Origin of the sequence: Alcaligenes endophyticus, assembly GCF_026344035.1 — a bacterium.
Lineage (GTDB): Bacteria > Pseudomonadota > Gammaproteobacteria > Burkholderiales > Burkholderiaceae_B > Alcaligenes > Alcaligenes endophyticus.
The window spans coordinates 1-56,410 of sequence record NZ_JAPKND010000011.1; the positions used below are offsets into that span (position 1 = coordinate 1).

Consider the following 56,410-nt stretch of genomic DNA (forward strand, 5'->3'; position numbering starts at 1 on the left):
CGTCGGGGAGCATCGCCCTCACGACGTTCAAAACGGGGTTTATCCCGCTGTCCAAAGCCAGTCTCGGTTTTTGGTTTGTAGCTAATTCGTTCTGTGGTGCTACCTTGCCCTTTATTCTGTTGTTTTTCATTCTGAATTACAACACGAGCACGGGCTCCGGATCGTTGAGTGCGATCTGCCGGGCGTGGTCGTTGGGTAGCGGCCTTCTTGCTGAGGCTAAGCGTTTTACGTTCTTTTTGGTCTGACATGAACTGATATTAAAAAGGTTTGACCACTACTAGAATGAGGACCAGCAACAGCACCAGCACCGGAAATTCATTGAACCAGCGGAAAAAGAGGTGGGTACGAGTATTCGTATTTTGGGTGAAGTGGCGCAGGTAGCGGCCACAAACACCATGATAAGCAAATAAAGCTAGGACGAGCAGTAATTTTGCATGCATCCATAGTTGTCCGCGCCCTATGCCGTAATAAAGCCACAAGCCTAGTCCTGTGGCTAGGGTGAGGATGGCAAGAGGCGCCATGAATCGGTAGAGGCGAGCTGCCATACCTAGCAAGGTGCTGTAGCTGCCAGAGTCTTGGGTTTGGGCTAGGTTGACATAAATACGTGGCAAGTAAAAAAGGCCAGCAAACCAAGAGGTTACCATTAAAATATGTATGGTTTTTAGCCACAGCATCAGGCTTCTCCGCGTAGCTGTCCGTCGCCTTGCAGCACCCACTTGTAGGTGGTTAGCCCCTCTAGGCCAACCGGGCCGCGAGCATGCAAGCGATTGGTGGAAATGCCAATTTCAGCACCTAGTCCATACTCAAAGCCATCGGCAAAGCAGGTGGGTAAGTTAACCATGACAGAACTGGAGTCGACCTCAATTTGAAATTGACGCGCAGCGCTTAGGTTTTCGGTGACAATCGCTTCGGTATGTTGCGAGCTATAGAGACCTATATGTTCTATGGCTTGATGGATATCGTCGACGATACGTATGGCTAGAATCGGTGCTAGATACTCGGTTTCCCAATCTTCTTGGCTAGCAGGCTGTATATACTCAACCAAGGCTTGGCTACGCTCACAACCACGCAATTCGACGCCTTTTGCTTGCAAGGCTTGCGCCACAGCAGGTAAGAATGCTGGAGCAATTTGATGATGCACCAGTAAAGTTTCCATGGTTCCACAGATGCCGTAGCGATAGGTTTTGGCGTTGAGGGTGATGGCATGGGCTTTGTCTAGTTCGGCATGCTGATCCACATATACGTGGCAGTTTCCATCTAGGTGTTTTATCAGGGGTACAGTGGCCTCTTGACTGAGACGTTCAATGAGGCTTTTCCCCCCACGAGGCACGATAACATCGACGTAGTCTGTCATGGTGACTAGCAAACCAACTGCCGCACGATCGGTGCTTGGTACGACTTGCACAGCGTGTTCGGGTAGGCCTGCTTTAGCTAAGCATTGGCTGATGATGGCGGCTAAGGCGAGGTTGGAGTGTATCGCTTCACTGCCTCCTCGCAATATGGTGGCATTACCTGATTTCAAGCAAAGCGCCGCGGCATCAATAGTGACATTGGGGCGGGATTCGTAAATAATCCCAATCACCCCTAATGGAACACGCATTTGAGCGACCTGCATTCCGTTGGGACGACTACGTGTTTGACTGACTTGCCCGACGGGGTCATCCATATCAGCAATTTGACGCAAACCGGCAGCCATTGTGGCAATAGCTTTATCAGATAAGGCCAGACGCTCTAACATGGCAGGCTCTAGGTTTTTTGCGCGGGCGGCTTGCAGGTCTAGCTCGTTGGCCGTTTGTAATATGGTTTTTTGTTCTGTTAGGGCATCGGCCATGAGACGCAAGGCAAGTGCTTTTGCTTTCCCTGAGGCGCTGCGCAATTGCCTAGCAGCTGCTGTGGCTTGTTGACCTAATTGCTGCATCAATTGCGTTAGGTCTTGAGTTTCGGTTGAGGCAGTAGCAGTAGTAGTCGTAGATATAGGCTTCATGTCGGGCACTCTGTTAAGACAGAATTGATTATCGCAACAAAACCTTCTTTAGGGGAGTAGTTGCTAATAGAGTAGTTAAGCGGCCTTGGCACGGCCTTGGGTGAGGACAGCAATGCGCAAGCTTAACCTACGCAACTCCTCCCATGGATCAGCGAGTTTTCCATCAGGCTTTAAGCCTTTGATCAGTTTATCCAAGTCGTGCAAGTGTTGTATGGCGGGGTACCAAGCGGAGACAGGTATGTTCTGCAAGGCGCGCCGTAACAATTGTTCGCGAGGGCCAAAAACGCGAAATTGGCGTAGCAAGCCGCTGATGTCTTGGCGTTTTGCTTGTGCTTGGGCCAGCCTAGCTAACAGACGAACTTCCTCACCTATGGCCCAGAGCACTAAAATCGGGGTTTCCCCTTCAGCTTGTAAGCCATCTAATATGTTTAGGGTTCTGGCGGCTTGACCGCTCATCATGGCATCGCGTAAGTCAAAAATACTATAGCGCGCTACATTTAGTACAGCATGTTCGAGTTGCTCTTGGCTGATAGGGCCTGGCGGGTAGATAAGTGCTAGTTTTTGTATTTCCTGGAAGGCTGCTAATAAGTTGCCTTCTACTTTATCGCTCATCCATTCTAAACTAGGTGATTCTAAGCTTTGTGCTTGGCGTGTGAGGCGCTGAGCAATCCAATGGGCGAGGGCAGGGCGCCCTACCGTGGCCACTTCTGTCCAGCAAGCAGCCTGCTCTAGGGCTTGACACCATTTGGTGTTTTTTGTCGCACGGTCTATGCGCGGTAGTTGAAGAATGACGGTGGTATCGATAAGTTGATTCTGCGCCGCCATATTGGCCAGTTGTATTAGCGTATCGGCGCCTATCTTACCCGGTTTTCCTCCGGGTAAAGACAGGTCAACAAGACGTTTGTCGCCAAATAATGATACGTTTTGCGTGCTGCCTAGTACGGCTGACCAGTCAGATCGCGCGTCCAGAGTGAAGCGCTGTCGTTCAAGATATGAGAGTCTTGTTGCCGCTGCACGCAGAGCATCGCAGGCCTCTACAAGCAGCAAAGGCTCATCGCCACTAATGACATAGAGGGGCGCTAAGCTTGCGAGCTGAGGATTTTGTAGCTCTTGTATCAGGTGTTCATGATCTAGCTTGCGTTTCATAAGCAAACTCAAGGCAAATCGCGCGCAGGTAAATACTCTTGTAATTCATTGTCAGAGTCTTGATGGTCTAGCGCGTAATGATAGGCGGAGATAACATCTGGTGAGCTCAGTTGACGTACGATGCGGTTGACTAATGACATTTCCATATCTTGGAAGATGAGTGTTATTTCACTTTCTTTAGCCTGTATCGCATAGGGATCATAAGGAACTTCGCGAATAGTAGTGAGCATGGTAGGAGGGAGAATTTCGTTCCCATCCCGATCGCTAAGGCTGAACTGATAATTTAAGGTAAGCTCGTACTCTTCGACTAAACCCTTAGCATCAATAGAGATTTCACGTTGCTGTCTGTCGTACAGAAGCTGGTTGAGTTGCACTTGAGCTTGGCGTGGTTCTGAGACGAAACGTAAATTAGGTGAGCTAGCCCGCAGCGAACGACGTAATTGGGCTCCAAAGGCGGTGTTATCGCTAATGTTGGTATAAATGGTGTGAAAAGGCAGTGGTGACACACCTTTTAAGTGAAAGCCACATGCACTAAGCAGGCTGATCACAGCCAGCAGCGCAGCCACAAGAGCCCACCGTAAATGGTTACGATGAAGGCTGATTGAACAAGATAAACTGCGCTGGGCTGGGTGCATACTAACCTACAACGTTAACAAGTTTGCCGGGAACGACAATGATGCGCTTGGGGGCGCGCCCTTCTAAGAACTTCTGTACAGACTTATGTTCAGCGGCCAGTTGCTCTATGCTTTCTTTACTCGCTCCGTGTGCCACACATAAGGAGCCGCGCAATTTGCCGTTAACCTGTAGCATAAGCTCGACCTCGTCTGCGATGAGCGCTTGCTCATCCACTAAGGGCCAGCTAGCGTCAAGCATATCGCCATGTTGGTCAGCCCAGCCTAGTTCGCGCCATAAGTGCCAACTAATGTGGGGGACGACCGGATAGAGTACCCGCAGTAAAATGGATGTGGTTTCTGCCAGAGCCGCGTGAGAGGCAGGGGTATCAGCCCATTTGGCGGACTCCAACGTATTCAACATTTTCATGCACGAAGATACCACGGTATTGTAGTGAATCCGTTGATAGTCGTAATCGGCCTGTTTGAGTAAGCCGTGAACTTCCAGACGTACGCGTTTAGCCTCGGCATCAAGCTCTGACCAGTTCTGAGCTTGTTGCATGCCTACTTTTAAGTCGTCTGCCTTTTGATGGCAGAAAGCCCAGAGACGGCGTAAGAAGCGGTTGGCACCCTCTACCCCTGAGTCAGACCACTCTAGAGTTTGCTCGGGCGGACTAGCAAACATGATAAATAAACGAGCTGTGTCGGCCCCCATGGTGTCGATCAAGGTTTGCGGATCGAGCCCATTATTTTTGGACTTTGACATAGTGCCTATGCCACCGTATTGAATCTGTGATCCATCGGATTTTAGGCGCGCGCCGATAATGGCCCCTTTTTCATCGTACTCATTATCTACGTCTTCAGGCCAGAAATACTCTATGCCTCCTTGTGGAGTGCGACGAGAGTAAATATGGTTCAATACCATGCCTTGACAAAGAAGCTTGGTGAATGGCTCGTCTACTTTTATCAAGCCCATATCACGCATGACCTTGGTCCAGAAGCGTGCATACAGTAAATGCAGTACGGCGTGTTCGATACCGCCTATGTATTGATCCATAGGCATCCAGTAGTCGGTGCGGGCATCGACCATGGCTGTGTCGTTATTAGGAGCGGCATAGCGCAAGAAATACCATGAGGAGTCCACAAAGGTGTCCATGGTATCGGTTTCGCGTTGGGCCGCTTTACCGCAGCTTGGGCAATCTACGTTGAGAAACTCAGCGTGTTTATTTAAAGGGTTACCGCTGCCATCAGGGATGAGCTCTTCAGGCAAGATAACAGGCAGATCTTTTTCTGGCACGGGCACCGGTCCACAGTCTGGGCAGTGGATGATGGGAATAGGTGTGCCCCAGTAACGTTGACGCGAAATACCCCAATCGCGCAGACGGTAGGTAGTTTGCTTTTCGCCTAGATTGGCAGCTTGCAAGTCAGCAGCAATGGCGTCAACCGCTTCGGTATGTGTCAGACCATCGTACTTGCCCGAATTAATTGTTTTGCCCTGTTGTTTATCGCCATACCAATCTTGCCAAACCGTAGTGTCGTAGTTTTTATCTTCTACGGCGATGACTTGTTGTATTGGTAGGTCATATTTAAGCGCGAAAGCGAAGTCGCGCTCATCATGGGCCGGCACTCCCATGACGGCACCGTCACCGTAGCTCATGAGCACATAGTTGCCTACCCATACCTCTACATCAGCACCGGTTAGCGGGTGACGTACAGTCAGCCCAGTAGGCATGCCTTCTTTTTCGCGTGCGGCCAGGTCGGCTTCGGTAGTGCCTCCCTTTTTACATTCTTCAATGAAGTCGCTTAACGCAGGGTTTTGTTGGGCGGCATGTTGAGCTAGGGGGTGCTCGGGAGCCACCGCACAAAAAGTGACGCCCATAATTGTATCGATGCGGGTGGTAAAGACAAACAATTGTCCGTCTTGTATGAGTTCACCTTGGGCATTGTGGATGTCGTGGGGGAAGGCAAAGCGTACACCTTGGCTTTTTCCTATCCAATTTTCCTGCATGAGACGCACACGCTCAGGCCACCCAGGTAAGCCGTTTTTCACCGTATCGAGTAGCTCTTCGGCGTAATCAGTAATGCGCAGGTAGTAGCCAGGGATTTCGCGTTTTTCTACTAAAGCACCTGAGCGCCAGCCGCGCCCATCAATCACTTGCTCGTTCGCCAGTACGGTTTGGTCAACCGGGTCCCAGTTTACAGTTTGCGTTTTGCGGTAGGCAATGCCTTTGTCCAGCATCTTTAAAAATAGCCATTGATTCCATTTGTAGTACTTAGGATCGCAGGCACACATTTCGCGTGACCAGTCTATTGCTAAACCCATGGCTTGCATCTGCCGCTTCATGTAGGCGATGTTATCGTAGGTCCATTTGGCAGGCGGCACTTGTGATTTGATTGCCGCGTTTTCAGCGGGCATGCCAAAGGCATCCCAGCCCATAGGCATAAGAACGTTGTAGCCGCGCATACGTAATTGTCGCGCCATCATGTCATTGATGGTGTAGTTGCGGACGTGTCCCATATGTAGCTTGCCGCTTGGATAGGGCAGCATGGAACATGCATAATATTTAGGCTTGAGGCTGCCGTCGGCAGCGGTCAGGTTTTCTTGTGCGCGGTACACATCACGTGCTGCCCAATCTTGTTGAGCAAGCTGTTCGACTTCGCTGTGGCTATAACGTTCCTGCATGGGATGGCTTGAGTGATAGAAGTTATTAAATAGAAGATCATCTGATTATACGGGGCAATGACATTATGGTCAGGGCCTTGTATCAGATAGAGGATGCTGGTGTGCTAGAAAGCAAAAAAAAACCCTGCATAAAGAGCAGGGCTTTTTAGATCGGCCTGTTGGCCGTCAGGCTATTCGTGCCTGCACAGCAATACAAATCAACGTAATTTGGTTTCTTTGTATTCAACGTGCTTGCGAACAACGGGATCAAACTTTTTGATCACCATTTTTTCTGGAGTGTTGCGCTTGTTTTTGGTCGTTGTGTAGAAGTGACCTGTACCAGCACTGGATTCCAGTTTGATTTTTTCGCGGATACCTTTTGCCATGATGAGCTCCTGCTTAAATGTTTAAAAGGAACGCGATTTAGACGCGTTCGCCGCGAGCACGCATTTCTGCTAAAACGGTGTCAATTCCGTTTTTATCGATTGTGCGGATAGCGTTGGCGGATACACGCAGGCGAACCCAGCGGCTTTCGCTTTCAACCCAGAAGCGACGCGATTGCAGATTAGGCAGGAAGCGGCGCTTGGTTTTATTGTTGGCGTGCGAAACATTATTGCCCGTTATTGGGCCTTTTCCGGTAACTTGGCATACGCGTGCCATGGTCATACCCCTTAGAAATCTGAAATCGGCCTCCCAGCTAGGGGAATTTGTACTTGGCAATCGGAAGTAGTAAGGCCGAATGCGGTGTGGCCAATAGTAAAAAGTTGGTAAATTATTTTCTGCTGCAGATTCACTGATTTGAACCGCAAAGAAAGCTATTCTAATACGGCAGAACCCATTAGGGCAAGTTTTCTACTTGAATTTTAAGCGCTTTGCGGCCAAAGAACCACGATAGGCTGACACATACGGCCAGTACAGTGGTTAAAGGGAGGGCACTATTGCTGTGCCAACTGCTTACTGCTAGCCCGGCTAAGGCACCAGCTAGCATCTGTAAAGTGCCCATTAAGGCAGATGCAGTGCCAAGGCGTTTGCCTTGCGCCGAGAGGGCGAGGGCAGCGGCATTAGGGTTAATGAAGCCTTGGCAGGCCATGAAGCCCAGCAAGACTATCATGAGAGTAGTCAAAGTGAGGGCGCCGCTAAGCGTGAGCATGACGCCAGCGAGCACGAAAATAATTTGTACATTTTGCGCCACGCGGAGCAGCTTTTCGGGGGCGTAGTACTTTAATAAATAGGCGCTAACTTGTGACGTGAAAATCAAGGCGGCGGCGTTGGCACCGAAGTAAAAACCAAAGTGTTGGGGGTTTATTTCAAATAAGTGGATAAAGACGCGTGGCGATCCGGCTATATAAGCGAACATGCCTGCCGAGGCGATGCCTCCAGCTAGAGAAAAACACATAAAACTACGGTGTTGCAGCAAGCTTAGGTAGTTATTGGCGATATGGCTGGGTTTCAGAGGGAGCGCCTTTTCTTTTGGCATAGACTCTTGTAGAGAAAGCACTGTGGCCAGTAATAGCGCCCCGCCAGTAAACACCATGACACTAAAAATACCGCGCCAGTCGCTAAACAGCAAGACCTGTGCTCCGATCAGCGGCGCTAAGATAGGCATCACTCCCATGATCAGCATGAGCAAGGACATGGCTCGTGCCGATTCACGAGTGTTTAGTCGATCACGTATTACGGCGCGGGGGATCGCCATGCCAGCCGCGCCACCAAATGCTTGAACAATACGCCAGAAACTGAGGTGCTCAATGCTATTGGATTGGGCACACATGAACGAAGCAAGAGTGAAAATAACCAGCCCTAGGATAAGCGGTGGTTTGCGCCCAAAACGGTCTGCCACGGGGCCATAAAATAGCTGAGCAAGCGCTAAGCCCAATAAATAGCTCGCAAGAGTACGCTCTACCAGCCCCGGTTCGGTTTGTAAGCCCATGGCTATGGCCGAAAAGGCGGGTAGATACATATCTATGGCGAGAGGGCCGATAGCCGTGAGTAATCCTAAAAGTATGAGCCAGCGTGGAAAAGGGGTGTTTTGCAGCATGTTGCGTTTTTGCAGTATTGTTGTTGTGGAGGTAGGGCTGAGACGGGGTGGCATAGAACTACGCCACTTTCAGTGATAAATTGATATTCAGCTTATACCAACGATTTTAGCATGTGGATGTTCAGGGCCTGGCCGCTCTGATATCAGGTCAAGAGCGCAGTGTTTGAGCATCTTTGTTTTGCGTACAAAGGAGGCCAAGTTGAGTTCTATATCTTCAGCACTACAAGCCAAGTTGGAGCAGCTTTCCGTTCCAACTCAAGTAACTTTGCCAAGTGGCGAAACGGTGGGTAGCAGTGATGCCCGCGTGCATTTAATAATTAAAGATAATGCAACCCTTGCACAGTTGGCGGCAGGGCAGTCGGGATTACTGGGGCAAGCGTACGTCGAAGGGGGGCTAGATTTCGAGGGTTCAATGCGCGATCTCATGCAGCTAGCGAGTGATGTCTTGCCTGGATCACCCGTTGAGGCTGCGCGGGCGGGATGGTTAACCTCGCTCATTGCGCACTTAACGTCTGTGTGGCGTCATACGCAGCAAAAAGATGCTGAGCAAATTCGTTTTCACTATGATTTGTCGGATGATTTCTATGCTTTATGGCTAGATCCTAAACGGGTGTATTCATGTGCGTACTACCGTGAACCAGAAATGAACCTGGCTCAAGCCCAAGAAGCCAAGTTAGACCTCCTATGTCGTAAGCTACGTTTGCAAAGCGGCGACCGTTTTCTAGATGTAGGTGCTGGCTGGGGCGGGTTACTAATCTGGGCAGCCGAGCATTACGATGTGCACGTTACCGGCATTACGTTGTCTGAAAATCAACATGCGTATGTGAACCGTTTAATTATCGATAAAGGTTTGCAAGGGCGCGCACGTATGGAACTGATGGATTACCGTGATTTGGATGAGCATCAGGCCTATGACAAGCTAGCATCAGTAGGAATGTTTGAGCACGTGGGCAGAGCGCAACTAAGCGCTTATTTTGCGAAGCTTGGTCGCTTAGTGAGGCCGGGCGGTTTGATTCTAAATCACGGCATTACTTCTGGTGGTGTGGATAATCCTCAGTTGGGCGCAGGAATGGGAGACTTTATTGAAAAATATATTTTTCCAGGGGGGGAGCTTACGCATATCAGTCATGTGTTGCGGCATCTGGCGGAAGGGGGGCTAGAAGAGCTAGATGTTGAAAATCTGCGTCCTCATTATGCCCGTACGCTTTGGGCTTGGAGTGATGCATTGGAGGAAAAGCTGGCTGAAGCAGCCGCAACATTAAACTCTGAGCAAGGTATGAAGTCGTTGCGTGCGTATCGAGTGTATTTAGCCGGGTGCGCCATGGGCTTTGAGCACGGGTGGATAGCGCTGCATCAGGTATTGGCTCAGCCTCAAGTGGCTGGGCGTAAAGACGAGTTGGATTATCCGTCTGATCTGTCTTATCCGTGGCGGCGAGATTACATATACCGAGGTTCAGCTTAAGGGAGCATCCGGATCAGGTAGGTTTATACGCCGCTTTGATTTAGGATAGGTTCGCAAAACATGTGTATACCAAAGCAGCAATAGCACCGCGGATAGGCCTAACCCTGAGCTGGACATCAACCACATGCTGCCTGCACCAGAAGGCATATTGGGGGATAGACGTAAAAGGAAGTTATCGAGCTGGCCTTTGCCCGGCCCAAAGCCCAGCCACCAGCCGCCCCCCAAACCCACCCCGCTTAAGGCAATAATTTGCATAAGCATCGGGATAAAAGCAATTTTATATGCGCGCAATATGTAGGTGACGACGCACTGCAGGGCATCACAGAAATGAAATAAAGGCAGCAGCTGTAGCAGGGCAAGAGCCATCACCACTACCTCTATGTCATTGCTGTACAGTTGCGCTAAAGTGCCTCGAGTGGCCAGCAATAAACCAGCGGTGAGGCAGGCGAATAAAAATACAATTACCACTCCATAATTACCCGTGATACGAGCACGGTGTAATTGACCCGCTCCGATAGCCTGAGCAGTGATGGAGGCAGTGGCGACTCCTATTGCCATTGGAATCATAAAGGAAACTGCCGCCAGATTAGCCATAATTTGGTGGCCACCGGATACAAACTTACCTTCACGGGCTACCAGTAGTGCCATGAAGGTAAAAGCAAAGATTTCGATAAGATAAGAGCCGCCCATGGGGATGCCTAAGCGTAAGAGCTCTTTTTGGTCACGCCACAGCGGGCGGCCTAGTTGCAGTTTGAAGCGTTGAAAAAAGGAGTCGCGCTTTAATAAAATAATGCCTGCGATCAGCATGAGCCAGGAAACAATGGTGGTGGCTAAGCCTGAGCCTACCGCTCCCATGGCGGGTAAGCCCCACTTGCCGAAAATCAGTAGCCAATTGAGCAAAGCCTTAAACAATACGCTGGCTAAGTTGATGAGCATGACCATTTTTGGCCTTGACACGGCGGTGCCTAAAGCGTAGATAGTGCGGAAAATTAGCGCGGCAGGCAGGGCTAAGATAAGGCTACGAAGGTACATCACGATTTTGTCATGTACTTCAGGCTCTAATTGTCCCGATGCGCTTAACCAGAGGTCCGGGAAGAGCAAAGCAATACTGCCGAGCGCGGTTAAAAACAAGGATAGCCAGACTCCTTGCCCCCACATGCGCCCAACCTCAAGGTTGTGATGTGCGCCGTAACTTTGGGCAAGAATGGGAATTAAGGCGTGTAAAACCCCCATAAGACCAATAAATACGGTGATGTAAATTGATACTCCCAAGCCCATCGCTTGCAAGTCTGCCGCACTGGCGTGGCCAGTCATTGCGGTATCCAGCACACCAAAAATAATGCTGGCCCAAGAGCCTAATAATACTGGCCAGGCTTGGTGTAGGATTTTGCTAGCCTGACGCCATGCTATCGGCGACAACAGCGCGGAAGAAAACATAAAACTAGTGAGGCTTAGGTAGGCGTATCAATAAAAAGGCTTCGTGACGGTCCGCTTCACGTTTGCCCTGCCATAGGATGTCAGCGTTGGCAGCGAGAGGGGCTACTTGTTGGCGTTGTAGGTCGCGCAGGGAGACTTGCTGTAAAACTAAAGAGCAACGTCGGTCAAAACTTAAGTTGATTTGCTCAAAGACGAGAAAGGAGGCTCGTTGACCAGACCCTACCCCTTCAGCACGTAAGCATTCACCGGCTTGCTGATGGGTGCGTAGCGCTTGGGCTAAGTCAGCCGACACGCTGCGATAGCTGCGTACATAATCTAAAGAAGGCATCCATAAAGTGACTAACAAGAGCCAGGTGGTAATAAGACCACCAGCAGATAATACTGTACCCCGTAGTAAGCCTGCCGGTCGAACCGACAAGCGCCAGCGTACGAGTAGAATCCAGGCGGCGGTTCCTACGAGTGCGATGAGAATGGCAGGAATAGAGATAAAGGTATCGTAACCTTGAGTTTGACGGGCAATGTTATGAGCAATTTTGCTAGGCCAACCAGTTTGTTGCGCTATCCAGCCTAACCAGACGGTAGCGGCAGTGAGCGAAAAACACATGATTGCAAACCAGTCTAGGGCATTGACAATGCCCCGGCGCAAAGTGGGTAAAGCAAATGCACCTAATAAAGCACAAGGCAAGACCAGTAAGGAGTACTCGGGCTCAAAAGAGCCTTGTATAAAAAGAAGACTGCTAAAGCTGGAGCCTAAAAATATTAATGGTAAGAGCAGGTGGGGGGCGCGTACCCAGGCTCTCCATTGCCATATGGCTAGTAAGGTTAGTGGCCAAGTGGGCCATAGAAACCAGGCTAAGTCGCGTAAAGAGTTCAGCAAAGCGGCAAAGCCGACCCAAGCAACGGATTGAAGATTCCATAACAGCCATTGCTGTGTCCAGTAAGGGCCTATTCGTTGGGCAGGAATCCACCATGCCATGACGATAGCAGTGGCGATAGCCAAGCTTAGCGCTAGCCATTTAGCGTGTTTTTGTAATGGTTGTACGAAGGCTATAGATAGCACGCTAGCCAATAATATGGGGCTAGCGCCCACTATGCCACGCGTTAAAAAGCACACCCCTAACGTGAGGCCCAGTAAAGCGGCCCCCGAGCCAGGGCGTTGAAACATACGTACTAGGCTATAGATAACGATTGCTTGGAAGCCAATCAGCGCCGGGACCTCGGAGGTCTCATGCATGCGCCAAATGATGCCTACGGTTGCCAGTGTAAGTAACAGCGTGGCATCAGCGATCATGCGCCCATAATCGGTAATAGAGGGCTCGCCTCCAAAGGGTAGGCGTACGGGCTGGGCTTCGGGACGTCTTCCGAGCCAATAGGAAGCCCGCCATAACCCTACACATAACAAGCCAAACCACAGTAGATTGGGCATGCGCGAGGCAATAATGGCAGCGTTTAGCTCACTGGTGAACAGAGTAAATACGGGAGCGAGCAGGCTGATGCTGAGGGCTCCAATCCACGTGGTGAAAGGTCCAGCCTCGGCATAGGCAAGATGACCTACCTGCGGGAGCAGCCATGCCTTTAATGAGCCATCATTGATGGCAGTAAGCATGGTTGCCAAACTGACGACATCATCCGTTTTCCATGGATCGCGGAAAAATAGGCCTGCCAGGATATAAATTAGCCCGGTTAGCACAAGGATTTGTCTTGGTAGCTTGACGGCTGCAGGCGCAGTGAGTCTTGCTGGAGTAGAAAATAGGGTGTTTGGAGGCACGTCTGGTTTATTAAGACTAAAAACAGCTATATCTTAAAGCAAATCAGCCTTATTGCTTGTTAAACCAGCAGTATGCCTGATTGTGGTCAACAGCAAGTGGCAGAGGGAAAATAAAGAACTGAAATAGATGCATTGATACCGTTACAGGTATAAAAAAAGGCAGCTTAATAGCCGCCTTTTTTTGCTCAATACCGACGTATTATTCGCCGCGGCGAACGGTACCTGCAGTGCGAGCAAAGCGGGCGCGGAACTTCTCAACGCGGCCGGTTTCTACGATGCGTGTTTGTGCACCAGTGTAGAAAGGGTGGGACTCGGAAGTGACATCACACTTGAAAAGCGGGTAGGTAACGCCGTCTTTCTCGATGGTTTCACGAGTCTGTAAAGTGGAGCGACTGATAAAGCTGTTGCCAGTTTGTTGATCCAAAAATACCACTTCACGGTATTCTGGGTGTATGCCTGCTTTCATGATGTGTTCCTGTAACTTGAAATAAGGATCGCCAGCAGAAAAATAAAAAGGCAGCTCTGCCACGTATCCGGTTAATCGCAAAAGTTTAGCATTGACTTCCGTGTTTACCAAGAAAAATAGCGTGCTGACGTCTTTAGGGGCATTTATTGCGGCATTTTTGCGCCATTGTTAAGTGGGTGGGGAAAGTGCATTGGTTTATATTTGCTTATGCTCAGCCATAGAATAGGCCTGTTGCCGGGTAATGATAAGGTGATCGACAAGTTGTACGTCGATGAGAGCAAGCGCCTGTTTAAGATGCTGGGTAAGGCGTAGGTCTGATTGGCTAGGAATGCACAGGCCAGAAGGGTGATTGTGGGCAAGGATAATCGCCGCAGCGTGATGTCGTATCGCCGCTTTGGCGATTTCGCGCGGGTAGACTGAGGCTTGGTTTAAGGTGCCTTTGGCGACCTCTTCGGTACTCAGTAGTTGGAACTGGGTGTCGAGATAAAGCGCCAGACAGTGTTCGATGGCTAAGGGGCCCAGATAGGCGATACAGTAGTTTTTGACAAGTTCGGGCCGGTTCAATAGCACCTTATCTTTCATGGCCTCAAGATTGACTCGTCGATGCAGTTCAGCGATGGCTAGAATTTCGCAACATTTTGCTGCGCCCACTCCGGGAATGCTACGCAGTGTGTGGGCGTCAGCGGTCAGTAGGCCTTGAATGCCTTGGCAATGATCAAGCAGACGTTGTCCTAGTTGAACAGCATCGCAACCTGGTAGACCAGTACGCAAAATAATGCCGAGTAATTCAGCAGTGGTAAGGACGGAGGCCGAGTGACTGAGTAAACGCTCACGCGGACGCGCATCATGGGGGGAACGGGCAGACATAGAGTAATCTGGCGTAAAATAGAGTTTAACGTTTACTTATGGTGATAGATTTTGAACGCGCCTACTAGCCCCGAGAAGGTAATTGTCCGTCCGGACTCCTACCTGACATTACATTACCGCATCGAGATCCTGACTGGCCCAGCAGCAGGCTCTGTTTTTACTGATACGTTTACGGAACGTCCTGCCACCTTGCAATTAGGCGTGGGGCAGTGGTCGCCCGGGATGGAGCAGCCATTATTAGGACGCGCCGAGCAGGAACAGTTTGAGTTTGTTTTACCCTGCGAGCAAGCCTATGGCGCCCGTAATCCAGACCTCTTGCAACGGGTTACGCGCAAGGCTTTGGCGACACATGCTCCTGAAGGTGAGCAGTTTGAGGCGGGTGAAATGATTGAATTCCATACGCCTGACGGTGGGCGTTACTCTGGGGTCTTGAAAGAACTCGATGAGCAGTCTGCGTTATTGGATTTTAATCATCCTCTGGCAGGCGCTGATTTGAAAGTTGAAGTTTATATTTTAGGGATTTTGTAATGTCTCACCTTGAAACGGCAGACCTTACTGAGGTCGTCTTGGCGCAGCCACGTGGTTTCTGTGCTGGGGTAGATAGGGCCATCGATATCGTGGAGCGTGCTTTAGAATTGCACGGCGCGCCTATTTACGTGCGCCATGAAATTGTGCATAACCGTTATGTGGTCGAGGATTTGCGTAATAAAGGGGCCATTTTTATTGCCCAGCTCGATGAGGCTCCAACCGGCGCGATCGTCGTGTTTTCGGCGCATGGCGTTTCGCGTGAGGTTCGAGCCGACGCAGAACAGCGTGGCCTGCGAGTCTTTGACGCGACGTGCCCTTTGGTAACAAAGGTGCATATAGAAGTGACACGTATGCGGGCGGATGGGCGTGAGATCATCATGATTGGCCATCAAGGCCACCCCGAGGTGGAAGGCACTTTAGGGCAGGCCGACGGGGGCATGTACTTGGTGGAAACACCTGAAGACGTGGCAAACTTGACCGTGACAAATCCCGATAAGCTGGCTTTTGTGACGCAAACGACATTATCGGTTGATGATGCACAACTGGTGGCTGAGGCTTTGCGCGCGCGTTTTCCTGCCATCGTTGAGCCGAAAAAAAGTGATATTTGCTATGCCACACAGAATCGTCAGGATGCAGTGAAGTTTATGGCTCCTCAGTGCGACTTGGTGTTAGTAGTGGGTAGTCCCAATAGTTCGAACTCCAACCGTTTACGAGAAGTGGCAGAACGTAAAGGTGCAGCGGCGTATCTGCTTGATAGCCCAGAACAAATAGATCCGTCTTGGCTAGAGGGGAAAAAACGTATTGGTGTGACGGCGGGCGCATCGGCTCCTGAGGTGTTGGTTGAGCAAGTTATACAGCGTCTGAAAGAGCTAGGTGTGCAGCGTGTGCGGCCACTCGAAGGGGTAGAAGAGACAATTTCGTTTCCGTTACCACGTGAACTCTCACGTAAAATCGAGAGTAATAATAAAGGATAAAATAATAGGGTGATGCTCATCGATTACTTGTCTATGAGCATCCCATAAGGGGACAGTGCATGAGGGTAGGCTTCTGTGGTTTGGGTCTGATGGGGCAACCTATGGTGGCACGCTTATTAGCTGCCGGCCATGAGGTCTATGTATGGAACCGTACGGCGGATAAAGCGCAGGCTTTATTGACCTTAGGTGCAAAGTGGGTCAGTACCCCGGCAGAACTTGCGCAACATTGTGAGCACGTGTTGTTGTGCGTTTATGATACGCAAGCAGTGCACGATGTCGTGTTTGGGGAAAGCGGCTTAGCTACTGTAAAGGGGGCTTTGCGTATCGTGGTAGACCACTCTTCCATCATTCCTGAGGCAACCCGCGATATGGCTGAGCGTCTGTGGGAGCAACGACAGGTGTATTGGCTAGACGCACCCGTATCAGGGGGTACTATAGGGGCTGAAAATGGTACCTTAGCGATTATGGTCGGGGGCGACGAGTTAGCCTTAGAAATTATAAAGCCAACGTTACATGCCTACGCGAGTCAAATTACGCATATGGGCGCAAATGGCGCTGGGCAAGTTACTAAGCTATGTAACCAAACTATCGTCGCTACGACGCTAAATGCCATTGCTGAGGCCATTAGTTTGGCCCAAGACAATGGGGTTGCGGCAGAGCGCTTGAACCAAGCCCTGAAAGGCGGGTGGGCAGACTCGGTATTACTCCAGTTGTTTGTGCCTCGTATGACCCAAGGCACGCAAGATACTAAAGCTAGCTTAGACACCATGCTTAAAGATTTAAATACCGTCGCTAGCCTAGCGCAGCAAAGCCACACTGCTATGCCAGTTAGTCATGCCGCGCAACAACAATATTGTCGGGCGCACCGAATGGGAATAGGCGGAAGCGATGTGGCCGAACTGATGAAGGTATTAGACGCTAGAAAATAGCGCCTATGTATCTTTATGGACTAGGTTCCTACTATTTAGAAACTGTAGCCTAGCCCCAGTCCACCAAATACACTACTTTTTTTCTCAACAATTGGGCTGTTTTTAGCATCACTAGTAAGATTATTGACTCCTACTAGGCCGTGTACATGCCAACTGTCGCTGAGCTGATGAGTGGCCAGACCATAAACAGAGTACGAGCGCATGCCAGCACTGGCTTGATAAGTGTGTAGGTTGCCGTTACTGGCGGCTGCTTCGTTGGGTTCAACCCCGAAGTATGTTTGCATGGCTTTTTTATTGGACCATTTTAATTCGGTTCCTACACGCAACTGGCTGGCACCCTCTTGCCACAGTTTATAGCTGATATCTGCGGTGAAGTTACTCCCGTAACCACTTTTTAGCGCTTGGTAATAACTGGCGTCGAGCACTACATCGCCTAGCTGTAGCGCTGTAAATACCCCTAGGTTGCCGTGACGGCTGATGTCATGCATACCATGTAGGCGTGCTGAGTCACCGGACTTACGAGCCTGTGATAAAGAGACGAAACTGCCTATAGTCCAGTTTTCTGTCAGTTCGGTTTGCACACCAGCGGCTGGCATGCCCGAGCGCGGACTTAAAAAGAAATGCCCATTGCGATGTTTTAATAGAGGACTAAAGCGTGTGCCATATTGGTTGGAACCTTCGTATTTGGGAAGAAAGCCAAGACCTACTCCAATGGTGGTGTTTTGAGCTAGGGCTGCGCAGGGCATGACACTGAGTATTAGCAGGGCGGTAAGAGACTTAGAGCGAGCGAAAAACATAAAGCTACCTTTCTTTTGTATAGCTAGGTGGATTGAGGGTAATGGTAACAATAATTTGCGATGCATAGAAACACCGCCGCACAAACTTTGTGTTTTCTTAAGAGTTTTTCTTTTTTGTGCTGAAGAAGCTATTTGAACTTCACTACTTTACAAATTTTATCAAAAAACCAGTGTGATGCCTGTGAGATAATGTTGGGTAGTAATGTATATGTGGTTGATGAGCAAGAGAGTAAATTTTTGATTTGCTTTTAGGTTTCATGTCGCCTACTACACAGGCAAACCGCTTTTGAGGTTTATTTCTAGGGGTAATGTAATGAAGAAAAGCACAGGCGTACTGACTCTAGTCGTCGCTCTGGCTGCTGCCTATACCGGTGCAAGTTGGTATGTGGGCACAAAGACAGAAAATGCAATTCGGGCGCAGATTAACACTGCCAACGAATACTTGCGCGCTCAAACTCAGTTTGAACAATTGAAAATTGAACTAGCTAGCTACAACCGTTCGATTTTTTCCGCCACAGCTTCTTATGTTTTGTCATTACGTGCGCAGGGTGAGCAAGAAACGTATGAGTTTATCTTAAACGATACGATCGCTCATGGCCCCATCCCTTTTGCTGCTGGGTCTTATGTGCCGGCTATGGCCGTCTCCCACCTTGAGTTGCAAAAAAATGCGACGGTGGAAGACTGGTTTGAGTTTACCGATGGTAAAACGCCTGTCTATGCTGACACAACAATTTCTTGGTCTGGTAAGGCGGACAGCACAGTGGAATTTTTGGGATTCAAAAAAGCCCAAGAAGAGTTCACCATGGATTTTAGTGGCGGACAGTTTATTACTGAGCTAGATAGCAGTGCTAAAAGCTATACAGGTAAATTTAACTTTGATCATTTTATATTGGACTCGATTGAAGATGAGCCATTTCAAATGACCTTAAATAAGTTATATGGCGACTTCTCTTATACGGGGCAGTTATACGTTGACGACAAGCAGCTAGGTAAGGTCGTTTTGGAAAAAGCGGAAATTAACGCTGAAAAGGCAAACCTATCTTTGCATGGCTTGGAAGTCACAGGCAATTCGGCTACGATCAATGAAATGCTGAGTGGTCAGGCCCGCTACGCCGTCAAGAGCATCAAGGTTAGCGATCAAGATATAGGTAATCTAGAGATAGGCGTCGCGCTGAGTAATTGGTATGCCCCTGCTGTAAAAAATATCACCGATGTACTCAACCAACTCTCAGCAGATCCTGATCTGGATAATCTGTCCGAGGCCGAGAGGCAGCAATTACTAAACGACTTACATGCTCTTTTAGAGCGTAAGCCTAGTATCACTATTGCTCCTGTACTTTGGGCTAACTCAGCAGGCAAGACTGATTTTGGCTTGGAAGTAAAACTACAGGCTCCATCGACTAAACAGGCAGATCTTGTTGATGTAATGGCTTGGAATGAGGCGCTGGAAGAGGCGCAGCTCACAGTACAAATTTCTCGCCCCATGTTAGAGCAAGTCATCAATGCAATGGCTCAGACAGACGAGGAGTTTGATTTGCCCGCCGTTATGGAGGCTCTTGATCAAGTCTTCGAAGCGGCTTCTGGCTTGGAAGCTATGGGCTTAGTGAAAATGACCGACGACGGTATGGAGAGTCGCATTATTTATCGTGGCGCCGAAGGCGGTACACTTAATATTAACGGTGTTCCAGTGCCTATGTCTGATTTGCTTATGATGGGCATGGGCTTGCTGATGTAAGAATAGTCCCACCTAGAAAAGAGAGGCTTTATCGCTTCTCTTTTTTTATGGCTATAGCTTTGATCACTCCTTGCTCGCCATAAACTAGGGTGAAGGCAGGGCAGTGGTACTGAAAAAATTGTTAAGAGATGAAAGATGAAAAAGTCCCGTTCGTTAGCGGATCAGCTATCAGGCTTGGTTTATAGCACTGAGCTTGGCAGTACGTGTCCTAATTGTCGTCAGGCATTGGAGGCTTGTACGTGTCAAGCGGTTGCAGCCAAACCGCCTCCAAGTGATGGCCGTGCTTGGGTGAGGTACGAAACCAAGGGAAGAAAAGGCAAGGGCGTGACCACTGTACAGGGTTTGCAAGTAACGGCAGAGCAGTTGGCAGAGCTCGCAAAGACGTTAAAAAACTACTGTGGAAGTGGAGGGACGGTAAAAGGCTGGATAATTGAAATCCAAGGTGAGCACGGCGATAAAATACTAGCTAAACTACGGCAATTAGGTTTTAAAACTCGCTGATTATAGGCTTGCATTAAGCAAGCCTGGGCGCTACCGAAGGTATATACCATGAGCAAAAAAAGTACGTATGATCCCGATGAAGAAGCACTAATTCAGTGGTGCATCGAGGTGGAGGGACTACTTGTGGCTGGCGGCGCAACACGCCAGCAAGCGCAAGAGTACATCGAAGAAGAGGCCGAGTGGTTTACTGATATGTATTACGAAGGCTTATCGGCGGAAGAAGCGGCACAACAAGCCTTTGAATAAAGGCTTAGCCCTGTCAGGCGTGAATATATATCCAGCCTGCATGCTGTAGCTGGACAAGTTCCGTGATGGCGCCCTGCTCCAATACCTGGAATGGGGTTGGGGCTTGCAGCGCTAGGCCACGCAGAGTATTAGGGCATAAAAAGGTGTAAGGGTCACACTCAGGTTTAGCTTGTTCAATAGCTTGGGCTACGGCCTTGGCATTGGCAATAATGCGTATTTCTGCCTCGGGCAAATCTTGGCGAAGATTCAGCGCATTGTTACGCGCGCGCTCTAAGGCATCAGCTTGGCTAGCGTGTATAACAACTCGTATTTTCACGATACAACTCTCACTAAAAAATGTATTGATGCTCTACTTGGAGCCGTTTTCTGATTTTTATCAACGTAGCAAGTGTGCTTGCTGTAACAGTTGATACGTTTCATGCATAGGTAAGCCCACCACAGCACTGTGGCTGCCTCGTAATTGCCTCACAAATATACCCGCTTGACCTTGAATAGCGTAAGCACCTGCTTTACCCATTGGTTCGCCAGTGTGGCAATAGGCGTGAATTTGCTCATGTGTTAACGCAGCAAAATCAATTTCACTGATGCTTAGCGCGTGATGGACGCGCCCTTGATAAGCGAGGCACACAGCGGTAAAGACTTGATGAGTTTGCCCAGATAACTGTTGTAGAAATTGTACTGCTTGTTCCGTGTCAAGGGGTTTTCCCAGAATAGTCTCGTTCAGTGCCACAGTCGTATCGGCGCTTAGTATGGCCGCATGCTGGTCAAGCTGGGCTTGCTGGTCACGCCAATGTAGGGCATGGCTTAACTTATCGGCGGCAGTTCGTTTCACGTAGTCCAGCGGGCTTTCCCCATCTAACCGGGGCTCATCCTCACCTTCAGGGCTAGGAACCTTAAGTACCGTATGCGGTACCTGCATTTGATTCAGAATGTCATGGCGCCTGGGGCTAGCGGAGGCGAGATACAGGGGAGCAAGTAAGCGAATCATGGTGGCTTTTAGCTGCGGTGGTAAGGATGCCCAGTAAGAATTGTCCAGGCTCGATAAAGTTGTTCCGCCAGCAGAATTCTTACCATAGGATGCGGCAAGGTGAGCGAGGATAGTCTCAGCATTTCTGGACAGGTGCGTTTTAATTCTGGATCTAAGCCGTCGGGGCCGCCTATCAATATGGCAACGTCTTTAAATTGGTCGCGCCAGTTTTGTAAACGCTGGGATAATTTGACAGTAGTCAGGTCTACACCACGCTCATCGAGGGCAATGCAATGTGCTTGAGCAGGAATGGCAGCGCTGATTCGTTTGGCTTCAGCGAGCATCATTTGTGCAGCTGTTTTTCCGCTGGTGCGCGGTTCGGCCTTGATTTCGTGTATTTCCAGACTGCACTCGGCCGGCATTCGGCGAGCGTACTCTTGCCATCCTTGCAGCACCCAATCGGGCATGCGTTGGCCTACGGCAATAATATGAATTTTCATGTGCAGAAAGTAGAAAGGCACTTGACCTGCAGGAGTGCAGGTCAAGTGGGGGTGATATAGGCTTAGTCTTGAAAATCGCTTTCGAAACTGCTGCCTAGGACTGTGCCTCGGGACTGGGGTAGCAAAGGTATGTCGACAGGGCGTTCGCCCCAAATTTCTTCCAGGTTGTAATAGTGGCGGATAGTGGGCTGCATGCAGTGCACCACAATGTCACCTAAATCAACCAGTACCCACTCGCCGGTTTCTTCACCCTCGTGGGCGAGTATGCCGAGTTTATGCTCTTTGGCTTTATCGATGACGCTATTGGCCAAGGAGCGAGTTTGGCGATTCGAGGTGCCACTAGCAATAATGACACGGTCAAATAGACCAGTTAAGTGCGAGGTGCTAAACACCTTGATGTCTTGAGCTTTGACATCTTCGAGAGCATCAATCACGATGCTTTGCATTTTTTCTATATTCATAAAAGAACTATACAGTGCTGTGCTTAATCTGTGTTGAGGTACAGATTATGTTGTTGGATATAACGCAGTACGGAGTCGGGAACGTAGTCGTTGATCTCCAGACCTTGTTGTATGTTTTGACGGATTTGTGTAGAGGAGATGGCCATCGCGTCCATTTGTATTATTTGCAGTTTCTTATTGGCTTGCAATAAATATGTCTGCAGTGCTTTAGGCGCAGCTAGTTCACTGCCTGGCCGTTGAGCAACCGCTAAGTTGACGTAGCGCAAAATGGCTTGCCAGTTTTTCCAAGTACAGAAATTATTAAGCTGATCACTGCCTAAAAGCCAAAAGTATTCGTGTCCGGCAGGAAGGTTTTGAACCGTATCTAAGGTATAGGTGGGGCCACCACGTTGAATTTCAATATCATTGATTACTAAGCCGGAGTGCGTTGCTAAGGCCAGCCGTAGCATAGCGAGGCGTTGATCAGGTGTAGCGCCCAGCGCTTGGCGTTGCCAAGGCTGAGCGGCCGGAATTAGTTGCACTTGATCGGCTTGTAATTGAGATTTTGCCTGTAAGGCCAATGCTAAGTGTGCATTGTGTACTGGGTCAAAGCTGCCGCCTAGCAAAGCTATCCGCATTATTTTAACCAGTCTCTAGGACGTAAGTACTGTGTCAATTCGGCCTCAGGTGAGCCGCTTGGAGCCTGCCAGTTGTAGCGCCAGTGAGCTTGGGGAGGCATGGACAGAAGAATGGACTCCGTTCGCCCACCCGATTGCAAGCCAAACAAGGTGCCGCGATCAAACACGAGGTTGAATTCCACATAACGTCCGCGCCGATAGGCTTGAAAGTCACGCTGGGCCTGTGTAAAGGGCAAGTTCATACGCCGCTCAACAATAGGGGCATAGGCTTTGATAAAACTACTCCCTACGTCTTGGGTGAGAGCAAAGCAGTGATCAAAGTCTGGGGTATTTAAGTCATCAAAGAAGATACCCCCTATGCCTCGCGTTTCATCGCGGTGCTTAAGGTAAAAGTACTCGTCACACCATTTTTTATATTCAGGGTAGTATTGCTTGCCGTGAGGATCGAGCGCTTGCTTGCATGTGTCATGGAAGTGGATGGCGTCCTCTTCAAACACATAGTAAGGCGTGAGGTCTAGCCCACCCCCAAACCAAAATACATCATTTTGTTCAGCATGTTGAGCTTGGGCACTGAACAAGCGCACATTCATGTGGGTGGTGGGGATATGCGGATTACGGGGATGTATCACCAATGAAACGCCCATTGCTTCCCAAGGGCGGCCAGCCAATTCTGGGCGGTGGGCGCTGGCCGAAGGTGGTAAGCGCATACCTTTGACATGGCTGAACAAGACGGCAGCTCGCTCAAAAAGCTCGCCGCCTTCTTGATAACGTGACAGGCCTCCTCCTCCTTCGGCCCGTTCCCAGGCGTCAGAGTGAAAGCGGCTGCCATCCAGGCTTTCCAGCTTAGAAATAATATCGGCTTGTAAACCAGTGAAAAACTGATGGGCGGTATCAATAGGTAAAGACATGTAGGGTTCAGTGTGAGCGGGGTTTAGCTTTCGGCGTTGGGGATCGCACGCCAGCCGATATCAGTGCGAAATTGCTTGCCATCGAAGTGGGTCTGAGCAATGGCTCGATAGGCTGCTTCTTGGGCACGGCGGATAGAGTCAGACATGGCTGTGACGCAAAGCACGCGTCCGCCCGTGGTTTGTAGATTACCATCCAGAATGTTTGTGCCCGCGTGAAAAGTAATGCATTCGGTAGTGTCTTGGGCTAATTGTGTGATGGTGTCCCCAGTGCGTGGGTTTTCGGGGTAACCATGGGCAGCAAGTACCACGCCGATTGCCGTGCGGCGGTCCCATTCTATGGTGGCTTGATCTAAGCGGCCTGCTAGAGCGGCCTCAAACACATCGACCAAATCGCTTTTTACTCGCATCATGATCGGCTGAGTTTCTGGATCTCCCATGCGACAGTTGTATTCCAGAACCTTGATGGGGCGGGTGGCGTCAGGGCCATCGCCGATCATCACGCCAGCATATAAAAAGCCGGAGTATGGAAGGCCTTCTTTGGCCATTCCATTCATGGTGGGCTGAATGACCTCGCGCATGATCCGATTATGCAAAGTGGGGCTAACAATAGGAGCGGGCGAGTAGGCACCCATACCACCCGTATTGGGTCCAAGATCATGATCTTTCAGGCGTTTGTGGTCTTGGCTAGTTGCCATAGGGAGCACGTTCTTGCCATCGCACATGACGATAAAGCTAGCCTCCTCACCAACCAAGCATTCTTCCACTACTACGCGCGCTCCGGCTTGACCAAACATGCCATCGTCAAGAATGTCGTCGATGGCCTGCAGGGCTTCTTCAAGGGTTGTGGCGACAATGACACCTTTACCTGCTGCTAGGCCGTCTGCTTTGACCACAATGGGCGCGCCTTGTTGACGGATATAGTCTTTAGCGGCTTGCGCGTCGGTGAAGGTTTGGTAAGCAGCAGTAGGTATATTGTGTCGCACCATGAAAGCTTTAGCGTAATCCTTCGAGCTTTCGAGTTGGGCCGCCGCTTGGGTAGGACCAAATATTTTTAGTCCGGCTAGGCGAAAAGCATCTACCACTCCAGCCGCTAAAGGTGCTTCAGGGCCTACGACAGTAAAGCCGATTTTTTCGCGAGTGGCGAATTCGACCAAGGCAGGGATGTCGGTAATATCTAGATTTTGAACCCGTTCTGCGTTGGCAGTGCCGCCATTTCCGGGTGCAACATAGACGGTTTGCACGCGGTTGGACTGGGCCAAACGCCAGGCTAAGGCGTGTTCACGGCCGCCGCTGCCGATGACAAGTAGCTTCATAGTGATAACAGTAAAGGGCGTAATGCCACAGGGGTTAAGTAATAATTAATTGAATTCATCCATGACGGCAGTGGTGTAAACCTCTTGTACGTCATCTAGGCTTTCAAGTGCATCGAGTAGTTTTTGCATTTTGATGGCGTCGTCGCCAGCAAGCTCGATTTCATTCATTGCTTTCATCACCACACCCTGCACCTCAGGCTCAAGGTTGGCGGCTTCAAAGGCCATTTTGAGTGCGGTATAGGCCGCAGGCGGGCAAGTGACTTCGATTAAGCCTTCTTCGTCGGTCAAGATATCTTCTGCCCCTGCATCCAATGCAATCTCCATGACTTGATCTTCAGAGGTGCCGGGGGCAAATAGGAATTGGCCGCAGTGATTAAATTGGAAAACGACTGATCCATCCAGGCCTAGGTTGCCTCCGTTTTTGGTAAACGCGTGCCGTACGTCAGAGACCGTGCGTTGGCGGTTGTCAGTCATACAGTCGACGATGACAGCGGCACCGTTGATTCCGTAGCCTTCATAGCGAATTTCTTCGTAATTGCTGTCGTCACCGCCACCAGCACCTCGCTGTATTGCCCGCAAGATATTATCTTTTGGCATATTTGCTGCTGTGGCCTTATCCCAGGCCATGCGCAAGCGCGGATTGCTTTCAGGGTCAGCACCTGCCTCACGTGCAGCAACAGTGACTTCACGTATGATTTTTGTCCACAGCTTGCCGCGCTTAGCGTCTTGGCGTCCCTTGCGGTGCTGAATATTTGCCCATTTACTATGACCAGCCATAATGTTTTTTACCGTTTCAATTGCTTGTATTCATGAAAAGTACTGTCTATTTTAACCTGTCTGTGACATAAGTCCCGAGTAGCGGCTAAAGTGGCTAGAATTCAATCTATTCTTAGCATTCATTTTAAAGTGATACTGGCATGGTGAACCCTATTTCTATAGCTCGCAGCGCACAACACGATGTTTACCTCTTACCGGCGATGGCCAATCGGCACGGCTGTATCACTGGGGCAACAGGAACGGGTAAAACGGTTAGCCTGCAAGTGTTGGCAGAGCAGTTTTCGCGTATGGGAACGGCAGTGTTTATGGCCGATGCCAAAGGTGACTTAAGCGGAGTCTCTCAATCGGGTGATCCAAGTCCTAAGTTGTTGGAGCGACTTGAAAAGCTCCATCTCCCAGAGCCTGTATGGGGGGCAAACCCAGTGACGTTTTGGGACGTATTTGCGCAGCAAGGGCATCCTGTTCGTGTGACGGTGTCAGATATGGGGCCATTATTGTTGGCCCGTATGTTGGAGCTTAACGACACGCAGCAAGGTGTATTGAGCATCGTGTTCAAAGTAGCTGACGATGAAGGGCAATTAGTGCTTGATCTGAAAGACTTGCGGGCGATGCTGCAGCACGTGGCCGATCGGGCGACCGAATTACGGCCACGCTATGGCAATATTGCCGCGGCCTCGGTGGGAGCGATACAGCGGGCCTTGCTGCGTTTAGAAAGTGAAGGGGCGGAACAGTTTTTTGGTGAGCCTGCGTTGGATATCATGGACTGGTTGCGTACGGACGCACAAGGTCGAGGGATGATTAATATTCTGGCGGCTGAACGCTTGATGCAAGCCCCTAGGCTTTATGCCGCCTTTTCTTTATGGATGTTGGCAGAGCTTTATGAGCGTCTTCCCGAGGTAGGCGACGTAGACCAACCGCGCTTAGTCTTCTTCTTTGATGAGGCGCATTTGCTTTTTACCGGAGCCCCCAAGGCTTTAGTGGAAAAAGTCGAGCAAGTGGTGCGTTTGATCCGCTCTAAGGGCGTTGGTATTTATTTTATTACTCAGAATCCCTTGGATATTCCTGAGACTATCTTGGGGCAGTTGGGGAATCGAATTCAACATGCATTGCGTGCTTTTACCCCCCGAGATCAGCGGGCCGTGCGCAGTGCAGCGCAGACGATGCGTCCTAACCCCGGCCTTGATGTCGAGGCCGCCATTACAGAGTTGGGAGTGGGTGAGGCATTAGTATCGATGCTAGATGCTAAAGGTAGCCCAATGCCTACTGAACGTGTATGGATGCAAGCGCCAGGTAGTCGTATTGGACCTGCAAGTGAACTGGAACGGCAGTCAATACGCAACCTGTCCACCCTGACAGGAAAGTATGATCAAGCGATAGACCGGGAGTCTGCCTATGAGGTGTTGTTGCAGCGCACTCAGGAGCAAGCGCAGCAGGTCGCCAAAGATCAAAACAAGCAAGAGGGTGTGCTAGGCATAGTCAATGACTTTTTATTAGGCTCAACGGGCCCCCGAGGCGGACGGCGTGATGGCTTAGTGCAGGCGACGTTAAAAACTGAGGCTCGGCGAATGGCAAGTAAGTTGGTGCGTGGGGTATTAGGCTCGTTGTTGCGCAGTAAATAAACGCTGCGTATAAAGGTATGCCAGAGTCTGTTCTGGTGACGGCAGTTGTAGGCTTAGCTGGGTTTGGCTTGACGTGTTCGTATGCCCGCCCAGCAAATAGCGCTCACCATAATGACGCCCCCTATAATCATACGCAAGCTAGGGTATTGTGCAAATAAAATAGCGGCAAAAGTAATAGCGTAAACCGGCTCTAGGGCGATGACAATTCCGGCACTGCGTGCGTTGAGCACACTTAAACTAGCCACCAACAAAAAGTGCGATAACGCCGTGCAGAATACACCTAGTAAAGCGATCCAAAACCAGTCTAGCCCACTGGCTTGACCAATGAATTCCCATGCAAAGGGCCAGCATAGTAACGCGACGAAGAGATTTTCCCACCACGCTACCTGCTGTGCAGGTAACTGTTTGGCAGCCTTACGGTTAATGAGTGTAAACATAGCAAAGGTAAAGCCTGACAGCACCGCCCATGCCAACCCGATAGTCGATTGATCGGCAAAGTTAAAGCTAGGCGTCACTAGCACTAAACCTAAGGTGACCAAACCCAAAACCAGCCATTCAAAACGGCTGACTCGGTCTTTAAGAGCCCACTCGCCCAGAGTGATAAAGGCAGGAAAGCTGGCGAACCCTAGGGTGGCAATGGCCACACCGGCGACTTTTACGGCATAAAAAAAGGTGCCCCAGTGAATGGCCAGCATGAGAGCAGCCAGTAGCAGCGAAGGGTAATCTCGTAGGTGTAGACCCTTACATATCCCCGTTCTTTGATAGCGCAGGGACAGGCTAAGCGCCACTACGGCAAAGGTCGCGCGGCCCGCGGTAATAAGCAGAGCGCTGGTCTGTATGAGCTCGCCAAAGATACCTGTTAAACCGAACAGTACAGCGGTAATATGAATAGCAATAAAAGCTTGGCGTTGTGTCATGGATGCGGACGTCCCTTAGCTCATAGCAGAGAGAATAATGCTCTGGAGTAAGTGGATCATCAATTTTATTAAGGTAAAGGGTTAAAGTATGAGTCTAACAGTCAAAGCAGTGCGCATTGAGCATCATGGTGGTCCCGAAGTGTTGCAATTCCAGCAAATCGAGTTGGCTGCACCCCATGCCCATGAGGTCACCGTTAGGCATAAAGCAATCGGCCTGAACTTTATTGATATTTATTTTCGTAGTGGTTTATATAGTAACGCGCTACCGCATGGCTTAGGCTTTGAGGCTGCAGGAGTTGTCGAAGCAGTAGGAAGCGAGGTGCGGCATGTGAAAGTTGGCGATAGGGTGGCGTATGGCCAAGCGCCGCTGGGGGCTTATGCGCAAGCTCATAATGTGCCCGCCGATCGCGTGGTGCCCCTACCCGATCAGATCAGTTATGAGCAAGCTGCTGCGTTAATGTTAAAGGGGCTGACATGCTGGTATTTGCTACGTAAGGTGCATGAGGTTCAGGCAGGGGAAACGATCTTATTTCATGCCGCGGCTGGTGGAGTGGGCTTGTATGCTTGTCAATGGGCACGCACCTTAGGTGCTCGTCTTATTGGTACCGCCTCTAGTGGAGAAAAAATAGCCTTGGCCAAGCGGCTGGGGGCTTGGGAGGTGATCGACTACAGCCGTGAGGATGTAGTAGAACGCGTCAAAGAGCTCACTCAAGGGGAAAAAGTGTCGGTAGTGTATGACGGTGTGGGTAAAGATACTTGGGAGCAGTCGTTGGATTGTTTGCAGGCTCGCGGTTTATTGGTCAGTTTTGGCAACGCCTCGGGCCCCGTGACGGGCGTAAATCTGGGTATATTGGCTCAAAAGGGATCTTTGTATGTGACCCGACCCATGTTAGCCGCTTATGTTCCTACTTTAGCGGACATGTTGGCAGCCAGTAAGGAGTTATTTGGATTGGTGCTGAACGGTGATATTGAAGTGCAAATTGGTCAACGTTTTGCTTGGGAAGACGTTGCACAGGCTCATGCTGAGTTGGCGGCACGACGCACAACAGGTTCTACAGTGCTTACTTTGGATTGATGCCCCGGGTGTATAGCAGCCCCCATCAAACTAAGAAATTGATGGGGGGAACAACTTAGTTTGTGTCAGCAGTGTGATACTTGAGTACCCGCGCCACTTCGTTCTTTGAACCTAAAATAACACCTACGCGTTGATGTAAGCCTGTGGGCTGTATATCAAGTATACGTTGCACACCGTCAATGGACATGCCGCCTGCTTGTTCCACTAGCATGCTCATGGGGTTGGCTTCGTACATCAAACGTAGTTTGCCTTCGCGTACCGAGGCGCGTTTATCCCGTGGGTACATGAATACACCTCCACGCGTCAGAATGCGGTGCACATCCGCTACCATTGAGGCAATCCAGCGCATATTGTAGTTTTTGCCTAAAGGCCCTTCTACGCCTTGTAGGCAGTCATCGATATAGCGTTTTACGGGTGGCTCCCAATGACGCATATTGGACATGTTGATGGCAAACTCAGCAGTGTCTTCGGGAATACACAGACGTTCGCTGGTCAGCACCCAAGAACCCATTTCTTTATCTAAGGTAAAGGAAGCCACCCCGTCGCCTACGGTCAAGATCAGCATAGTTTGGGGGCCATACACTGCATAGCCCGCTGCCACTTGTTTGTAACCGGCTTGCAAGAAATCAATTTCTTGAATGTCGCGTTGACGGGCCTCTTCGGGAACTTGCAGCACTGAGAAAATCGTTCCGATGGAAACGTTGACATCAATGTTGGATGAGCCGTCTAAAGGATCGAACAGTAAAAGGTTGTCGCCCTTGGGATAGTACTCAGGAATGCGATGTAGGGTATCCATTTCCTCGGAAGCCATGGCGGCCAGATTGCCCCCCCACTCATTGGCTTCTAAGAGAATTTCATTTGACAGTACATCGAGTTTCTTTTGCACTTCGCCTTGGACGTTTTCGCTTTCCAAGCTACCTAGTACGCCACCTAATGCCCCTTTGCTGACGGCGTGTCCAATGGCTTTGCATGCTCTGGCAACTGTTTCGAGTAGCAAGCGTACATCGGCGGTAACCGTGCCTTTCGTACGTTGTTGCTCAACGAGGTATTGAGTAAGATTCTTCTTCAAGTAAGACTCCGGTTTTTTAAAGAGTTAATGCTTTCAGTATGATTTCGCGCACATTGGCAGAGAGCTGTGTTTGCGCAGCTATATGTTCTAGCGCAGCTTTTAATTCGCTTTGTATAGGAAGCTCAAAGCGCGCCCAGTTATCAAATACACGGGCCAGTCGCGCGGCAATTTCAGGGTTTAGCTTATCCAGCGCGAGCACTTGCTCAGCCCAGAAAGAGTAACCAGCCTGGGTATGCACAGCACCTAGATTATTGATGCAGAATTGAAAAATGAGGCTACGTGCTCGATTGGGGTTACGCAGGGTAAAGGCAGGGTGTAGCATCAATCCACGTACTTTCTCAGTGTCCGTGTCCGGTGCGCAAGCTTGTAAGCTAAACCAGCGATCTATCACTAACGGTTTATGTTGCCATTGAGTGTAAAACTGTTCTAGGGCTGCTTGTTTGTGCTCTGGCGGGGCGTAGTGTACTAGCACACTCAGGGCTGCTAGTTGGTCTGTCATATTGTTGGCATCGTTAAATTGACGTAGCGCCAGTTGCAATGCCGTGCTTACTCCTGCTGCGGCGAGATAGTTTAATGCCAAGTTTTTTAAGGCTCGTTTTCCTGCAGATAAAGCATCTGATTGGTAGGCCCCCGATTGCTGATGGTATTGATACAGCTCTTGCCAGTAAGGGGCTAAACCTAGGCCCAAATCCTGCTGTAGTGTTCGTTTGGCTTGCACCACACGTTGTGGATTCATGGGGCGAGTTTGTTCTAATAGCTCACGTTCGCTAGGTAAACTAAGTATCCGCGCCAGATAAGCAGGGCTAAGTGTTTTATCTTGGATAAGTGCCAAAAAGGTTTGCAGGAGCACAGGCCTGTTTTGGCGCGCTGAGTGTTCAGCGGCCAGTAAGTGGCGGGTGAGCAGCAGTTGCATGGCTTCCCAGCGGGCGAAGGGCTCTGGGTCGTGCTGGGCTAAGAGTGATAGTTCAGCATCGCTACGGTAATACTCGACTTTTATCGGTGCTGAAAACTGGCGTAGTAAAGAAAGCACAGGTCGCTCACGTAGGTCGCTTAGGTGCCAGCTTTGGGATGACTGCTGCAGATTCAAAATCACGTCGGTGTGCGTTTGCCCATCCAGGCTGAAAGCTTGTGTTTGGCCTTGAGCGTTGAGCATTCCTAAACGGAATGGAATATGAAGAGGCGGTTTTTCATGCGCATGGCGAGTCTCTATACCCACAGCAGGATTGCGCTGTGTCAGGGTTACCGTGGCTGAGCGTTGAGTCTCATCGTAGTCCAACTGCACCGCCACGGTAGGGGTGCCCGCTTGTTCGTACCAGCGGCGGAAAGTTTCCAGAGTATATTCTGGTCCGCGTTGACGATAAATGGTGTCTAGGGCATCAAGAAAGTCATCGCAGCTAACGGCTTGGCCATCATGGCGAGCAAAATATTCGCGCATACCCGCCTGGAAATCTTGCTCTCCTAGCAGGGTATGCAGCATGCGTATAACTTCAGCCCCCTTTTCATAAATGGTGGCGGTGTAAAAGTTACTAATTTCTTCGTAACTTTCTGGCCGGATGGGGTGGGCCATAGGGCCGGCATCTTCAGGAAATTGGGCACTGCGTAAAATACTGACATCGTCGATGCGTTTGACGGCTCGTGCGCTAAGCGCTTCGACACCGTCTAATCCTTGTGCCTGCATATCGGCTGAGAACTCTTGATCGCGAAATACGGTGAGGCCTTCCTTGAGTGATAACTGGAACCAATCTTTGCATGTGACCCTATTACCTGTCCAATTATGAAAGTACTCATGGCCAATAACGGCTTCTATGGCTTGATAGCTACTATCTGTGGTGGTGCTAGGATGGGCCAGGACATAAGCGGCGTTAAATATATTGAGCCCTTTATTTTCCATGGCACCCATATTGAAGTCATGCGCAGCAACAATCATAAAACGATCTAAATCGAGTTCTAAGCCAAAACGCTGCTCATCCCAACGCACCGAGTTTTCTAGGCATTGCATGGCCCATTCAGTGTTGGCGTAGTCGCCTTTGTCACTGTAAACCTGTAATAGGGCTTTGGCACCGCTTGCTTTTTGAATTTCTTTGCTACGTACATCAAAATCACCCGCTACTAAGGCAAATAGGTAGCTAGGCTTAGGGAAGGGGTCTTCCCAAATAGCTTGGTGATAACCGGCCTCAAGATCTTCGCTTGCGAGTAAATTACCATTCGAAAGTAGAATGGGATAGTGTGCCTTCTTAGCGCGTAGCACCACTTTATACGTCGCCATAACGTCAGGGCGATCCGGAAAGTAGGCGATGCGTCTAAATCCCTGAGCTTCACACTGAGTAAATAAATGTGCCCCTGAAACATAAAGCCCCATGAGCGTAGTATTTAAAGCGGGTTTGCAAACGCTGACGATTTCTACAATATTTTTTGTTTGCTTAGGGTATAAAGTTAAGCTGTTTTCTTCTGCTTTAAAGTCGGTGGTAGGTAGCAGTACCCCATTTAAAGAGACGCTCAGTAGCTTAAGCTCCTCACCATCTAGTATTAATGGCGTGGGCGTTGGCCCTTTGCTGTGAGCCTCAAAGCGAATGAGTACTTGGCTAGATTCGGAGTCTAAATCAAACTGTAGCTCGACCGCTTGGATGTCGTAGGGGTAAGGTTGATAGTCGTAACGAGAAATAGTGACTGGAGAGTCGGTGCGCATAGGGATACTCATGACTAAAGGGCTAAACAGGTTTATTGTACTGGTTAGTATGGAGTCTACGTTATTGGGTGGAACTTCGATTCGTTTTTTGGGTCTTAATCAACATCACGTTTTAGGCCCTATAGGGCATAAAGGTTGACACATGAATACATGTAATCAGCGGCAAGATCATGCTTTTGTACGGGCGTTTCGCTTCGGAGTGTTGGTAAGTTTGGCCTTTTTAACGGCCTGTGCAGCGCCTAGCTGGTCGGCCAAGCTGACACGGTTTCAACAATGGCCGGCCGATACGATGGGGGCCACTTACTCTATCCAGGCAAACCCAACTCAGGCTAATAATCTTGAGTATTTGGCTTTTGCAGATATGATACGCGCTTCTATCGGATCAACTGGTTTGGTCGAGGCACAAAATTTAAGCGCCGCACGTTTTGCGGTTAATTTTGATTATGGCGCCACAGTAGAGCAACGTTGGGTCGAGCGCTACCGAGATTCCGTGTATGGACCATGGGGCTGGGGAGGCGGTTATTACGGAATGAATGATGGATGGGCAGGCGGTTTATTTTACTCGCCTCCGCCGGTGGTCAATGTTCCGGTGCAGGCATATAAAAATAGTTTAACCGTTATAATTAAAGATCAGACACAGGAAGATAAGGAAGTTTATCGTGCGCAGGCAGTTAGCTATAGCGAAAGTGATAATTTAACACTGCAAATGCCTTATTTGACCCGCGCAGTGTTCGATGACTTTCCAGGTAATAACGGACAGGTGATTGATATCACCTACCAAAAAAGCCGTCAATAAATGACGGCTTTTATCCTTGCTTAGATCTGACTTATTTAATTAGGAAAGAGTCACGCTCTTTGCCAGCAGCATCAGCATCGAGAATCCAACGTGGTGGACGACCACGCCCAGTCCAGGTGTCACCTGTAGCAGGATTACGGTATTTTGGAGGAAGTACGGACTTGGACTGACTCACACCTTTAGCACCTCGTTTTTTGGTGCTTTCTAGGGCCTGCGTAAGCTCTTCGATGGTAATTTCGTTGTCCTGCATGGAGCGTACGATCGAAGTAATGATAGGGCGACGCTGTTTAACTTTCAAAGTTTTCATTTGGCGTTGTAGGCGCAAAATTTCTTTCTCGATTTTCTGTTTTGCCGTAGAGTAAGTTTCCATTGTTCGTTTTTCCTGTTTGGTTTGTGATTTTATTGAGTCAATCGTAATAAACTTTATTGCGATTTATCTTGTATTTATGATTTTACTTCTGTTTTTAAAAAATAATAAGTGCTGAAACGAATTATTTTGTTTCCATTACCAACATAGCCTTGTGCGCTTGGTGTTTTCGTCGAGATTAGGATGTTAATACTCGGTGGTTTGCACTGGATGTTTATTCTAATGAAAGTTTAGCTTGGGGGATAGTTGTAATGTCAGGTGGCTTAGAGTAACAGGGTTAGTGTTGTTCTTGTGTAACCTAGTTTTAATAATCCCGAGATTGGCGTAATCCTTCCACAGAAGGTCTCTTTCTCATTTTGATATTGCTGGTTTGCTTTTATGAGCGAGCTCAAAGAGGCCTGAAGCAGCCTGATTTTTGTTTTAATCTATTTTGATTTTTGATTTTATAATACCTTTCTGCCTTCGGTGCCCTCTAGGGCCTGAAGTACCTTTAGCAGCGTTTAGGAAAACATATGAATGTGCTTGACCCCACGATAGATGCTTTAGCAACGGCTCGTGGCTTGTTATTAGAGCCTTGGGGCTTGGATGAGTCACACCTAGGCATGGCTTTAGACGAAATTTTTGTCCACAAGGCCGATTATGCAGACCTTTACTTTCAATACACTCGCTCGGAAGGCTGGAGCCTCGATGAGGGTATGGTTAAAACGGGTAGTTTTTCTATCGAGCAGGGTGTGGGCGTGCGTGCCTTAAGTGGGGAAAAAACAGCCTTTGCTTATTCAGATAGCTTACAACTGGATGCTTTGCTTTCCTCAGCTCGAGTCGTGCGCTCTATTGCTAGTCAAGGTGGTCAAGCAAAACAAAAAATTTTGACGCCTTGGCAAAGTAATAAGCCCTCTTTATATACAGGTTTGGACCCCATCGCTAGTTTAGATGCGAATGAGAAGGTCGCTTTGCTGACCCGTCTAGATACCATGGCCCGTGCCGCTGACTCACGTGTTATTCAAGTGATGGCAAGTTTAGGGGCTGAGTACGATGTCGTGTTAATCGCCGGCAGCGACGGACGACTAGTAGCTGATGTGCGGCCGTTGGTGCAGTTGTCTTTGTCGCTGATTATGGAAAAGGATGGGCGCCGAGAGCGGGGCTATGCCTCGGGCGGTGGACGTGTAAACTTGTCTTATTTTGATGATGAATTGCTGCGCAGTTACGTTGACAAAGCGATTCACGCAGCATCCGTTAACCTAGAGGCACGTCCTGCTCCAGCGGGCGAAATGACGGTGGTTTTAGGATCTGGCTGGCCCGGCATCATGCTCCATGAGGCGGTGGGACACGGGTTGGAAGGCGATTTCAATCGCCGCGGCAGTAGTATATTTAGTGGCCGCATTGGCGAGCGAGTCGCTTCGCCAGGGGTAACGGTCATTGACGACGGCACCTTGGCTCAGCGCCGTGGTTCACTGAATGTGGATGATGAAGGTACGCCCACTCAAAGTACGGTCTTGATTGAAGATGGAATATTGCGTGCTTATTTGCAAGATAAGCATAATGCTCGCCTAATGAAGACGCGCTCGACAGGTAACGGTAGACGGGAATCCTATGCCTGCCTACCTATGCCTCGCATGACGAATACTTTTATGCTAGGTGGGGATACAGATCCACAAGAGATCATCGCATCGGTGAAAAAAGGTTTGTATGCGGTGGACTTTGGCGGCGGCCAAGTAGATATCACCAGTGGTAAGTTCGTTTTCTCGGCCTCCGAGGCCTGGATGATTGAAAATGGTAAGCTCATGTATCCGGTGAAGGGTGCTACCTTAATTGGAAATGGTCCAGAGGCCATGAATCAAGTAACGATGATAGGTAACGACATGCGTCTGGATTCAGGGGTAGGTACCTGTGGCAAGGAGGGGCAAAGTGTCCCTGTAGGGGTAGGCATGCCAACAGTGCGCATGGAAGGTTTGACGGTGGGCGGAACAGCCTAAGGGATCACCTTTAGCACGCCGAGCCAGCCCTGCTTTGAGCAGGGCTTTTTTGTAAACTTTTTTACTTTTTGAAGTTTGACTAAAATCATTCGCGAGCATATCATTTGAGTAGCAATGAATTTGGCTGAACTAATTTGGTTGGCTAATTAATGATGAATCAAAATATGGATTATGACTTACGCATTTTGCGTGCTTTACGGCAGATAACTCGTTCGATTGCCCTGCACTCGAGGCAGTTGTCCTCGTATAGCAATATTACGGCGCCTCAGCTCATTTGCTTACGCACCGTTATCGAGAAGGGGCCGCTGACGGCCACTGCCATTAGTCGTGAAATGCACGTCAGTCCCAGTACCGTAGTAGGTATTTTGGATCGCCTTGAAGACAAGCAATTAATTTTGCGCGAACGAGGGCGTGAGGATAGGCGCATCGTATTTATTACTGCCACTGAGGCGGGTGTCGTGTTAGCGCAAGAAACGCCTTCACCATTGCAAAAAAAGCTGGCAGATTCGTTAAAAAATCTACCTGAGTTAGAACAAGCCACTATGACGATGGCTTTGGAGCGCATCGTGAGTTTTCTGGACTCCGATGCGGAAACTTTGCAAGAAACCACTGATTTGGTTTCACCTATATTGGAGGTCCCGGAAGGCTCCGTCCCGCCGGAGTCTGGGTTAGTTGTGTGAGATATCTATTTATTCCCAGTAAAGCTGAGAAAAATAATGCCACAGCCGGGGAGGTTGCTGAGCCTGACCCATGGGTATTACGCACCCCCGGTCTACAGGATGGCTATGCCATCCATCAACTGATAGCGGCGTGTCCGCCGCTTGATCTTAATTCTGTCTATGTTTACTTATTGCTCTGCGAGCATTTCTCTGGCACCTGCGTGGTTGCCGCCAGAGAGCACGATGTAGACGGATTTATCTCAGCCTATCGTCTTCCCGAAAAACCAAACACCTTGTTTGTTTGGCAAGTTGCCGTGCATGAACGTGCTCGTGGCAGTGGTTTGGGTCAACGCATGTTGCAGTACTTGCTAGAACATGTCGCTGATGTGCAGTTCATTGAGACCACTGTCAGTCCAGATAATCAGGCATCACGTCGCATGTTTGAGTCCTTGGCTCAGGATCACGCGGTGTCGTTGCAAGAGTCAGAGTTTTTTGAGCAAAGTGCGTTTGGAGAGCAGGATCATCCAAGCGAGCCTTTATTAAGAATGGGTCCCTTCGTTCGCATAACAGCGTAACTGGGGCGCCATAACTCGAGAAAGCATATGGCTGCCTGCTCCTAGCGTAATAGCTTGGATGCTGTATGTTTTGCAACCAGGAGAGGAAAGATGACAGATTTAAAAATATTTGACCGGATGGAGTCGGAAGTTAGAGGCTATATCCGGTCGTTCCCTGTGGTGTTTAAAAAAGCCAGAGGCTCAGTATTAGAAGATGAGCATGGCAGGGAATACGTAGACTTTTTTAGTGGTGCTGGCACCCTTAATTATGGTCATAACAACCCCGTTTTAAAAAGTCGCTTAATCGAGTACTTGAACACGGACGGCTTAGTACATGGCCTAGATATGGCCACGAGTGCAAAAAAGCAGTTTTTAGAAACCGTAGATCGTTTATTGCTCAAGCCTCGCAACTGGAACTACAAGTTGCAATTTACAGGCCCTACTGGCACCAATGCGGTAGAGGCAGCGCTTAAGCTGGCCCGTAAGGTAAAAGGGCGCCAAAACATTATTTCTTTTACTCACGGCTTTCATGGCGTAAGCATGGGGTCACTAGCGACCACAGCCAACGCGAAGTTTCGTAACGCGGCAGGCTTAGCGCTAAATAGCACGAGCTTTATCCCCTACGACGGATATTTTGGTCCTGATGTCAATACCATGGCTTATCTCGAACGCATGCTCGAGGATCCTAGCAGTGGGCTAGATCATCCTGCTGCGGTAATTGTTGAGACCGTGCAAGGTGAAGGTGGCGTGAATGTAGCCACCCAGCGTTGGTTGCGCGAATTACAGCGTTTGTGCCGCGAGCACGATATGTTACTGATCGTGGACGATATTCAAGTCGGCTGCGGTCGCACAGGTACTTTCTTCAGTTTTGAGCAGGCGGGGATTCAACCCGACATCATTACCCTTTCCAAATCTTTATCAGGTTTTGGTTTGCCGATGTCCTTGGTGCTGTTCAAACCTGAGTTGGATACTTGGAAACCCGGTGAGCACAGCGGAACATTCCGCGGCAATAATTTAGCTTTTGTCACTGCGAGTCAAGCCTTGGAAAGTTACTGGAGCGACGCCCAGTTCACACAACAAATTCAGAAAAAAGAGCAGCTAGTACGAGACTGGCTGGAAAACATAGTGCAAAGCTTTCCGCAAGCGGGCCTGAGTGTACGAGGCCGGGGTTTGATTCAGGGTTTGGTGACTACCCCAGGTGAAGGGTTGGCCAATCGCATCGCGGCGAAAGCTTTTGAGCAAGGTTTGGTGATTGAAACCTCGGGCTCTCACGATGAAGTGTTAAAAGTTTTGCCTGCGCTCACCATTGAGCCCGAGCAGTTAACTCGCGGCTTGCATGTTATCGAGGCCAGCTTGGCGCAATGCTTAGCAGAGCGTGGTCACAAAGCGCGAGTAGTAAAAATAGGAGGAGCACGTTAATGATAGTTAAAAATCTGAAAGACGTAATTGGTACTAAAGATGAAATCCGGACAGATAACTGGGTGAGCCGTCGAGTTTTGTTAAAAAAAGATGGCATGGGTTTTTCATTTCATGAGACCACCATTTTTCCTGGCACCGAAACACATATTCATTATCAGAATCATCTTGAGGCGGTATGGTGCATAGAAGGAGATGGTGAGATTGAGACCATCGCCGACGGTAAAAAGTATGCGTTAGGCCCTGGGGTGGTATATGCCTTGAACGAGCACGATGAGCATTGGCTACGTGGGGGCAAAGAGCCTTTGCGGGTAATTTGCGTCTTCAATCCGCCCTTAACAGGAAATGAAGTTCATAACGAAGAGGGTGTTTATCCTCTAGTCCATGATGAACTGAGCTCTACGATCTAGTCGTAAAAGAAGTAAAGGAGTAAGCAATGTCTATTACTTTGATGCATGACCCCTATGCTTCGCGTGGGGAGGTTCAGGAGGCGGCGATTATTACTCGTCGTGAGCCTGTAGTGTATGGTGAGGGACACTATGCGGATGCCTTAAGCGCCCAGCAATTAAGCGATTACGAGCGCAATGGTTTTGTGGTGTTGCCTGAGCTTTTTAACGCGCGTGAGGTACAGGCTTTGTTGGACGAGTTAACGACCATGTCTGCCGACAGGGGCTTGCTCGGTCGTGATGAGGCGATTACTGAACCAGATAGCCTTGCTTTGCGTTCGATTTTTAAAGTCCATAAGCTGAACCCTTTGCTGGGCAAGCTGGCTCGTGACCCGCGGGTCATCCACGTGGCACGGCAAGTGTTAGGGTCTGAGGTTTACTTGCATCAGTCACGTATCAATATGAAGCCAGGCTTTAATGGTAAAGAGTTTTATTGGCATTCAGACTTTGAAACTTGGCATGTGGAAGACGGTATGCCCAGTATGCGCGCGGTAAGCTGCTCTATTTTGTTAACGGATAACAATGCGTGTAATGGCCCTTTAATGTTGGTGCCTGGTTCACACAGACAGTTTATTGCGTGTGCGGGTGAGACCCCTGAACATAACTATAAGCACTCCTTAAAACAGCAGGAAACTGGGGTGCCGGACGAGTTAAGCTTAAAACTGCTAGTCGAACAGGGTGGGATTGAAGCGGTGACTGCTAAAGCGGGTTCGGTGATTTTCTTTGAGTGCAACACCATGCATGGTTCAAGCGGAAATATATCGCCTTGGCCAAGGGCGAATGCGTTTTTCGTGTATAACAGTATGGAAAATACCTTGGGGGAACCGCGTGATGGATTGGCTCCACGACCCGAATACATCGCGACGCGTGAATCCTTTGAGCCTTTACAGCCTTTAGGTAGTAGCTTCTTGGTAGAGTAAATCTAGCTACTAGGTAAAACAGAAACAGCGCTATTTCTAAAAAATAGCGCTGTTTTTATTTTATGAAACGAGTTAGTTGCCGTTCTTAATGAAGCTGCTTAAAAACTCTTGGGTTCGTATTTCTTGTGGCTGGGTCAGTAATTGTTCAGGTGGCCCCGATTCCACCACAACGCCTTTGTCAAAGAAGCACACGCGATCAGAGATCTCTTTGGCAAATTGCATTTCGTGTGTCACCAATAACATGGTTAAGTCGTGCTCTTCGGAAAGGCGCTGAATGACGCTGAGCACTTCACCGACTAGCTCGGGATCCAAAGCCGAGGTAGGCTCATCAAATAGCATGATGTTGGGGCGCATGGCTAAGGCGCGCGCAATGCCTACACGCTGCTGTTGACCGCCCGACAGTTGACTGGGGAATTTGTCCGCTTGATCAGTCATCCCGACTAAGTCTAAGTAGTACGCTGCCCGCTCTTTTGCCTCGGCTTTACTTAAGCCCAGCACTTGCACAGGGGCTTCGGTCACGTTTCTCGTGACGGACATGTGCGGGAATAAGTTGAATTGCTGAAACACCATGCCCATTTCTTTACGCATAGCCCGTAAGTGAGCTTCACTAGCAGGTATCAGCGTGCCATTTCTTTCTTCATGCCATAAAGGTTTACCGGCAACACTGATAAATCCTTCGTCAATGTCTTCTAAGGTCATGAGTATGCGTAGCACCGTAGACTTGCCTGAGCCGGAGGGGCCGATAATAGTAACTTTTTCGCCTTTACGGACATCGAAGTTAAGTTTATCGAGGACGGTTACCGCGCCAAAGCGTTTGGTGACGTCTTTGAATTCAATAATAGGGGGAGAAGTACTGGCCTGATTCATCGTAAGGGGATTCCTTCTTTTGGAAGTTTCATATCCAAGCGGCGTATGGCCGCTGACGCCACTAAGGTCAAGATGAGGTAAAGCGCACCGACCATAGATAGCGGGATAAGGTAATTAAAAGTCCGGTCGCCAATAATACGGGCGACATTCAACATTTCTAATACAGCTACGACGGATAAGACGGGAACGTCTTTCATAATGGATACCAGGTAATTACCCATCGCAGGAATAATACGAGGAATCGCTTGTGGCAACACGATAGTGGTGAAAATACGTAAAGGTGACAAATCTAAGGAGCGCGCTGCTTCCGTTTGACCGGGCGTGACTGACTCAAGGCCGGCTCTATATACCTCGGATAAATACGCACTGTATTGGATACCTAATGCTAGGGCTCCGGTTAAAAAGGCAGGTAACACAATGCCATAATCTGGAAGTACGTAATAAAGAAAGAAAAGTTGTACTAATAAGGGAGTGTCTCGGATGAATTCCGTTATGAAGCGAGCCGGCCAAGCCACTATTTTGAGCCTTACGCTTTTCAACCCTGCTAATAGCAAGCCCAATACCGCGGCTACAAAAAAACCCACAACCGTTGCTTGTAAGGTGACTCCCATGCCTATTAGCAAGATGGGTAATATGGACCATGCAAAAGCAAGATTGCTGCTCGTGTCCCATGCGATGCCAAATAACATTCTTATGCCCTCCCAGCGCGCCAACGGCTTGTGTAGCGCTCCAGTATTTTCATGATGGCGGTCAAGACTAGCGCCATGCCGAAGTACATGCAGAGCAATAAGGTGTACACCGTGGTGCTGTCTTGGGTGTAGTTACGAATCTGTTCAGCCCGAAAGGCGAGATCGGTCAGGCTGATCAAAGAGACTAGGGCCGTGTCTTTTAAGTTTTGTACGGCTAAGTTACCGAAACTAGGCATCATTTCTGGGATCGCTTGAGGAATAGAAATGCGCCAGAGTGTTTGCGATTCAGTAAAGTCTAGGGCTTTAGCAGCCTCTAGTTGCGACGGAGGAACGGCTTGAAGCGCCCCCCGCACCACCTCGGCTCCGTAGGCCCCAATATTGAGTGATAAGGCTAGTGTGCCCGCTAATACAGGGGGTAGGCGCCAATCAAAACCTAACATTTCGCCCAGCAGGGGGAGGGCAAAATAAAGCCAAAACAGTTGGACTAATAAGGAGGTGCCGCGAAACACTTCAATAAACGTAATAGCTAATGCTCTAATCGGCAAAATACGAGATAACTTACCGATACCAAAAGCAAATGCAAAGAAGGCCCCCAATATGGTTGAGTAAATGGTGAGTTTGACCGTTACCCATGCGCCTTCTAGCAGTAAGGGGCTATAGCTTAACCAGTCCATAAAGTCACTTTATAGAGTTGTAAAAAAAAGGGCGTAAGGCCACAGAGCCTTCGCCCCACCGATGTGTCAAACTGAAGGCCGTGTGGGCCGAGTTCATGGCATTAGGATGCGCACAGTGTCGCAGTGTCTTTATTAAAAGACTGCTCCTGATCTTCAGCCGTAAAGCCGTAGTCATCTAATATTGCTCGCCATTCAGCTGTTTTTTTGAATGCAGCGAGCTCTTTGTTAACCGCATCACGAAAGTCTTCGGAGTCTTGTGCAAAGGTAAATCCTCCCCAACTACGTACAGGTTCGCCATTAATGACAGGATCGGTAAATTCCTTTGCCAACTCTACGTTTTTTCCCTTTTTAGCTAATTCATTCACTGTTAGGCCAGTGGCGGCATAAGCATCGGCACGTCCAGTAGAGACCGTGGAAATGGCATCGGCATTGTTGGAGATGGTCACGAGTTGGTTCTCCTTAACGCCTAAGGCTTGCAGCATTTCCAATTGATCTGCGCCAGCCATAATCGCTATTTTGTGCTCGCCCCCAGCAAAGTCTTCATAGGAATGTAGCTCTTTCGGGTTACCTTTTTGTACCAACAGGCCCTCACCGTAGGAGCTATTAGGCTCGGAGAACAAAATTTGTCTGCAGCGCTCTGGCAGTATGGCCATTTCGGCGGCCACCATATCAAACCGCTTGGCTTGCAAGCCCGGTATCAGGGAGCTGAAATTAGCAGTTTCCCATTCAATGTTTTCTATGCCCAAGCGTTTCATGATTGCTTGGGCGACATCAGGTCCGGCTCCTTTGGCTTGACCTTTCAGATCCATAAAACCAAATGGGATTTCGTTTGCGACGGCAATACGCACAGTGCCGCGCTGTTTCACTTCATCCAGGCTAATGGCATGCGCGCTGGACAGTCCCAGCCCCGTTAACATGAGGGCAGCGGTTAGAGTCGTGCGATAAGTCAGCTTCATGCTAATTCCTTATTTTGTTTCAGTATTGGTGGCTAATAGTTAGCTCAGTAAATCATGCTTATGGTAATCATACATCGGTAAATCATTTCAACTCAAATCAATTTGATAATAACTATTGCTAGGTTTGGTTCGTTAGACCCAAGCTACTGGGATAGACAGAAAGCAAGCTATGGTATTTTTGCCGCGTATGTTTTAAATTTAATTGTTGCTTGTACGGCATTGTGGTAGGATTAAGCTCATGTATAGCGTAAATTCTTTTTACTTTTATTTTTTTACTTTTCCTCAGCCGCTGGCGCAGGGAAGGATACGCTGTACACTGAAAAAATAGTGAACTGATTTCCAAACTAAAGCCGCCAGCAAAACTAGGCGGCTTTTTTTATGCCGTCAAAGTTACTGGCAATACAGGAGTAAGGTCGTGTCGCACAATACAGATGATTTACGCATTCGTGAAATTAAAGAGTTGTCTCCTCCAGCACACGTTATGCGTGAGTTTCCTTGCAGTGTTCACGTAGCAAACGTGGTGCACAATGCTCGACGTCAGATTCACCATGTGTTGCACGGTGAGGACGATAGATTAGTGGTGGTGGTAGGGCCATGCTCCATTCACGATACGAAAGCTGCTTTAGAATACGCCGAGCGCCTGAAAGAGCAGCGTGAGATTTTCAAAGATGAACTCGAAATTGTGATGCGGGTTTACTTTGAAAAACCGCGCACTACTGTGGGTTGGAAAGGGCTCATTAACGACCCCCATTTAGACGGCAGTTTTAATATCAATCAGGGCTTACGTATTGCCCGTGAATTGTTGATTCAGGTCAACGAGCTTGGCTTACCAGCGGGTTGCGAGTTTCTGGATATGATTACCCCCCAGTACATTGCCGACTTGGTTTCATGGGGTGCTATTGGCGCGCGGACGACGGAAAGCCAAGTTCACCGTGAACTGTCCTCAGGACTGTCCTGCCCAGTAGGTTTTAAAAATGGCACGGATGGCAACATTAAAATTGCTATCGATGCGATTAAAGCGGCTTCGCAACCTCACCACTTCTTGTCGGTTACTAAAGGGGGGCATTCTGCTATTGTGTCCACGGTAGGAAACGACGACTGCCACGTTATTTTGCGCGGTGGTAAGGCGCCTAACTATGATGCTGAGCATGTCGAGGCTACAGGGCAGGCGATGACCAAAGCAGGATTGCCGGCACGTATCATGGTTGATGCGAGCCATGCTAATAGTAATAAAGATTACCGTCGTCAACCCGAGGTGCTGGCCGATGTGGGAGCGCAAATTTCTGCGGGCGATGAGCGTATATTTGGCGTTATGATTGAAAGTCATTTGGTGGGCGGACGTCAAGACTTGTCAGATCAGGCCAACATGACTTATGGGCAAAGTATCACCGACGGTTGTATCGACTGGGATGATACCGTGCAGTGTTTACAGGACTTGGCGCAGGCAGTCCGCCAGCGCCGCTTGGTACGAGCTCAGTCGCAGGAGGCTGAGTTAAGCCATAATTAAATCGTATTTTTAGGATATAACAATGAATGCTCCTTCTGATTTTCAACGCAAACGTCCCATACCTAGCGGATTCATGGAGGCTTTGCAGCAAAAGTTCCAGGAGCGATTTTCATCTGCAATGGCGGTGCGTGAGCATCATGGGCGTGACGAGTCTCCGTTCCCGCCCATGCTGCCTGACGCAGTGGTGTTTGTGCAAAGTACCGAAGAGGTGGCTTGGGTGGCCAAGCATTGCAACGACCATCACGTGCCACTGATACCGTACGGGGTAGGATCGTCCTTAGAGGGGCACGTTCTGGCGTTGGAGGGAGGGATAAGCGTCGACTTATCCGGAATGAACCAAATACTGGCGATTAACTCTGAAGACTTTACCGCCACAGTACAAGCAGGCGTGACGCGCTTGAGCCTCAATGAAGCCTTACGTGATACAGGCTTATTCTTTCCTATTGATCCTGGCGCAGATGCTAGTTTAGGAGGGATGGTTGCTACGCGGGCATCAGGCACCAATGCCGTACGCTATGGCACCATGCGCGAGAATGTGCTGACACTTAAAGTGGTGACGGCAGACGGGCGGATTATAGAAACAGCCAATCGGGCCAAAAAATCATCAGCAGGGTACGACTTAACGCGTATCTTTATTGGTAGCGAGGGCACCTTAGGCATAGTCACCGAGGTCACCGTACGCTTGTATCCGCAACCTGAAGCCATTTCGGCAGCAATTTGTAATTTTCCTGACTTACAGGCTGCCGTGCGTAGTGTGATTGAGATAATACAAGTGGGGGTACCCATTGCTCGCGTTGAGTTCATGGATGCCGCTGCTGTACGGGCTACTAATGCCTACAGCAACCTGCAACTTAAAGAAAGTCCGCTGTTATTGTTTGAGTTCCATGGCAGTACCTCGGGCGTACAAGAACAGGCAGAGCTCGTACAGGACATTACCCGCGATAACGGTGGAATGGACTTTGAGTGGGCGGAGCGCCCCGAAGACCGTAGTCGTCTGTGGACAGCAAGACATAATGCCTATTTTGCTGGCTTACAACTGCGTCCAGGCTGCCGCGCAAGTACGACAGATGTTTGTGTACCTATTTCGCGTCTCGCGGAGTGTGTTGAAGAAACTGCTAAAGATATGGATCAGGCTAGTTTCCCCTACACTATTGTTGGTCATGTGGGGGATGGAAACTTCCATGTGTTAATGCTTTTGGATGCAGAAAGCCAGCAAGAGTGGGCAGAGTCCGAACGTTTAAATCGCCGTTTAGTACAACGTGCAATTGATATGGACGGCACTTGTAGTGGTGAGCACGGCATCGGTTTGCATAAAATGGAGTTTATGTTGGCCGAGCATGGTGCGGATGCTATAGCCTTAATGCACAGCTTAAAGCAGGCTTTTGATCCAAATAATATTCTTAATCCAGGCAAAATGTTGCCTCAGTTGGCTTAAGCTAACCTCTAAGGGCACATTTTTGTGCCTGTTTGCTTTTCTGTGGTATTTGATTACCCATATAAATAAACCATGACTACTGCACCACATAAAGGGCGTGTCGTTATTGGCATGTCAGGAGGGGTAGACTCCTCCGTATCAGCTTGGCTGCTTAAGCAGCAAGGCTATGAAGTGCTCGGTCTTTTCATGAAAAACTGGGAAGACGACGATGACAGTGAGTACTGTTCCTCGCGCCAAGACTGGCTTGACGCGGTGAGCGTAGCGGACTTGCTGGGCATTGATATTGAAGCGGTGAATTTCGCTACTGAGTATAAAGACCGCGTTTTTGCTGAGTTCTTACGTGAGTACTCGGCTGGCCGCACGCCGAATCCAGATGTTCTGTGTAATGCGGAAATTAAATTTAAAGCCTTTTTAGATCATGCTATGGATTTAGGCGCCGAGTTGATTGCTACCGGCCATTATGCACGGGTGAGGGCGGTAGATGCTGCAGGGGGGCGGCAGTTTCAATTGCTAAAAGGTCTAGATGCTAGTAAGGATCAAAGCTATTTTTTACATCGTTTGAATCAACAGCAGTTATCGCGCACTTTATTTCCGTTAGGTGAAATCTCCAAAGCTCAGGTGCGGCAAATTGCACAGGAACTTAGCTTGCCCAACGCGGCGAAAAAAGACTCTACTGGCATATGCTTTATTGGTGAACGCCCTTTTCGAGAGTTTTTAAATCGCTACTTACCTACACAACCAGGCCTAATTAAAACGCCAGAGGGGCAAGTGGTGGGAGAGCATGTGGGTTTAGCTTTTTATACCTACGGTCAACGTAAAGGTTTGGGGATTGGTGGAGTTAAAGGGCGTCAAGCAACAGATGGTACCGCTGATGCTTGGTATACCGCTGCTAAAGATTTAGAAAACAATGTGCTCTACGTGGTGCAGGGGCATGATCATCCCTGGCTTTTGAAGTCCGAGTTACACGCAGCTGAGGTGAATTGGATTGCTGGTGCCCCCCCTGCTTTATCAAGTGTGGCGGCCAAAACACGTTATCGACAACCAGATGCCGCCTGCAGTATTGTGCAAGCAGCGTCTAGTGAGATGACTCTGGTTTTTAATGAGCCCCAATGGGCGGTAACTCCTGGGCAATCCGCAGTGCTGTACGACGGCGAGGTATGTTTAGGTGGTGGGATTATTCAATAGCCCTTATGGATACCTTACATATCATTTATTTGCTCGTTTTAGGCACAGGGATAGGACTGGCAGCGGGCTTGCTAGGGGTAGGGGGCGGTATGATTCTTGTCCCGTTTTTAACCCTGTTGCTGCCGGGCTTCGGTGTGCCTACGCATTTGGTGGTGCATGCTGCTATTGCCACGTCTATGGGCACGATTTTATTTACTTCTTTATCCAGTATGCGCGCCCACCAAAAGCGCGGTGCTATTCGCTGGGATATTGTGCGTGTCATTGTGCCAGGGATACTCGTAGGGGGGCTATTTTCCGGTGGAGCTGTATTTGCCGCCATATCCTCGCTCATGTTGGCGACGGTGTTTTCGGTCTTCGTGTTGTACACCGCTTACTCTATGTTTTGGGGTAAGCCGCCTCAGGTCGGACGCACTATGCCTGGACCAGTCGGTACTGCTGGGATGGGGGTGGTAATAGGCTTTGTCTCGGGCTTGCTGGGGGCTGGAGGCGGGTTTTTATCTATACCTTTTATGGTGCGTGGCAATATAGATATGCGAAAGGCGGTCGCTACGTCGGCGGCTTTGGGTTTCTTTATCGCTATTGCAAACAGTGTGGGCTATGTATATTCGGGGTTTGAACAAGTACAACAAGAGCCAGGCATGTTGGGATATATTTATTGGCCAGCTTTGGTGTTTGTATCAGTTACTAGTATTTTAACTGCGCCCTTGGGTGCAAGCTTAGCGCATCGTCTGCCTCAGAAAGTGTTAAAGCGTATTTTTGGAATGCTGTTGCTATGCATCGCCGTATACATGCAGTATACGGCTTACACATTAGGATAATACTGTTTGGTTTTACACTTACTTATAATTATCAAAATAGAAAAGGCCGGCCTGTAACTACACACAGGCCGGCCTTTTTTGTCGCTATAACACCCTATATTTAAGGGGTAATGACAGCTAAAGTACTGGCAAAAGAGGGGCGAGCTTGGAGTTTTTCGTCTAAGCGTTGGAGGTTGCCATACTGAGCGCGCCAATTGATATCCCCGAAGCGCAAGTCTAGGTAGCCTAATGCACAACCTACGGCAATATCAGCTAAGCTGAGCGTGTTGCCCATGCAGAAAGCTTGCTCGCCTAAGGAGTTATTCATAGCCGCTAAGGCAGCATGAATTTTATCGTACTGACGATCAATCCAAGCTTGGTAGCGAAGCTCTTCAGGCCTGCGGTTGAGCTCGATGTTAATTGCTACGGCTGCGTCAAGTATGCCATCGGCAATAGCTTCCCAGCATTTGACGGCGGCACGGTCACGGCCGGATTGCGGAATAAGACGCCCTACAGGAGAAAGGGTGTCTAGGTATTCAACAATAACGCGTGAATCAAATAGACTACCTTGGTCATCCATAAGTAGACAGGGCACCTTACCCAAGGGGTTGTGCTGAAGTATGGTGCTATCGGCTGTCCACACGTCCTCCAGACTAAACTCATAGTCGAGCTTTTTTTCTGCCATGACGACACGTACTTTGCGCACGTATGGACTGGTGAGGGAACCTAAAAGTTTCATTTGGAAAATCGGAAAGTTACAGGCTCAAAAAGTATAGCAGGATACGCAGGCCCCACAGACTCAAGGGGCGGCAATCCTGTCTGCGAAAGGCTTATCCTTAAAAAGTGTGGTTTTAAAGCTTAATTTTCATTAAAAACCGTGCCTTAGCCAGACGTTTCGGTTATAGGGGGCAAGTGCAGCTTGCTGAGCTCCTGTTACAGTAGCTGCGGCGCGGTAGTACAAATGGAAGTGATAGAATGCAGGTTGTTATTTATTCACTTTATTAAGTTTAAAAACAATGCAGATAGCTGAAACACTAAGCACGTTGAATGCCTTATCGCCTTTGGACGGTCGTTACGGTAACCGTGTGGGCGCCTTACGGGGCTTGTTATCCGAGGCGGCTTTCATGTGGCATCGAGTCCAGGTGGAGTTAGCATGGCTAGAGGGGCTCTCGGATGCTGGTCTGCCCGAGCTACCTAGTTTTTCGGCGGCTGCACGCGAGAAGCTTAAAGCAATGGTCGCCAACTTTAGCGAGGCAGACGCGGCTCGCATAAAAGAAATTGAGCGTATCACTAACCATGATGTCAAAGCGGTGGAGTATTGGCTCAAAGAGCAGGTTGCTGATGACGCAGAGTTAAATGCTGCGGCTGAATTTATTCATTTTGCTTGTACCTCTGAAGATATTAATAATGTCTCTCATGCCTTGATGCTAAGTCGTGCGCGTGATCAGGTGTTAGTTCCTCAGTTGCAAGCGGTATGTGATCGCATCCGTACTCTCGCTCATGATTACGCCAAACAGCCCATGCTATCGCGTACTCATGGTCAGCCAGCAAGTCCCAGTACCGTAGGTAAAGAATTTGCAAACGTAGCAGCACGTTTGCAGGCGGCGATAGATGCAATTGTCGCGGTGCAGCCTTTGGCCAAGATGAACGGTGCAACGGGTAACTACAACGCCCACTATTCTGCTTATCCCGAGATTGATTGGCCTGCTTTTAGTCAGGGTGTACTAAGTAGGCTGGGCTTAACTCAGAATCCTTACACCATTCAAATTGAGCCCCACGATTGGATGGCGGTGTATTTTGACGCAGTAGCTCGTGCGAATACAATATTGTTAGATTTTAATCGGGATATCTGGGGTTATATCGCCTTGTCCTATTTCAAGCAGCGCTTGAAAGAGGGCGAAATTGGTTCATCCACCATGCCACATAAAGTGAATCCCATTGATTTTGAAAACTCGGAAGGTAATCTTGGTTTGGCCAATGCTTTGCTGCGCCATCTATCTGAGAAATTACCCGTATCGCGTTGGCAGCGAGATCTCACGGACTCAACAGTCCTGCGTAATCTAGGGGTAGCGTTGGGCTACAGTATTGTTTCTTATGATTCATGCTTACGCGGATTAAATAAACTGGAGCTAAATGCTGCGGCAGTAGATGCTGATATTGACGCCTGCTGGGAAATTTTGGCAGAGCCCGTACAGACAGTTATGCGTCGTTTTGGTTTGCCGCAGCCCTATGAGCAGCTTAAGGCACTGACACGCGGGAAAGGAATTACTCAAGAGGCATTGCAAACCTTTATTCAAGATTTGGATTTGCCAGAAGGGCCTAAGGCTTACTTGTTGGCGTTGACGCCTAGAACCTATTTAGGACAGGCGGTAAGTTTAGCCCAAGCCATTTAATATTTTGTTTAACTGTAAAACAGGTCTTATTTCAAAGGCTTGTTTTATTCTCTTTAGAATTGTTTTAATGACAATTGCTAAGCCATGGTGTAAAACATGGCACGCCAGCCTAATTTTTATGGCAGGGGTCTACTTTGGAGTCATGATGAAAAAACGTATACTTATTACAGCAATTAGTGCTGTTATGGTGGCCGTAGCCACTCCAGCGAGTGCACAATTTGCCAAGCCAGAACAAGCAATTAGTTATCGTCAGGCAAGTATGGCTTTAATTGGTTCTCACTTTGGTCGTATGGCTCCTGTAGCGAAAAAGGAAGTGCCCTTTGACGCGGCAGCCATCGCTGCAAACGTAGAGGTCTTATCTGTTTTAGCTCAATTGCCTTGGGCCGCCTTTGGTGCCGGCACAGAGGGTGGTGACACCAAGCCTGAGGCATGGAGTGATGCAGCAGGCTTCAAAAAAGATCAAGATGATTTTTTGGGTGCTATAGAGAAATTGCAAGTTGCTTCGAAGTCAGGGGATTTTGATGCGTTCCGTGTAGCGTTTGGCAATGTAGGTAAGTCCTGTAAAACGTGCCATGACGCGTACCGCAAAGAAAAGTAAGGTTTTTATTGCCTAGTCTGGATACGATATCTAGTGGGCTTTGTTTTGACAGCAGTAACGGTAAGGGTGCCGAGCATGAATGCGACGGCGCCCTTTTTTTGCTGAAAAGTAGGTGATAGCTTAGGCTTTTGTATTAGTTACTGTTTGTCCTTGCTCTGTTGGTCGAATAGTAGTCAAAGTAGTGCAAGTTCTTGTATATCAGTCGCTTAGCGATATGAGTTGCCAGGGTTTTCCCGAGTTATGCACAGAAATTGTGGGTAAGTTGAAGTGCTCTTTCGCTTATTTTTATACATCTGATCGGATCTTGCATAGGGTTTCATTCTGGTAACTGGTGCTAAGCACCTGCTTGTGCTTAACTTGGGGCTATTAACGAACAGCTTTTAGGAAGCGTAGATGCTAGCGAATACCTTATTGGCTTTGCGTGATCACGCCCGCTTGCGGGCCATTGGATTGGTAGTGGTCCGCTTTGGTGTTGAGGATATTATCGAACGCTTAGGATTAGGAGATGTTTTACCGACTAAGCGTAGCGCCTCAACACTGGATTCTTCCCATGCGCCAGAACGGCTTCGACATGCTTTAGAGGCGTTAGGGCCTTGTTTTGTAAAACTAGGCCAAATTCTAGCGACGCGTGCCGACTTGCTTGGTCCTGCTTGGACCCAAGAGCTAAGCAAACTACAGGATGCTGTGAGCACTTTACCTTGGGAGCCTATGCAAGAGGTATTGCATGAGGCGTTAGGGCCACGGTGGCGCGACAATTTTCGCTCCTTCACAGAGGAACCAATAGCAGCGGCCTCGATGGCACAGGTCTACCGTGCTGTGCTTGTTTCTGGTGAGGAGGTCATAGTAAAGGTTCAAAGGCCCGGGCTAAGGCTTACCATTAGCGCTGATTTGCGTTTATTGCATTTGCTTGCGCAGTTAATAGATGAGCGAGGTCTGTTTCCTTCATATCGTTTGCCTGCCATGGTAGCGGCATTAAGCGATGCTATGCTGGATGAGTTGGACTTTCGCTGTGAAGCCCATAATTGCTCCGCGGTGCGTGAGCATATGCAAGACTTTGAGTACGTGCACATTCCCCGCGTCTATATGGATTTATGCTCAGCGCAGGTGATGGTGCAAGAGTTTATTCCAGGTGTGCCGGTTTCCGATATACAGCGATTGCAAGCGGCAGAGGCAAATGGTGTTGTGCTAGCAGAGCGAGGTGCACACGCTTTCTTGCATATGGTTTTGCAAAATGGGATCTACCATGCTGACCCGCACCCCGGAAACCTGATGGTATTGCCTGGTGATGAACTTGCCTTCATTGATTTTGGTTTAGTGGGGCTATTGGGCAAGCGTCGTCAGCAGCAATTATTAGTATTGCTGCGAGCGATTATTGAGGGTAGGGCTGAGGAGTTAAGTCTTTGCCTGATGGAGTGGTCGGGGGCTGAGCAAATTGATTGGCGTCAGTTAGATGAAGGGGCCCAGCGATATGTAGCCAAGCAGGCTAGGGGTCGATTACTCATATCCAAAGCGTTAACTGACTTAATGGCCTTAGCCCGCGATCAGCAGATTATGCTGCCTGCTGATTTGGCTTTATTGTTTAAGGCATTGATGACGGCAGAAGGAGTTTTATTGCGCTTAAACCCTCAGTTTGATATTGCGCAGACAGTCGGCCCGCAGATTAAGCAGTCCCTACTACGCCAATATACGCCCGAGGTACTCGCTCAGGATGCTCTGTCGTTTGCGATGGAGTCTAAACAGATTGCCTTAGATGCACCGCACTTATTGCGCATCATCATGCATCGTTTACGACAAGGAAAACTGGATGCTCGGATTGAAGTGATTGGCATAAAAAACTTGGGACGCTCACTAGAACTGGCAGCCACACGATTGGCTATCGCCATTGTGACGGCAGCATCGGTATTGGTGTTGGGCCCCGTCCTTATACGTACCGGGCCTGCTTGGTTAGGCTTATCTATTTTTGTCTGGCTAGGATTATTAGCAGCAATAGCAGGGCTGGTCACTGTATTACGAGGGTTCTGGCGTAGGCGCAAATAAGCGTCTTACAATGTTTACTAATAATATTGAAGTTTGAATGACAGGAAAAGGCAGTATGACTGGAGTATGGCGTTGCTTGGTGATAGAGGATGATGTAGAAACCAGGCGGTATATCGTTGCCGGGCTACTGGAGCAGGCCCACGATGTAGCGAGCTGTGAAGACGGGGTCACTGGTCTGCAGCGTTCGTCTCAGGAGTCATGGGACGTCATAATCTTGGATCGCATGTTGCCTAATCAAATGGATGGATTGTCTATTCTGTCCACTTTAAGGGCGCAGAGTAATACGACGCCTGTATTAGTGCTGAGTGCTCTAAGTGACCTAGATGAGCGCGTGAAAGGGTTAAAGGCCGGAGGGGATGATTATCTCACTAAGCCCTTTGCTTTCTCTGAGCTCTATGCTCGTTTAGAAGCGCTAGTGCGGCGCAGCAAGAGCCTTGAGCAGACCTGCTTGCAGGTGGCGGATTTGCGTTTAGATCTTGGGTCTGGGAAAGTGCAAAGGGTGCAAAAAGATATCGTGTTGAAACCACGCGAGTTTCGATTATTGGCTTACTTGATGCGCAATGCGGACCAAATAGTTACACGTAGCATGTTGCTAGAGGCGGTGTGGGATTATCACTTCGACCCCCAAACTAATGTGATTGATGTGCAGATTAGCCGCTTACGCAGCAAAGTTGATCACGGCTTTACAACGCCATTGATACATACCATACGCGGGGCTGGCTATATGTTGTCGGCCAACCCCGAGGCCGCGCAAGCGTCAACGGCCGAGTAGGAGCGCGCGTGAAAGAATTGTGGCGCTCCATTTCATTTCGTCTGACACTTAACTACGGATTATTAGCCGTTTGCACAACCTTAGTTTTACTAAGTTTTGTTTTTTTACAGGTCATTCATGTTTTACACACACAGGCTTCACGGCATGTAGGCGCGACGGCACAGCGCTTGGTGCTGGAGTTTGAGCGTCGAGGGCGTGAAGGCCTGATAGAAAGCATAGAAATCGCCTTGTCTGATCATATCGATGCAGATAGAGAGATTTATCTGCTGGTCGACAGCAGCGGCACCAAGCTCGTGGGTAACCTAGAGCATGTCAGTCCGGTTTGGCCGCTTTGGGGAGAGCTTTCGGAAGTGCAGGTTGTGCGCGAAGGGGTTACCACGGTAGGGCGCTTGCGTATGCATACACTGCCCGATGGGGCGACCTTGGTAGTGGGTTATGACATGCAGGAAATGAATGAGCTGAAACTGCTCATTGGTCAGGTCGGCTTGGCTGCTATTGTAGTGGCCGTTTTGTTGATTGCCTTTGGTACTTACGTATTCAGAACCGAATTGCAACTGCGTCTGTCCAATATTCGCGATACTGCCGTGCAGATTCGCTCAGGCCACTTAAAACAACGTATCCCGGTGGATAACTCCAACGACGAGTTCTCTCAATTAGCACGGGATATCAACTCCATGATGGATCGTATTCAAGATCTCATGTTAGGGGTGCGCCATATCTCTGACACTATTGCTCATAACTTACGCACCCCCTTAACGCGAGTGTTGGGGTATCTACGTGATGCGCAGCGGGTAGGGCTCAGTCAAGAGGAAGTGTTGGCAACTCAGCAAAAAGCAATACGTGAAATAGAAAGTCTGAATCAGTTGTTTGCTAAGCTTTTGCAGATCTCTGAGGTAGAGGTGGGAGTACGCCGCCAAAGCTTTGATGAGGTTGATATGAGTCGTATTTGTAGCGATGTCATCGAGTTATATGACGCTGTCGTCGAGGAAAAAAACCTCACGTTAGATATAGACTTAGGTAAGAGTTCGTGGGTGTCTGGCGATGCAGACTTATTAGCCAGTGCAGTGGCTAATTTACTAGATAATGCCATTAAGCACGCGCGCCATCATGTGACAGTGAGTGTGCAACAAACAAAGGCTATGACGGTTCGTGTAAGCATAGCGGATGACGGTGCTGGGGTACCCGAGGCTATGTATGGGCAGTTAGGCCAGCACTTTATGCGTCTAGATGAAAAAATGCCTGGGCATGGTTTAGGTTTAACCAGTGTATTAGCAATAGTGAAGTTGCATGGAGGAACGGTATCGTGGGAGGACAACTCCCCTGGATTACGCGTTTTACTCGACTTGCCGCTTCTTTAGTAAAGAGGGGTTATTCGTAGCCAGTTTAGAAAGGTAGTAGTATCTATGCGGTATAGACAGAATAGTCCCCTGATTATCCCCAGAGTTGTGCACAGAATCTGGGGATAACTCGACACTTACATGAAGTCATCGAAGCTAGCCGTTGGCGCGAGTAGCGTTAAGCTATAGATAGCAGCCGCAATGAGCAAGGCAATAACAAGTGCGAGTAGACGGGACTTCCAGCCATCTTGACTGTCACGAGCAGATGATTGTGTGGGCCAGTCCATATTCCCTGTTACCATGCTTTTGGCTAATTTTTGACCAGCAAAGAGGCGGTAAGCAAGGATCGCAATAATATGTAAAGCCACAATGGCCAATAGTAGCCATTCATTACTTTTATGCAATCCTGTCAGTACTTTAGACCAATGTGGACTTAAGTAGGCTAAGGGGCCAGCAGTAAAAATATCGTCGTTAGCAAACAAGCCTGAAAATGCCTGGAAGCCAATGAGCAACAGCATGACGTATACCGACCAAGCGCCTAGGGGATTGTGCCCAAGTGTGCGGGAATGATGTTGGCGTAGATATTCCCAACTTTTACGTAGACTAGGTGGAAATTGACTAAAACGGCTGTAATAACCACCCACCACGCCCCATATTAAGCGAAATATAATTAGGCCTGTAGCGAGCAATCCAAACCTTACATGCCAGTCCATCCATAGCCCGCCTAGTTTGATGGTCACAAAACTGCCTACAAAGCTCAAGATTAACAAGGCATGAAATAGTCGTGTGGGTAAGTCCCAGACACGAACTGGGCGCATAGCAGAAGTGCTCATACATTTAACCTAATAAAAGTTCACTTGGGAGACATTATATAGGCTGTGTCTACGCAGATTAATACAGCTCAATCAGGCTTAGTCGCGTTGAGGGTTGCGGCGTGTGCGCAGCGAAATTTTTCCTTCCTTATAGCGGTAT

At 49.0% G+C, this 56,410-nt stretch carries 57 protein-coding genes and 1 pseudogene (1 of these 58 cut by a window edge); 25 read left to right on the plus strand and 33 right to left on the minus strand.

What is annotated here, in order from left to right:
• The 9 genes and pseudogenes from OSH01_RS15465 to OSH01_RS15505 form a co-directional block, all read right to left on the minus strand.
• Window positions 1-248: pseudogene (locus OSH01_RS15465) on the minus strand (hypothetical protein); the annotation flags it as partial.
• Between the two features lie 9 nt (window positions 249-257).
• Window positions 258-674 carry a CopD family protein gene (locus tag OSH01_RS15470; RefSeq protein ID WP_266125035.1) on the minus strand — a complete coding sequence of 139 codons (417 nt, stop codon included), beginning with the start codon at window positions 672-674 and terminating at the stop codon, window positions 258-260.
• Complete coding sequence (locus OSH01_RS15475) at window positions 674-1,984, minus strand: glutamate-5-semialdehyde dehydrogenase (RefSeq protein WP_266125036.1); 1,311 nt, start codon at window positions 1,982-1,984, stop codon at window positions 674-676. The genes OSH01_RS15470 and OSH01_RS15475 overlap by 1 nt, the downstream gene beginning before the upstream one ends.
• Window positions 1,985-2,059: 75 nt before the next feature.
• Window positions 2,060-3,130 carry a DNA polymerase III subunit delta gene (gene holA / locus OSH01_RS15480; RefSeq protein WP_266125037.1) on the minus strand — a complete coding sequence of 357 codons (1,071 nt, stop codon included), beginning with the start codon at window positions 3,128-3,130 and terminating at the stop codon, window positions 2,060-2,062.
• A gap of 8 nt (window positions 3,131-3,138) precedes the next feature.
• Entirely contained in the window at window positions 3,139-3,696 is a 558-nt protein-coding gene (locus OSH01_RS15485) for an LPS-assembly lipoprotein LptE (RefSeq protein ID WP_266125038.1), read from the minus strand.
• Window positions 3,697-3,766: 70 nt separating this feature from the next.
• Window positions 3,767-6,424 (minus strand): leucine--tRNA ligase, encoded by a 2,658-nt coding sequence (gene leuS, locus OSH01_RS15490; RefSeq protein ID WP_266125039.1) that lies wholly within the window; start codon window positions 6,422-6,424, stop codon window positions 3,767-3,769.
• 197 nt (window positions 6,425-6,621) lie between these two features.
• The gene (rpmG, locus tag OSH01_RS15495; RefSeq protein WP_266125040.1) at window positions 6,622-6,789 is read right to left on the minus strand and encodes a 50S ribosomal protein L33; all 168 of its coding nucleotides are present in this window, start codon (window positions 6,787-6,789) and stop codon (window positions 6,622-6,624) included.
• Window positions 6,790-6,826: 37 nt separating this feature from the next.
• Window positions 6,827-7,063: a 50S ribosomal protein L28 gene (gene rpmB / locus OSH01_RS15500; RefSeq protein ID WP_266125041.1), complete on the minus strand. Its 237-nt coding sequence runs from the start codon at window positions 7,061-7,063 to the stop codon at window positions 6,827-6,829.
• A 178-nt stretch (window positions 7,064-7,241) separates the two neighbouring features.
• Window positions 7,242-8,441: a Bcr/CflA family multidrug efflux MFS transporter gene (locus tag OSH01_RS15505; RefSeq protein WP_266125137.1), complete on the minus strand. Its 1,200-nt coding sequence runs from the start codon at window positions 8,439-8,441 to the stop codon at window positions 7,242-7,244.
• A gap of 199 nt (window positions 8,442-8,640) precedes the next feature.
• Between OSH01_RS15505 and OSH01_RS15510 the strand changes: the two genes are divergently transcribed.
• A complete protein-coding gene (locus OSH01_RS15510; protein ID WP_266125042.1) occupies window positions 8,641-9,903 on the plus strand; it encodes a class I SAM-dependent methyltransferase in 1,263 nt (420 codons plus the stop codon).
• Here OSH01_RS15510 and OSH01_RS15515 read toward each other — a convergent pair.
• The 4 genes from OSH01_RS15515 to radC form a co-directional block, all read right to left on the minus strand.
• On the minus strand, window positions 9,895-11,340 hold the full coding sequence (locus OSH01_RS15515) for an MATE family efflux transporter (RefSeq protein WP_266125043.1): 1,446 nt from the start codon (window positions 11,338-11,340) through the stop codon (window positions 9,895-9,897). The genes OSH01_RS15510 and OSH01_RS15515 overlap by 9 nt on opposite strands.
• Before the next feature lie 4 nt (window positions 11,341-11,344).
• A complete protein-coding gene (locus OSH01_RS15520) occupies window positions 11,345-13,108 on the minus strand; it encodes an ArnT family glycosyltransferase (protein WP_266125044.1) in 1,764 nt (587 codons plus the stop codon).
• Window positions 13,109-13,307: 199 nt separating this feature from the next.
• Entirely contained in the window at window positions 13,308-13,574 is a 267-nt protein-coding gene (locus OSH01_RS15525) for a type B 50S ribosomal protein L31 (RefSeq protein WP_266125045.1), read from the minus strand.
• Between the two features lie 195 nt (window positions 13,575-13,769).
• Window positions 13,770-14,441, minus strand: a complete 672-nt coding sequence (radC, locus tag OSH01_RS15530) for a RadC family protein (protein WP_266125046.1) — start codon at window positions 14,439-14,441, stop codon at window positions 13,770-13,772.
• 51 nt (window positions 14,442-14,492) lie between these two features.
• On the opposite strand from radC, the gene OSH01_RS15535 reads away from it, so the two are divergent.
• Genes OSH01_RS15535 through OSH01_RS15545 form a run of 3 tightly spaced genes read left to right on the plus strand, consistent with a single transcriptional unit; the run spans window position 14,493 to window position 16,872 of the window.
• A complete protein-coding gene (locus OSH01_RS15535; RefSeq protein ID WP_266125047.1) occupies window positions 14,493-14,969 on the plus strand; it encodes an FKBP-type peptidyl-prolyl cis-trans isomerase in 477 nt (158 codons plus the stop codon).
• Window positions 14,969-15,943, plus strand: coding sequence for a 4-hydroxy-3-methylbut-2-enyl diphosphate reductase (ispH, locus tag OSH01_RS15540; protein ID WP_266125048.1), 975 nt, complete (start codon window positions 14,969-14,971; stop codon window positions 15,941-15,943). Before OSH01_RS15535 ends, ispH begins: the two co-directional genes overlap by 1 nt.
• 59 nt (window positions 15,944-16,002) lie before the next feature.
• Window positions 16,003-16,872, plus strand: a complete 870-nt coding sequence (locus tag OSH01_RS15545; RefSeq protein ID WP_266125049.1) for an NAD(P)-dependent oxidoreductase — start codon at window positions 16,003-16,005, stop codon at window positions 16,870-16,872.
• 35 nt (window positions 16,873-16,907) lie between these two features.
• Here OSH01_RS15545 and OSH01_RS15550 read toward each other — a convergent pair whose 3' ends face one another.
• Window positions 16,908-17,669, minus strand: a complete 762-nt coding sequence (locus OSH01_RS15550; RefSeq protein ID WP_266125050.1) for a MipA/OmpV family protein — start codon at window positions 17,667-17,669, stop codon at window positions 16,908-16,910.
• A 313-nt stretch (window positions 17,670-17,982) separates the two neighbouring features.
• On the opposite strand from OSH01_RS15550, the gene OSH01_RS15555 reads away from it, so the two are divergent.
• The 3 genes from OSH01_RS15555 (at window position 17,983) to OSH01_RS15565 (ending at window position 20,151) form a co-directional block, all read left to right on the plus strand.
• Window positions 17,983-19,404 (plus strand): YdgA family protein, encoded by a 1,422-nt coding sequence (locus OSH01_RS15555; RefSeq protein ID WP_266125051.1) that lies wholly within the window; start codon window positions 17,983-17,985, stop codon window positions 19,402-19,404.
• Between the two features lie 135 nt (window positions 19,405-19,539).
• Window positions 19,540-19,905, plus strand: coding sequence for an SUI1 family translation initiation factor (locus tag OSH01_RS15560; protein WP_266125052.1), 366 nt, complete (start codon window positions 19,540-19,542; stop codon window positions 19,903-19,905).
• Window positions 19,906-19,953: 48 nt separating this feature from the next.
• Window positions 19,954-20,151 (plus strand): hypothetical protein, encoded by a 198-nt coding sequence (locus tag OSH01_RS15565; protein ID WP_266125053.1) that lies wholly within the window; start codon window positions 19,954-19,956, stop codon window positions 20,149-20,151.
• Window positions 20,152-20,164: 13 nt separating this feature from the next.
• Here the strand turns inward: OSH01_RS15565 and OSH01_RS15570 are convergent, their stop codons facing one another.
• From OSH01_RS15570 to OSH01_RS15605, 8 genes are all read right to left on the minus strand, one after another.
• The gene (locus OSH01_RS15570; protein ID WP_266125054.1) at window positions 20,165-20,467 is read right to left on the minus strand and encodes a DsrE family protein; all 303 of its coding nucleotides are present in this window, start codon (window positions 20,465-20,467) and stop codon (window positions 20,165-20,167) included.
• Between the two features lie 60 nt (window positions 20,468-20,527).
• Window positions 20,528-21,139 carry a Maf family protein gene (locus tag OSH01_RS15575; protein ID WP_266125055.1) on the minus strand — a complete coding sequence of 204 codons (612 nt, stop codon included), beginning with the start codon at window positions 21,137-21,139 and terminating at the stop codon, window positions 20,528-20,530.
• An 8-nt stretch (window positions 21,140-21,147) separates the two neighbouring features.
• On the minus strand, window positions 21,148-21,618 hold the full coding sequence (gene rlmH / locus OSH01_RS15580) for a 23S rRNA (pseudouridine(1915)-N(3))-methyltransferase RlmH (RefSeq protein ID WP_266125056.1): 471 nt from the start codon (window positions 21,616-21,618) through the stop codon (window positions 21,148-21,150).
• A gap of 62 nt (window positions 21,619-21,680) precedes the next feature.
• Window positions 21,681-22,079, minus strand: coding sequence for a ribosome silencing factor (gene rsfS, locus OSH01_RS15585; RefSeq protein WP_266125057.1), 399 nt, complete (start codon window positions 22,077-22,079; stop codon window positions 21,681-21,683).
• A gap of 23 nt (window positions 22,080-22,102) precedes the next feature.
• Entirely contained in the window at window positions 22,103-22,696 is a 594-nt protein-coding gene (gene nadD / locus OSH01_RS15590; RefSeq protein WP_376918090.1) for a nicotinate (nicotinamide) nucleotide adenylyltransferase, read from the minus strand.
• Window positions 22,696-23,604 carry an oxygen-dependent coproporphyrinogen oxidase gene (hemF, locus tag OSH01_RS15595; protein ID WP_266125058.1) on the minus strand — a complete coding sequence of 303 codons (909 nt, stop codon included), beginning with the start codon at window positions 23,602-23,604 and terminating at the stop codon, window positions 22,696-22,698. Before hemF ends, nadD begins: the two co-directional genes overlap by 1 nt.
• 23 nt (window positions 23,605-23,627) lie before the next feature.
• Window positions 23,628-24,917 (minus strand): phosphoribosylamine--glycine ligase, encoded by a 1,290-nt coding sequence (purD, locus tag OSH01_RS15600; RefSeq protein WP_266125059.1) that lies wholly within the window; start codon window positions 24,915-24,917, stop codon window positions 23,628-23,630.
• A 45-nt stretch (window positions 24,918-24,962) separates the two neighbouring features.
• On the minus strand, window positions 24,963-25,694 hold the full coding sequence (locus OSH01_RS15605) for a YebC/PmpR family DNA-binding transcriptional regulator (protein ID WP_266125060.1): 732 nt from the start codon (window positions 25,692-25,694) through the stop codon (window positions 24,963-24,965).
• Between the two features lie 140 nt (window positions 25,695-25,834).
• Between OSH01_RS15605 and OSH01_RS15610 the strand changes: the two genes are divergently transcribed.
• On the plus strand, window positions 25,835-27,313 hold the full coding sequence (locus OSH01_RS15610; RefSeq protein WP_266125061.1) for a helicase HerA-like domain-containing protein: 1,479 nt from the start codon (window positions 25,835-25,837) through the stop codon (window positions 27,311-27,313).
• Window positions 27,314-27,366: 53 nt separating this feature from the next.
• Here the strand turns inward: OSH01_RS15610 and OSH01_RS15615 are convergent, their stop codons facing one another.
• Window positions 27,367-28,230 carry a DMT family transporter gene (locus OSH01_RS15615; RefSeq protein WP_266125062.1) on the minus strand — a complete coding sequence of 288 codons (864 nt, stop codon included), beginning with the start codon at window positions 28,228-28,230 and terminating at the stop codon, window positions 27,367-27,369.
• An 88-nt stretch (window positions 28,231-28,318) separates the two neighbouring features.
• On the opposite strand from OSH01_RS15615, the gene OSH01_RS15620 reads away from it, so the two are divergent.
• Window positions 28,319-29,305 (plus strand): quinone oxidoreductase family protein, encoded by a 987-nt coding sequence (locus OSH01_RS15620; RefSeq protein ID WP_266125063.1) that lies wholly within the window; start codon window positions 28,319-28,321, stop codon window positions 29,303-29,305.
• Window positions 29,306-29,360: 55 nt separating this feature from the next.
• Here the strand turns inward: OSH01_RS15620 and OSH01_RS15625 are convergent, their stop codons facing one another.
• Complete coding sequence (locus OSH01_RS15625; RefSeq protein ID WP_266125064.1) at window positions 29,361-30,374, minus strand: class 1 fructose-bisphosphatase; 1,014 nt, start codon at window positions 30,372-30,374, stop codon at window positions 29,361-29,363.
• A 16-nt stretch (window positions 30,375-30,390) separates the two neighbouring features.
• Window positions 30,391-33,060, minus strand: a complete 2,670-nt coding sequence (gene pepN, locus OSH01_RS15630; protein ID WP_266125065.1) for an aminopeptidase N — start codon at window positions 33,058-33,060, stop codon at window positions 30,391-30,393.
• A gap of 142 nt (window positions 33,061-33,202) precedes the next feature.
• On the opposite strand from pepN, the gene OSH01_RS15635 reads away from it, so the two are divergent.
• Entirely contained in the window at window positions 33,203-33,856 is a 654-nt protein-coding gene (locus OSH01_RS15635; RefSeq protein WP_266125066.1) for a DUF4136 domain-containing protein, read from the plus strand.
• 31 nt (window positions 33,857-33,887) lie between these two features.
• Here the strand turns inward: OSH01_RS15635 and OSH01_RS15640 are convergent, their stop codons facing one another.
• Window positions 33,888-34,226 carry an H-NS histone family protein gene (locus OSH01_RS15640; RefSeq protein WP_266125067.1) on the minus strand — a complete coding sequence of 113 codons (339 nt, stop codon included), beginning with the start codon at window positions 34,224-34,226 and terminating at the stop codon, window positions 33,888-33,890.
• A gap of 509 nt (window positions 34,227-34,735) precedes the next feature.
• Between OSH01_RS15640 and tldD the strand changes: the two genes are divergently transcribed.
• From tldD to thpD, 6 genes are all read left to right on the plus strand, one after another.
• A complete protein-coding gene (gene tldD / locus OSH01_RS15645; RefSeq protein WP_266125068.1) occupies window positions 34,736-36,196 on the plus strand; it encodes a metalloprotease TldD in 1,461 nt (486 codons plus the stop codon).
• Window positions 36,197-36,345: 149 nt separating this feature from the next.
• Window positions 36,346-36,876, plus strand: coding sequence for a MarR family winged helix-turn-helix transcriptional regulator (locus tag OSH01_RS15650; protein WP_266125069.1), 531 nt, complete (start codon window positions 36,346-36,348; stop codon window positions 36,874-36,876).
• Window positions 36,873-37,430 carry a diaminobutyrate acetyltransferase gene (ectA, locus tag OSH01_RS15655; protein WP_266125070.1) on the plus strand — a complete coding sequence of 186 codons (558 nt, stop codon included), beginning with the start codon at window positions 36,873-36,875 and terminating at the stop codon, window positions 37,428-37,430. Before OSH01_RS15650 ends, ectA begins: the two co-directional genes overlap by 4 nt.
• 90 nt (window positions 37,431-37,520) lie before the next feature.
• Window positions 37,521-38,828 (plus strand): diaminobutyrate--2-oxoglutarate transaminase, encoded by a 1,308-nt coding sequence (gene ectB / locus OSH01_RS15660; protein WP_266125071.1) that lies wholly within the window; start codon window positions 37,521-37,523, stop codon window positions 38,826-38,828.
• Window positions 38,828-39,235, plus strand: a complete 408-nt coding sequence (locus tag OSH01_RS15665; protein WP_266125072.1) for an ectoine synthase — start codon at window positions 38,828-38,830, stop codon at window positions 39,233-39,235. Before ectB ends, OSH01_RS15665 begins: the two co-directional genes overlap by 1 nt.
• Window positions 39,236-39,261: 26 nt before the next feature.
• A complete protein-coding gene (gene thpD, locus OSH01_RS15670; protein WP_290459115.1) occupies window positions 39,262-40,191 on the plus strand; it encodes an ectoine hydroxylase in 930 nt (309 codons plus the stop codon).
• 72 nt (window positions 40,192-40,263) lie between these two features.
• Here the strand turns inward: thpD and ehuA are convergent, their stop codons facing one another.
• The 4 genes from ehuA to ehuB all read right to left on the minus strand — a co-directional run bounded on the left by ehuA (window position 40,264) and on the right by ehuB (window position 43,377).
• A complete protein-coding gene (gene ehuA, locus OSH01_RS15675) occupies window positions 40,264-41,058 on the minus strand; it encodes an ectoine/hydroxyectoine ABC transporter ATP-binding protein EhuA (RefSeq protein ID WP_266125073.1) in 795 nt (264 codons plus the stop codon).
• A complete protein-coding gene (gene ehuD / locus OSH01_RS15680) occupies window positions 41,055-41,747 on the minus strand; it encodes an ectoine/hydroxyectoine ABC transporter permease subunit EhuD (RefSeq protein ID WP_266125074.1) in 693 nt (230 codons plus the stop codon). Before ehuD ends, ehuA begins: the two co-directional genes overlap by 4 nt.
• Before the next feature lie 2 nt (window positions 41,748-41,749).
• Complete coding sequence (ehuC, locus tag OSH01_RS15685; protein WP_266125075.1) at window positions 41,750-42,421, minus strand: ectoine/hydroxyectoine ABC transporter permease subunit EhuC; 672 nt, start codon at window positions 42,419-42,421, stop codon at window positions 41,750-41,752.
• Window positions 42,422-42,522: 101 nt separating this feature from the next.
• On the minus strand, window positions 42,523-43,377 hold the full coding sequence (ehuB, locus tag OSH01_RS15690; protein WP_266125076.1) for an ectoine/hydroxyectoine ABC transporter substrate-binding protein EhuB: 855 nt from the start codon (window positions 43,375-43,377) through the stop codon (window positions 42,523-42,525).
• 415 nt (window positions 43,378-43,792) lie between these two features.
• Between ehuB and aroG the strand changes: the two genes are divergently transcribed.
• The 4 genes from aroG (at window position 43,793) to OSH01_RS15710 (ending at window position 48,322) form a co-directional block, all read left to right on the plus strand.
• Window positions 43,793-44,884 (plus strand): 3-deoxy-7-phosphoheptulonate synthase AroG, encoded by a 1,092-nt coding sequence (gene aroG, locus OSH01_RS15695; RefSeq protein WP_266125077.1) that lies wholly within the window; start codon window positions 43,793-43,795, stop codon window positions 44,882-44,884.
• Between the two features lie 22 nt (window positions 44,885-44,906).
• The gene (locus tag OSH01_RS15700) at window positions 44,907-46,319 is read left to right on the plus strand and encodes an FAD-binding oxidoreductase (protein WP_266125078.1); all 1,413 of its coding nucleotides are present in this window, start codon (window positions 44,907-44,909) and stop codon (window positions 46,317-46,319) included.
• A 72-nt stretch (window positions 46,320-46,391) separates the two neighbouring features.
• A complete protein-coding gene (gene mnmA, locus OSH01_RS15705) occupies window positions 46,392-47,504 on the plus strand; it encodes a tRNA 2-thiouridine(34) synthase MnmA (protein WP_266125079.1) in 1,113 nt (370 codons plus the stop codon).
• A 5-nt stretch (window positions 47,505-47,509) separates the two neighbouring features.
• Window positions 47,510-48,322 (plus strand): sulfite exporter TauE/SafE family protein, encoded by an 813-nt coding sequence (locus OSH01_RS15710; protein ID WP_266125080.1) that lies wholly within the window; start codon window positions 47,510-47,512, stop codon window positions 48,320-48,322.
• Between the two features lie 100 nt (window positions 48,323-48,422).
• Here the strand turns inward: OSH01_RS15710 and OSH01_RS15715 are convergent, their stop codons facing one another.
• Window positions 48,423-49,040 (minus strand): glutathione S-transferase N-terminal domain-containing protein, encoded by a 618-nt coding sequence (locus OSH01_RS15715; protein ID WP_266125081.1) that lies wholly within the window; start codon window positions 49,038-49,040, stop codon window positions 48,423-48,425.
• A gap of 277 nt (window positions 49,041-49,317) precedes the next feature.
• Between OSH01_RS15715 and purB the strand changes: the two genes are divergently transcribed.
• The 5 genes from purB (at window position 49,318) to OSH01_RS15740 (ending at window position 55,459) form a co-directional block, all read left to right on the plus strand.
• Complete coding sequence (purB, locus tag OSH01_RS15720; RefSeq protein WP_266125082.1) at window positions 49,318-50,694, plus strand: adenylosuccinate lyase; 1,377 nt, start codon at window positions 49,318-49,320, stop codon at window positions 50,692-50,694.
• Between the two features lie 145 nt (window positions 50,695-50,839).
• A complete protein-coding gene (locus OSH01_RS15725) occupies window positions 50,840-51,292 on the plus strand; it encodes a c-type cytochrome (RefSeq protein WP_266125140.1) in 453 nt (150 codons plus the stop codon).
• Window positions 51,293-51,685: 393 nt separating this feature from the next.
• Window positions 51,686-53,329: an ABC1 kinase family protein gene (locus OSH01_RS15730; RefSeq protein ID WP_266125083.1), complete on the plus strand. Its 1,644-nt coding sequence runs from the start codon at window positions 51,686-51,688 to the stop codon at window positions 53,327-53,329.
• 55 nt (window positions 53,330-53,384) lie between these two features.
• Window positions 53,385-54,101, plus strand: a complete 717-nt coding sequence (locus OSH01_RS15735; RefSeq protein ID WP_266125084.1) for a winged helix-turn-helix domain-containing protein — start codon at window positions 53,385-53,387, stop codon at window positions 54,099-54,101.
• An 8-nt stretch (window positions 54,102-54,109) separates the two neighbouring features.
• Window positions 54,110-55,459 (plus strand): sensor histidine kinase, encoded by a 1,350-nt coding sequence (locus OSH01_RS15740; protein WP_266125085.1) that lies wholly within the window; start codon window positions 54,110-54,112, stop codon window positions 55,457-55,459.
• Between the two features lie 116 nt (window positions 55,460-55,575).
• On the opposite strand, the gene OSH01_RS15745 is transcribed toward OSH01_RS15740, so the two are convergent.
• Together OSH01_RS15745 and OSH01_RS15750 are read right to left on the minus strand one after the other, a co-directional pair.
• Entirely contained in the window at window positions 55,576-56,271 is a 696-nt protein-coding gene (locus tag OSH01_RS15745; protein ID WP_266125086.1) for a cytochrome b/b6 domain-containing protein, read from the minus strand.
• 78 nt (window positions 56,272-56,349) lie between these two features.
• Window positions 56,350-56,410, minus strand: the 3' portion of a protein-coding gene (locus tag OSH01_RS15750; protein ID WP_266125087.1) for a hypothetical protein. It continues 449 nt past the right edge of the window; 61 of the gene's 510 nt are visible here — the last part of the coding sequence; its start codon lies off the right edge, out of view — the gene reads right to left on this strand; its stop codon occupies window positions 56,350-56,352.

What these genes read in the sequence shown, in the direction of transcription:
- OSH01_RS15560 (WP_266125052.1), top strand. Translation starts at nt 19,540, where the DNA reads ATGAAAAAGTCCCGTTCGTTAGCGGATCAGCTATCAGGCTTGGTTTAT.
- ispH (WP_266125048.1), top strand. Translation starts at nt 14,969, where the DNA reads ATGTCTCACCTTGAAACGGCAGACCTTACTGAGGTCGTCTTGGCGCAG.
- thpD (WP_290459115.1), top strand. Translation starts at nt 39,262, where the DNA reads ATGTCTATTACTTTGATGCATGACCCCTATGCTTCGCGTGGGGAGGTT.
- tldD (WP_266125068.1), top strand. Translation starts at nt 34,736, where the DNA reads ATGAATGTGCTTGACCCCACGATAGATGCTTTAGCAACGGCTCGTGGC.
- OSH01_RS15605 (WP_266125060.1), bottom strand. Translation starts at nt 25,694, where the DNA reads ATGGCTGGTCATAGTAAATGGGCAAATATTCAGCACCGCAAGGGACGC.
- OSH01_RS15665 (WP_266125072.1), top strand. Translation starts at nt 38,828, where the DNA reads ATGATAGTTAAAAATCTGAAAGACGTAATTGGTACTAAAGATGAAATC.
- pepN (WP_266125065.1), bottom strand. Translation starts at nt 33,060, where the DNA reads ATGCGCACCGACTCTCCAGTCACTATTTCTCGTTACGACTATCAACCT.
- OSH01_RS15565 (WP_266125053.1), top strand. Translation starts at nt 19,954, where the DNA reads ATGAGCAAAAAAAGTACGTATGATCCCGATGAAGAAGCACTAATTCAG.
- OSH01_RS15745 (WP_266125086.1), bottom strand. Translation starts at nt 56,271, where the DNA reads ATGAGCACTTCTGCTATGCGCCCAGTTCGTGTCTGGGACTTACCCACA.
- rpmB (WP_266125041.1), bottom strand. Translation starts at nt 7,063, where the DNA reads ATGGCACGCGTATGCCAAGTTACCGGAAAAGGCCCAATAACGGGCAAT.
- rlmH (WP_266125056.1), bottom strand. Translation starts at nt 21,618, where the DNA reads ATGAAAATTCATATTATTGCCGTAGGCCAACGCATGCCCGATTGGGTG.
- OSH01_RS15640 (WP_266125067.1), bottom strand. Translation starts at nt 34,226, where the DNA reads ATGGAAACTTACTCTACGGCAAAACAGAAAATCGAGAAAGAAATTTTG.
- OSH01_RS15650 (WP_266125069.1), top strand. Translation starts at nt 36,346, where the DNA reads ATGATGAATCAAAATATGGATTATGACTTACGCATTTTGCGTGCTTTA.
- OSH01_RS15715 (WP_266125081.1), bottom strand. Translation starts at nt 49,040, where the DNA reads ATGAAACTTTTAGGTTCCCTCACCAGTCCATACGTGCGCAAAGTACGT.
- OSH01_RS15525 (WP_266125045.1), bottom strand. Translation starts at nt 13,574, where the DNA reads ATGAAAGCAGGCATACACCCAGAATACCGTGAAGTGGTATTTTTGGAT.
- ehuB (WP_266125076.1), bottom strand. Translation starts at nt 43,377, where the DNA reads ATGAAGCTGACTTATCGCACGACTCTAACCGCTGCCCTCATGTTAACG.
- OSH01_RS15635 (WP_266125066.1), top strand. Translation starts at nt 33,203, where the DNA reads ATGAATACATGTAATCAGCGGCAAGATCATGCTTTTGTACGGGCGTTT.
- mnmA (WP_266125079.1), top strand. Translation starts at nt 46,392, where the DNA reads ATGACTACTGCACCACATAAAGGGCGTGTCGTTATTGGCATGTCAGGA.
- rpmG (WP_266125040.1), bottom strand. Translation starts at nt 6,789, where the DNA reads ATGGCAAAAGGTATCCGCGAAAAAATCAAACTGGAATCCAGTGCTGGT.
- OSH01_RS15550 (WP_266125050.1), bottom strand. Translation starts at nt 17,669, where the DNA reads ATGTTTTTCGCTCGCTCTAAGTCTCTTACCGCCCTGCTAATACTCAGT.
- OSH01_RS15470 (WP_266125035.1), bottom strand. Translation starts at nt 674, where the DNA reads ATGCTGTGGCTAAAAACCATACATATTTTAATGGTAACCTCTTGGTTT.
- ehuC (WP_266125075.1), bottom strand. Translation starts at nt 42,421, where the DNA reads ATGGACTGGTTAAGCTATAGCCCCTTACTGCTAGAAGGCGCATGGGTA.
- holA (WP_266125037.1), bottom strand. Translation starts at nt 3,130, where the DNA reads ATGAAACGCAAGCTAGATCATGAACACCTGATACAAGAGCTACAAAAT.
- OSH01_RS15620 (WP_266125063.1), top strand. Translation starts at nt 28,319, where the DNA reads ATGAGTCTAACAGTCAAAGCAGTGCGCATTGAGCATCATGGTGGTCCC.
- OSH01_RS15610 (WP_266125061.1), top strand. Translation starts at nt 25,835, where the DNA reads ATGGTGAACCCTATTTCTATAGCTCGCAGCGCACAACACGATGTTTAC.
- nadD (WP_376918090.1), bottom strand. Translation starts at nt 22,696, where the DNA reads ATGCGGATAGCTTTGCTAGGCGGCAGCTTTGACCCAGTACACAATGCA.
- OSH01_RS15575 (WP_266125055.1), bottom strand. Translation starts at nt 21,139, where the DNA reads ATGATTCGCTTACTTGCTCCCCTGTATCTCGCCTCCGCTAGCCCCAGG.
- OSH01_RS15725 (WP_266125140.1), top strand. Translation starts at nt 50,840, where the DNA reads ATGAAAAAACGTATACTTATTACAGCAATTAGTGCTGTTATGGTGGCC.
- OSH01_RS15555 (WP_266125051.1), top strand. Translation starts at nt 17,983, where the DNA reads ATGAAGAAAAGCACAGGCGTACTGACTCTAGTCGTCGCTCTGGCTGCT.
- ehuA (WP_266125073.1), bottom strand. Translation starts at nt 41,058, where the DNA reads ATGAATCAGGCCAGTACTTCTCCCCCTATTATTGAATTCAAAGACGTC.
- radC (WP_266125046.1), bottom strand. Translation starts at nt 14,441, where the DNA reads ATGTCTGCCCGTTCCCCCCATGATGCGCGTCCGCGTGAGCGTTTACTC.
- ehuD (WP_266125074.1), bottom strand. Translation starts at nt 41,747, where the DNA reads ATGTTATTTGGCATCGCATGGGACACGAGCAGCAATCTTGCTTTTGCA.
- leuS (WP_266125039.1), bottom strand. Translation starts at nt 6,424, where the DNA reads ATGCAGGAACGTTATAGCCACAGCGAAGTCGAACAGCTTGCTCAACAA.
- OSH01_RS15710 (WP_266125080.1), top strand. Translation starts at nt 47,510, where the DNA reads ATGGATACCTTACATATCATTTATTTGCTCGTTTTAGGCACAGGGATA.
- OSH01_RS15515 (WP_266125043.1), bottom strand. Translation starts at nt 11,340, where the DNA reads ATGTTTTCTTCCGCGCTGTTGTCGCCGATAGCATGGCGTCAGGCTAGC.
- hemF (WP_266125058.1), bottom strand. Translation starts at nt 23,604, where the DNA reads ATGTCTTTACCTATTGATACCGCCCATCAGTTTTTCACTGGTTTACAA.
- OSH01_RS15730 (WP_266125083.1), top strand. Translation starts at nt 51,686, where the DNA reads ATGCTAGCGAATACCTTATTGGCTTTGCGTGATCACGCCCGCTTGCGG.
- OSH01_RS15615 (WP_266125062.1), bottom strand. Translation starts at nt 28,230, where the DNA reads ATGACACAACGCCAAGCTTTTATTGCTATTCATATTACCGCTGTACTG.
- OSH01_RS15700 (WP_266125078.1), top strand. Translation starts at nt 44,907, where the DNA reads ATGAATGCTCCTTCTGATTTTCAACGCAAACGTCCCATACCTAGCGGA.
- OSH01_RS15545 (WP_266125049.1), top strand. Translation starts at nt 16,003, where the DNA reads ATGAGGGTAGGCTTCTGTGGTTTGGGTCTGATGGGGCAACCTATGGTG.
- ectB (WP_266125071.1), top strand. Translation starts at nt 37,521, where the DNA reads ATGACAGATTTAAAAATATTTGACCGGATGGAGTCGGAAGTTAGAGGC.
- OSH01_RS15505 (WP_266125137.1), bottom strand. Translation starts at nt 8,441, where the DNA reads ATGCTGCAAAACACCCCTTTTCCACGCTGGCTCATACTTTTAGGATTA.
- OSH01_RS15735 (WP_266125084.1), top strand. Translation starts at nt 53,385, where the DNA reads ATGACTGGAGTATGGCGTTGCTTGGTGATAGAGGATGATGTAGAAACC.
- rsfS (WP_266125057.1), bottom strand. Translation starts at nt 22,079, where the DNA reads ATGAATATAGAAAAAATGCAAAGCATCGTGATTGATGCTCTCGAAGAT.
- purB (WP_266125082.1), top strand. Translation starts at nt 49,318, where the DNA reads ATGCAGATAGCTGAAACACTAAGCACGTTGAATGCCTTATCGCCTTTG.
- purD (WP_266125059.1), bottom strand. Translation starts at nt 24,917, where the DNA reads ATGAAGCTACTTGTCATCGGCAGCGGCGGCCGTGAACACGCCTTAGCC.
- OSH01_RS15475 (WP_266125036.1), bottom strand. Translation starts at nt 1,984, where the DNA reads ATGAAGCCTATATCTACGACTACTACTGCTACTGCCTCAACCGAAACT.